At 48.5% G+C, this 57,671-nt stretch carries 53 protein-coding genes and 1 pseudogene (1 of these 54 running past the window's edge); 8 read left to right on the forward strand and 46 right to left on the reverse strand.

Annotated features, from left to right (window positions below; genetic code table 11):
• Both KNQ13_RS07620 and KNQ13_RS07625 read left to right on the forward strand, forming a co-directional pair.
• On the forward strand, nt 1-109 hold a 109-nt coding region (locus KNQ13_RS07620), incomplete at its 5' end, for a transposase (protein WP_214773207.1).
• Between the two features lie 191 nt (nt 110-300).
• On the forward strand, nt 301-1,458 hold the full coding sequence (locus KNQ13_RS07625; RefSeq protein ID WP_209548223.1) for a hypothetical protein: 1,158 nt from the start codon (nt 301-303) through the stop codon (nt 1,456-1,458).
• Nucleotides 1,459-1,504: 46 nt separating this feature from the next.
• Here the strand turns inward: KNQ13_RS07625 and KNQ13_RS07630 are convergent, their stop codons facing one another.
• The 8 genes from KNQ13_RS07630 to KNQ13_RS07665 all read right to left on the reverse strand — a co-directional run bounded on the left by KNQ13_RS07630 (nt 1,505) and on the right by KNQ13_RS07665 (nt 15,363).
• Nucleotides 1,505-2,431 carry an LCP family glycopolymer transferase gene (locus KNQ13_RS07630; protein ID WP_209548224.1) on the reverse strand — a complete coding sequence of 309 codons (927 nt, stop codon included), beginning with the start codon at nt 2,429-2,431 and terminating at the stop codon, nt 1,505-1,507.
• Between the two features lie 219 nt (nt 2,432-2,650).
• Nucleotides 2,651-3,364, reverse strand: coding sequence for a hypothetical protein (locus tag KNQ13_RS07635; protein WP_209548225.1), 714 nt, complete (start codon nt 3,362-3,364; stop codon nt 2,651-2,653).
• A 48-nt stretch (nt 3,365-3,412) separates the two neighbouring features.
• Nucleotides 3,413-4,981 carry a S8 family peptidase gene (locus KNQ13_RS07640; protein WP_209548226.1) on the reverse strand — a complete coding sequence of 523 codons (1,569 nt, stop codon included), beginning with the start codon at nt 4,979-4,981 and terminating at the stop codon, nt 3,413-3,415.
• A gap of 160 nt (nt 4,982-5,141) precedes the next feature.
• The gene (locus KNQ13_RS16205; RefSeq protein ID WP_261974172.1) at nt 5,142-6,725 is read right to left on the reverse strand and encodes a S8 family peptidase; all 1,584 of its coding nucleotides are present in this window, start codon (nt 6,723-6,725) and stop codon (nt 5,142-5,144) included.
• A gap of 146 nt (nt 6,726-6,871) precedes the next feature.
• A complete protein-coding gene (locus KNQ13_RS07650) occupies nt 6,872-9,553 on the reverse strand; it encodes a glycoside hydrolase family 70 protein (protein WP_209548227.1) in 2,682 nt (893 codons plus the stop codon).
• A 213-nt stretch (nt 9,554-9,766) separates the two neighbouring features.
• Entirely contained in the window at nt 9,767-13,105 is a 3,339-nt protein-coding gene (locus KNQ13_RS07655; protein WP_209548228.1) for a hypothetical protein, read from the reverse strand.
• 537 nt (nt 13,106-13,642) lie between these two features.
• A complete protein-coding gene (locus KNQ13_RS07660) occupies nt 13,643-14,056 on the reverse strand; it encodes a hypothetical protein (protein ID WP_209548229.1) in 414 nt (137 codons plus the stop codon).
• A 65-nt stretch (nt 14,057-14,121) separates the two neighbouring features.
• Nucleotides 14,122-15,363 (reverse strand): UDP-glucose dehydrogenase family protein, encoded by a 1,242-nt coding sequence (locus tag KNQ13_RS07665; RefSeq protein WP_209548230.1) that lies wholly within the window; start codon nt 15,361-15,363, stop codon nt 14,122-14,124.
• Between the two features lie 110 nt (nt 15,364-15,473).
• Here KNQ13_RS07665 and KNQ13_RS07670 point away from each other — a divergent pair, with 110 nt between their 5' ends.
• Nucleotides 15,474-15,719, forward strand: a complete 246-nt coding sequence (locus KNQ13_RS07670) for a hypothetical protein (protein WP_236624340.1) — start codon at nt 15,474-15,476, stop codon at nt 15,717-15,719.
• A gap of 66 nt (nt 15,720-15,785) precedes the next feature.
• Here the strand turns inward: KNQ13_RS07670 and KNQ13_RS07675 are convergent.
• The 6 genes and pseudogenes from KNQ13_RS07675 to KNQ13_RS07700 all read right to left on the reverse strand — a co-directional run bounded on the left by KNQ13_RS07675 (nt 15,786) and on the right by KNQ13_RS07700 (nt 20,162).
• A pseudogene (locus tag KNQ13_RS07675) lies at nt 15,786-16,630 on the reverse strand (pirin family protein).
• A gap of 161 nt (nt 16,631-16,791) precedes the next feature.
• Nucleotides 16,792-17,223, reverse strand: coding sequence for a helix-turn-helix domain-containing protein (locus tag KNQ13_RS07680; RefSeq protein ID WP_028105597.1), 432 nt, complete (start codon nt 17,221-17,223; stop codon nt 16,792-16,794).
• A 118-nt stretch (nt 17,224-17,341) separates the two neighbouring features.
• Nucleotides 17,342-18,817: an SdrD B-like domain-containing protein gene (locus tag KNQ13_RS07685; RefSeq protein ID WP_209548231.1), complete on the reverse strand. Its 1,476-nt coding sequence runs from the start codon at nt 18,815-18,817 to the stop codon at nt 17,342-17,344.
• A 168-nt stretch (nt 18,818-18,985) separates the two neighbouring features.
• Nucleotides 18,986-19,408: a hypothetical protein gene (locus KNQ13_RS07690; RefSeq protein WP_071499887.1), complete on the reverse strand. Its 423-nt coding sequence runs from the start codon at nt 19,406-19,408 to the stop codon at nt 18,986-18,988.
• A gap of 7 nt (nt 19,409-19,415) precedes the next feature.
• Nucleotides 19,416-19,838: a 3-hydroxyacyl-ACP dehydratase FabZ gene (gene fabZ / locus KNQ13_RS07695; RefSeq protein ID WP_014971379.1), complete on the reverse strand. Its 423-nt coding sequence runs from the start codon at nt 19,836-19,838 to the stop codon at nt 19,416-19,418.
• Nucleotides 19,839-19,865: 27 nt separating this feature from the next.
• Nucleotides 19,866-20,162 carry a DNA-directed RNA polymerase subunit beta gene (locus KNQ13_RS07700; RefSeq protein WP_209548232.1) on the reverse strand — a complete coding sequence of 99 codons (297 nt, stop codon included), beginning with the start codon at nt 20,160-20,162 and terminating at the stop codon, nt 19,866-19,868.
• Between the two features lie 307 nt (nt 20,163-20,469).
• On the opposite strand from KNQ13_RS07700, the gene KNQ13_RS07705 reads away from it, so the two are divergent.
• Both KNQ13_RS07705 and KNQ13_RS07710 read left to right on the forward strand, forming a co-directional pair.
• A complete protein-coding gene (locus KNQ13_RS07705) occupies nt 20,470-21,840 on the forward strand; it encodes a copper amine oxidase (protein ID WP_209548233.1) in 1,371 nt (456 codons plus the stop codon).
• Nucleotides 21,841-21,926: 86 nt separating this feature from the next.
• Nucleotides 21,927-22,859, forward strand: coding sequence for a class F sortase (locus KNQ13_RS07710; RefSeq protein WP_209548234.1), 933 nt, complete (start codon nt 21,927-21,929; stop codon nt 22,857-22,859).
• A gap of 39 nt (nt 22,860-22,898) precedes the next feature.
• On the opposite strand, the gene KNQ13_RS07715 is transcribed toward KNQ13_RS07710, so the two are convergent.
• The 3 genes from KNQ13_RS07715 to KNQ13_RS07725 form a co-directional block, all read right to left on the reverse strand.
• Nucleotides 22,899-23,492, reverse strand: a complete 594-nt coding sequence (locus tag KNQ13_RS07715) for a hypothetical protein (protein ID WP_209548235.1) — start codon at nt 23,490-23,492, stop codon at nt 22,899-22,901.
• A 137-nt stretch (nt 23,493-23,629) separates the two neighbouring features.
• Nucleotides 23,630-23,953, reverse strand: a complete 324-nt coding sequence (locus tag KNQ13_RS07720) for a winged helix-turn-helix transcriptional regulator (RefSeq protein ID WP_209548236.1) — start codon at nt 23,951-23,953, stop codon at nt 23,630-23,632.
• A gap of 72 nt (nt 23,954-24,025) precedes the next feature.
• Entirely contained in the window at nt 24,026-25,183 is a 1,158-nt protein-coding gene (locus KNQ13_RS07725) for an AI-2E family transporter (RefSeq protein WP_014971385.1), read from the reverse strand.
• Nucleotides 25,184-25,464: 281 nt separating this feature from the next.
• Between KNQ13_RS07725 and KNQ13_RS07730 the strand changes: the two genes are divergently transcribed.
• The gene (locus tag KNQ13_RS07730; RefSeq protein WP_209548237.1) at nt 25,465-28,008 is read left to right on the forward strand and encodes an ATP-binding protein; all 2,544 of its coding nucleotides are present in this window, start codon (nt 25,465-25,467) and stop codon (nt 28,006-28,008) included.
• Nucleotides 28,009-28,372: 364 nt separating this feature from the next.
• Here KNQ13_RS07730 and KNQ13_RS07735 read toward each other — a convergent pair whose 3' ends face one another.
• Both KNQ13_RS07735 and KNQ13_RS07740 read right to left on the reverse strand, forming a co-directional pair.
• Nucleotides 28,373-29,155 carry a flagellar hook-basal body protein gene (locus tag KNQ13_RS07735; protein ID WP_071499893.1) on the reverse strand — a complete coding sequence of 261 codons (783 nt, stop codon included), beginning with the start codon at nt 29,153-29,155 and terminating at the stop codon, nt 28,373-28,375.
• A 15-nt stretch (nt 29,156-29,170) separates the two neighbouring features.
• A complete protein-coding gene (locus KNQ13_RS07740; RefSeq protein ID WP_209548238.1) occupies nt 29,171-29,959 on the reverse strand; it encodes a flagellar hook-basal body protein in 789 nt (262 codons plus the stop codon).
• Between the two features lie 231 nt (nt 29,960-30,190).
• On the opposite strand from KNQ13_RS07740, the gene KNQ13_RS07745 reads away from it, so the two are divergent.
• Nucleotides 30,191-32,695 (forward strand): sensor domain-containing protein, encoded by a 2,505-nt coding sequence (locus KNQ13_RS07745; protein WP_209548239.1) that lies wholly within the window; start codon nt 30,191-30,193, stop codon nt 32,693-32,695.
• Between the two features lie 74 nt (nt 32,696-32,769).
• Here KNQ13_RS07745 and KNQ13_RS07750 read toward each other — a convergent pair whose 3' ends face one another.
• Entirely contained in the window at nt 32,770-33,966 is a 1,197-nt protein-coding gene (locus KNQ13_RS07750) for a multidrug efflux MFS transporter (RefSeq protein ID WP_071499896.1), read from the reverse strand.
• Nucleotides 33,967-34,130: 164 nt separating this feature from the next.
• Between KNQ13_RS07750 and KNQ13_RS07755 the strand changes: the two genes are divergently transcribed.
• Nucleotides 34,131-35,000 (forward strand): hypothetical protein, encoded by an 870-nt coding sequence (locus KNQ13_RS07755; protein WP_209548240.1) that lies wholly within the window; start codon nt 34,131-34,133, stop codon nt 34,998-35,000.
• A gap of 97 nt (nt 35,001-35,097) precedes the next feature.
• On the opposite strand, the gene mreB is transcribed toward KNQ13_RS07755, so the two are convergent.
• The 26 genes from mreB to prmC all read right to left on the reverse strand — a co-directional run.
• Entirely contained in the window at nt 35,098-36,081 is a 984-nt protein-coding gene (gene mreB / locus KNQ13_RS07760) for a rod shape-determining protein MreB (RefSeq protein ID WP_071499898.1), read from the reverse strand.
• 169 nt (nt 36,082-36,250) lie between these two features.
• On the reverse strand, nt 36,251-37,555 hold the full coding sequence (gene murA, locus KNQ13_RS07765) for a UDP-N-acetylglucosamine 1-carboxyvinyltransferase (RefSeq protein WP_209548241.1): 1,305 nt from the start codon (nt 37,553-37,555) through the stop codon (nt 36,251-36,253).
• A gap of 235 nt (nt 37,556-37,790) precedes the next feature.
• Nucleotides 37,791-38,024, reverse strand: a complete 234-nt coding sequence (locus tag KNQ13_RS07770; protein ID WP_014971395.1) for a DUF1146 domain-containing protein — start codon at nt 38,022-38,024, stop codon at nt 37,791-37,793.
• Between the two features lie 330 nt (nt 38,025-38,354).
• Nucleotides 38,355-38,768 carry a F0F1 ATP synthase subunit epsilon gene (locus tag KNQ13_RS07775; protein ID WP_012371539.1) on the reverse strand — a complete coding sequence of 138 codons (414 nt, stop codon included), beginning with the start codon at nt 38,766-38,768 and terminating at the stop codon, nt 38,355-38,357.
• A gap of 26 nt (nt 38,769-38,794) precedes the next feature.
• A complete protein-coding gene (gene atpD, locus KNQ13_RS07780; RefSeq protein ID WP_014971397.1) occupies nt 38,795-40,213 on the reverse strand; it encodes a F0F1 ATP synthase subunit beta in 1,419 nt (472 codons plus the stop codon).
• A 35-nt stretch (nt 40,214-40,248) separates the two neighbouring features.
• Nucleotides 40,249-41,100 carry an ATP synthase F1 subunit gamma gene (gene atpG / locus KNQ13_RS07785; RefSeq protein ID WP_014971398.1) on the reverse strand — a complete coding sequence of 284 codons (852 nt, stop codon included), beginning with the start codon at nt 41,098-41,100 and terminating at the stop codon, nt 40,249-40,251.
• Between the two features lie 57 nt (nt 41,101-41,157).
• Nucleotides 41,158-42,666, reverse strand: a complete 1,509-nt coding sequence (gene atpA, locus KNQ13_RS07790) for a F0F1 ATP synthase subunit alpha (RefSeq protein ID WP_014971399.1) — start codon at nt 42,664-42,666, stop codon at nt 41,158-41,160.
• Nucleotides 42,667-42,685: 19 nt separating this feature from the next.
• Nucleotides 42,686-43,219 (reverse strand): F0F1 ATP synthase subunit delta, encoded by a 534-nt coding sequence (locus KNQ13_RS07795; RefSeq protein WP_014971400.1) that lies wholly within the window; start codon nt 43,217-43,219, stop codon nt 42,686-42,688.
• A complete protein-coding gene (atpF, locus tag KNQ13_RS07800) occupies nt 43,219-43,752 on the reverse strand; it encodes a F0F1 ATP synthase subunit B (RefSeq protein ID WP_014971401.1) in 534 nt (177 codons plus the stop codon). The genes KNQ13_RS07795 and atpF overlap by 1 nt, the downstream gene beginning before the upstream one ends.
• A gap of 136 nt (nt 43,753-43,888) precedes the next feature.
• Entirely contained in the window at nt 43,889-44,101 is a 213-nt protein-coding gene (atpE, locus tag KNQ13_RS07805; protein ID WP_012371545.1) for a F0F1 ATP synthase subunit C, read from the reverse strand.
• Nucleotides 44,102-44,176: 75 nt separating this feature from the next.
• A complete protein-coding gene (gene atpB / locus KNQ13_RS07810) occupies nt 44,177-44,920 on the reverse strand; it encodes a F0F1 ATP synthase subunit A (protein WP_014971402.1) in 744 nt (247 codons plus the stop codon).
• A gap of 8 nt (nt 44,921-44,928) precedes the next feature.
• A complete protein-coding gene (locus tag KNQ13_RS07815) occupies nt 44,929-45,315 on the reverse strand; it encodes an ATP synthase subunit I (RefSeq protein ID WP_014971403.1) in 387 nt (128 codons plus the stop codon).
• A complete protein-coding gene (locus KNQ13_RS07820) occupies nt 45,312-45,530 on the reverse strand; it encodes an AtpZ/AtpI family protein (RefSeq protein ID WP_014971404.1) in 219 nt (72 codons plus the stop codon). Before KNQ13_RS07820 ends, KNQ13_RS07815 begins: the two co-directional genes overlap by 4 nt.
• A gap of 696 nt (nt 45,531-46,226) precedes the next feature.
• Complete coding sequence (gene wecB, locus KNQ13_RS07825; RefSeq protein ID WP_026830271.1) at nt 46,227-47,360, reverse strand: non-hydrolyzing UDP-N-acetylglucosamine 2-epimerase; 1,134 nt, start codon at nt 47,358-47,360, stop codon at nt 46,227-46,229.
• 127 nt (nt 47,361-47,487) lie between these two features.
• Entirely contained in the window at nt 47,488-48,117 is a 630-nt protein-coding gene (gene upp / locus KNQ13_RS07830) for a uracil phosphoribosyltransferase (RefSeq protein WP_012371551.1), read from the reverse strand.
• A 76-nt stretch (nt 48,118-48,193) separates the two neighbouring features.
• Nucleotides 48,194-49,171, reverse strand: coding sequence for a hypothetical protein (locus KNQ13_RS07835; RefSeq protein WP_026830272.1), 978 nt, complete (start codon nt 49,169-49,171; stop codon nt 48,194-48,196).
• A gap of 106 nt (nt 49,172-49,277) precedes the next feature.
• Complete coding sequence (locus tag KNQ13_RS07840) at nt 49,278-49,922, reverse strand: ABC transporter ATP-binding protein (RefSeq protein WP_014971409.1); 645 nt, start codon at nt 49,920-49,922, stop codon at nt 49,278-49,280.
• Nucleotides 49,919-50,950 (reverse strand): ABC transporter permease, encoded by a 1,032-nt coding sequence (locus KNQ13_RS07845; RefSeq protein WP_026830273.1) that lies wholly within the window; start codon nt 50,948-50,950, stop codon nt 49,919-49,921. The genes KNQ13_RS07840 and KNQ13_RS07845 overlap by 4 nt, the downstream gene beginning before the upstream one ends.
• Nucleotides 50,951-51,020: 70 nt before the next feature.
• Nucleotides 51,021-52,391: a HAMP domain-containing sensor histidine kinase gene (locus KNQ13_RS07850; protein WP_026830274.1), complete on the reverse strand. Its 1,371-nt coding sequence runs from the start codon at nt 52,389-52,391 to the stop codon at nt 51,021-51,023.
• Nucleotides 52,388-53,056: a response regulator transcription factor gene (locus KNQ13_RS07855; protein ID WP_026830275.1), complete on the reverse strand. Its 669-nt coding sequence runs from the start codon at nt 53,054-53,056 to the stop codon at nt 52,388-52,390. The genes KNQ13_RS07850 and KNQ13_RS07855 overlap by 4 nt, the downstream gene beginning before the upstream one ends.
• Before the next feature lie 101 nt (nt 53,057-53,157).
• Complete coding sequence (gene glyA, locus KNQ13_RS07860) at nt 53,158-54,417, reverse strand: serine hydroxymethyltransferase (RefSeq protein ID WP_026830276.1); 1,260 nt, start codon at nt 54,415-54,417, stop codon at nt 53,158-53,160.
• A gap of 110 nt (nt 54,418-54,527) precedes the next feature.
• Complete coding sequence (locus KNQ13_RS07865; RefSeq protein WP_034774064.1) at nt 54,528-55,067, reverse strand: TIGR01440 family protein; 540 nt, start codon at nt 55,065-55,067, stop codon at nt 54,528-54,530.
• A complete protein-coding gene (gene rpiB, locus KNQ13_RS07870) occupies nt 55,068-55,508 on the reverse strand; it encodes a ribose 5-phosphate isomerase B (protein ID WP_026830278.1) in 441 nt (146 codons plus the stop codon). It lies immediately after the preceding gene.
• Nucleotides 55,509-55,513: 5 nt separating this feature from the next.
• The gene (locus KNQ13_RS07875) at nt 55,514-56,029 is read right to left on the reverse strand and encodes a low molecular weight protein arginine phosphatase (RefSeq protein WP_012371560.1); all 516 of its coding nucleotides are present in this window, start codon (nt 56,027-56,029) and stop codon (nt 55,514-55,516) included.
• Between the two features lie 17 nt (nt 56,030-56,046).
• On the reverse strand, nt 56,047-57,045 hold the full coding sequence (locus KNQ13_RS07880) for an L-threonylcarbamoyladenylate synthase (protein ID WP_014971416.1): 999 nt from the start codon (nt 57,043-57,045) through the stop codon (nt 56,047-56,049).
• Nucleotides 57,042-57,671: the 3' portion of a peptide chain release factor N(5)-glutamine methyltransferase gene (gene prmC, locus KNQ13_RS07885; RefSeq protein ID WP_026830279.1), read on the reverse strand. The gene runs 219 nt beyond the window's last position; the window shows 630 of its 849 coding nt (coding positions 220-849); its start codon lies off the right edge, out of view — the gene reads right to left on this strand; its stop codon occupies nt 57,042-57,044. Before prmC ends, KNQ13_RS07880 begins: the two co-directional genes overlap by 4 nt.

Raw genomic sequence — 57,671 nt, forward strand, 5'->3', positions numbered from 1 at the left:
GAAAATGGAAGGGACGAACAATAAGATTAAGCTCATTAAACGTCGTGGTTATGGCTACCGAAACCTCGAACGATTCTTTTTGAGATTGCGCCTTGAGCTTGGTCGTTAAAATAGCAACCACGTGTTATGGTGATGAGCCAGCTTTTTATCAACTAGAAATTAGTATAACAAAAAAATTGGAAATGGTTGATATAATTTTAGGAAATATTATACGTTTATTGAAAAAGGTTGCGTATAATGAAAAGGACATGTTTTCTTTTCACATGGATTTCCGGATATCTACATAGGAGGAATTTTTTTATGCATCGCTCATTACAAGCCCTTCAATACTATACATCGCACTCAGAAACGGAGATCGAACGTATCCACGAGCGTATCCGCTCCAGCCTGGCTTCGACAGAATCACTGACCGATACAATGATTCGTTTGACTGGGCAAGCACCGCTCGTTCCATTTTCGCAAGATACCGTGTCGGCTGAAGAATGGACCGCTTTCTTATCAGGAAAACATCATCAGGTGCTTGCTGATTTTTATGGTACGCTTGTCGCCCGGCCTATCCTTGAAGAAGATGGTCCCGCTCCGGTTGCAGAAACCGCATCTACTCCAACACTTTCACGAACGCACCGGGAACCTGAATCTTCGCGCCGTCAAAAAATCAAGTCTTTTTCCGAACCACGTCCAAGACGCAAGTTCCCATGGGGATGGATCGCTTTACTGATTTTATGCTTCTTGTTAGGAGCCGGTGGCACATACGTCTACTCCAACTACATTGCCAGTCCAGGCGCGTCTGAACCAAAATCGACTGTCGAGAAACCGGTTGCGATCAAAGAAACCAAAAAAGAGGAACCAAAGAAAGATCAACCTGAAGTAAAAGAAGTTTCAGATATTCTTTATGTCAAAACACGGAACAGTAACATCTACAGTGATTCTGGCTTGACCGATACATTGTATGAAGCAGACTTCGGTGACGGTTACCGGATTCTCGAAACTACCGATACCGTCAGCAAGATTGAATTGACCGACGAGCTGATTGGTTACATCAAAAACGCCGATACGACTAAGACCCTACAGGATGATGCGATTGCCGACGAATCATTGTTGACATGGGTCGGTGATAATTTGGATACCAGCTTCGTCACCGAGACACTCATTGACCTTATCGGCAAATCAAGCGCTGATTTGAATAGCATTTACGGAGAACCGGAACGAACGTTTTCCGATGAAGTCAATTCGTACCTGTTTTACGGTAATCATTTCTTCACCCTGCAAAACGATCAAGTCATTGCCATCGACTGGTCGGAGACCGATATTACGAATGATGATTTAGTTTTACTTGCACCACTTCAACTCGAAACAGAGACGACGGCACTTATCACAAGTAATTCGTATCGACTGCAACGGTTTGATAAACCGGGAACAGATTTCAGCCGCGTTCGTCTGGCTGAGCAAAATTTATAAAACAAGAGAGCCAATCCTTCATCGGATGGCTCTCTTGTTTTATAGCTTAATTCAAATCAAGTGAGTAACGTAATGCTGTTTTCGTCTGGCTCAGTGAATCTTCCGTCGGATGCCAGTAATAAATACCATCCGCTTCTTTTCCACCTGTTCCTTCCAGCTTTAAGTTTTCCTGATTTTTAAAGGCATCCATATAATCAAATGCCAGTGTCTGCATCGGTTTGAATGAGACATTTGTCTGCGCATTTTTCCCGACGACATCCATGATGGCATTGAATTTACTGACGGACACATCGGAAGATAATTTCGAGACCACTTGTGCAATCACATCACGTTGCCGCATCTGACGCCCAAAATCTCCGCGTGGATCTTCATAACGCATTCGTGTGTATTTGAGTGCCGCGTCACCATTGAGATTGATTTTCCCAACTGAGAACTGCGTCCCATCTACATTAAAATCAATATCGTTATTGACCGTCACTCCACCGACCGCGTCAACAAGCGACGTAAAACCTTCCATATTGATTTCCGCGTAATAATTGATTGGAATATCAAGGAATTGCTCGACCGTCTTGATTGCCATCTCTGGTCCACCAAACGAATAGGCATGGTTGATTTTATCGTTTGTCCCACGACCGACAATATCGACTTTCGTATCCCGTGGAATACTGATCAGACGACTCTCATTCCGGGTCGGATTCAAGGTCATGATCATAATCGAGTCGCTTCGCCCCTGCTCACCCGGACGTTGATCAACCCCGAGCAATAGGACAGAAACCGGTTTTTGTTTCTCAATGATTTTATCGCCGGTATTTTTGACCGGGGATTGGATTTTTTTGACGGTCTGATCAACTTGATAGTACGTATACCCGACAAATCCTCCTACTCCAATTATCAATACCAATGCAATCAATAACATGATTTTCAGCGGGGTGAACCGCTTTTTTGCTTTTCGTTTCTTTTTGACACGTTCCATGTTTCCACGTTCCTTCCTTCTCGTTCATTGTTCGTTATGTAAATCACATGAGTTCCTGTTGTTATCGGTCAAACAAAAGTCACTTTACAGTCGAGTATACCTAAAAATCAAGTGATTTTGCAAAAAACGGAAAAATATGAAAAGAAGAACCTGCCACTTGGCAAGCTCTTCTTAGGATTACGCGTCATCTTTCATTCGTTTGGTTCGTTCTATTTTTGATTACAACAAAGATTCCGATGTTGACACACGTTCATACATAAAAACTTCGTAGATTTTTTTCTTGAAGTTATAGTCCATGCTGACGACCATCCGTTTTTTCGGATCCGTCGTTTGGAAAACATATGACTTCATCATGATCGGATCGGCCAGACCGAGCTTGATTTCTGCTTTTGAAGCAACCGTCGAATAATCAAAGTTGGACCAGTCCATCCACTCACCAAGCCCTTTACCCGTCAAGACAGCATCGAGTTGTTTTTCTGTCATGCCTTCCGTCAACTTGGCGCCTTTTGTCAGTTGCATCTTACTTTCCCGGACGCCAAGTTTTGTTTTCGCCGTGATGTTGAGCATTTTTGAAGTCAGGCGATAGACCGAATCTTTACTTTTGGTCGCGAATGATAGCGCCGTATACGTCGGGGCTACTTTCACTTTCGTATCATAGAAGTGATACGCTGCAAACTTCTGTCCATCTTCTTTATCGGCGAACTCTGTTTTTTTCTTCAGCATCGTTGACCCGTCTTTTTTCGTTAACTGTGTTTTGTAGCTTTTTCCGTAAAGGACTTGCGCAACTTGCTCCATCGTCATCCCTGTTTTCAAGGCTTCGAATTGAGTCGTCGCTTGGATTTCTTCTTTTGTTGCCGCTTCTACTGTTCCTGCGATCAATGTTGAACCGGCCAAAATCGCCGCAATTGTCAATTTTCCAAGTGTTGTTGTCATGTGTATTCGCTCTTTTCTAATAGTTAGTGGTTGATTCAAAACATATTTTCAACGTAATAGTTGGACCGCACGATCGGCATCAAGCCGTCCGTATCCGTACGATGAGTCATATCCTTTTTTCCCAAGGTCTTGCGCGGATTTTTTGAGAATGCTTTCAACTTCCGATGCCTTGATCGTTGGTTTTAAGCTGTAGAGAAGACTCGCGACACCGGCGACGTGCGGTGCTGCCATCGACGTTCCGCTCCAGAAGGCTGACACCCCGTCACTCAGGTAACTTGGAATGTCTTGTCCCGGTGCAATCAAATCGAGTCCTTCACCATAGTTCGAGAAGGCCGACCGTTTGTCGAACCGGTTGGAGGACCCGACCGAGAGCGCATACTGCGACCGTGCCGGATAAGACAGTTTGTTCGTTCCTTCATTCCCCGCCGCGACGACAACAAGAACTCCTTGTTTTTTCGCATAGGCAAGAGCATCTTCAATCGCCCGGGACGAGAATCCGCCACCGATGCTGATATTGATGACTTTGGCTTTCTTCTTCACCGCATGCAGAATCCCTTTGGCGATATTCGAGTTGGAACCGTAGTTGTCTTCCCCAAGCACTTTGATCGGGATGATTGATGCTTTGGCATTGATGCCGGACATACCGTACGTATTGTTGCTGTTCGCCGCGATGATACCGGCAATGTGTGAGCCATGACCATGATCATCGATCGCGAGCTGACGGCGGTTGACGAAATCATACCCAAGATCCATCCGGACTCGTCCGGCAAAATCAGCGTATGTCGGGTTGATCCCGGTATCGATGACAGCGACGAGGACCGTCGATTGTTTTTTCGAAGTAATCCGCTTTTTCATCGCGTCGAAATTGATATCGGCTCCTTTGACACCACCCCGCTGTCCGGTATTGTTCAACGACCACTGATACGATTTGAAGACATCATTTCCGAGTCCGTGCATCTGGCTGTCGAGTTCGACATAAGCGACGCCACGTGTTTGTTCGAGCTCGCGTTTCGCGGCAAGTGCCTGCATGACCGTCCGGTACGTGAACTTCTCAAGTCGAAGTTCGGCATCAATCGTTTCGTGCTTCACGGCTGCCGTTTTCTCGGACAGCTGTTGTTTTTGGCTGCTTGGTCCCGTCATTTTGACGACAAGACTGCTCGCCTTCGCTGACGTATTTGACTGGCCCATCGTTTCACGGATTGGTTGCAACCGTTCGAGTTTAAACGGGACGACAAATGCCGTATTTTTCTTCCCTTCAATCTCTATGTATTGACGTCCACTCCAACTGAGGGGGAAAATCAGCGACTGATTCGTGACTTGATCGTACCGTCCGTAGACCAGTTGTTGTTTATAGTCTGTTTGTGATTCATAGACCGTGACCGCTTCCGTCGCGTCCGCTGCAAACTTGAGGTGAGTGCCGCCCGTCAGGTAGGTTTTTGTATCAAAGTAAAACAAGGCTTTTCCTTTGCTGTCAAACGTGCTTTTGATGTAGGCTTTCTTTGTTTTCGCGTCCAGCACCGGTAATTTTTGCGCCCCGGTCCCTGCCGCTTCTGTTTGAATCGGTACAGCTGTTCCCAGTAGACCGAAAACCGTCAAGCCGACTAACCATTTTTGCATTTTTTCACTCCTTTATCCGCCTTTTTTCCTATGCATCCAGTATAATGGAAATTTTTATGATAAACACCTGATTTTTGATTTTTCATCAGAATTTTTTCCGGAAATTTAAAATAAATCGTAAAAAAAAGCGAATCTTTTGAAAGAATGGATTCGCCTTGCTTCATTTAATGTAACTGGTTGCTTTGTCGGCATTGAGACGACCCGATCCATATGTCGTATCGTATCCTTTTGAACCAAGATCCTTCGCTGATTTTTTGAGGATACTTTCGACATCGGTCGCTTTGATCGTCGGTTTCAGACTGTACAAGATACTCGCGACTGCCGAAACATGTGGGGCTGCCATCGAGGTCCCACTCGCAAAAGCGAGTTCCCCGTCCGCGAGATAACTTGGAATCGAAACACCCGGTGCCACAAGATCAAGTCCCGTCCCGTAGTTCGAGAACGAGGCACGTTTGTCCGTCCGCCCTGTCGCACCGACCGATAGGACATATTTTGAACGAGCCGGGTATGACAATGCCTTTTTCGCCTCGTTACCAGAAGCAGCGACGACTAAGACATTTTTGCTTTTCGCATAGGCAAGTGCTGACTCAACAGATTTAGAGGACGCGTACCCACCAAGACTGAGATTGATGACCTTCGCGCCTTTTTTGACCGCATGATTGATGCCACTGACCAGGTCCGATGTATAACCGGCACCGTTCTCATCCAGGACCTTAATCGGAATGACTGATGCCTTCGCACTGATTCCCGTCATCCCGTACGTATTGTCCGTACCCGCCGCGATGATTCCCGCGACGTGCGAACCGTGACCGTAATCATCCCAGGCCGTCTTCGAGCGATTGACGAAATCGTATCCAAGATCCATCCGGACCTTACCGGCGAAATCGGCATAACTCGGGTTGACGCCTGAATCAATGACAGCGACGAGCGTCGTTGACTGTTTCTTTTTCGCAATCCGTTTTTGCATCGCCGTGAAGCCGATATCAGCTCCTTTGAGACCTTTTTTCTGGCCGGTGTTCATGAGTGACCACTGATGGTGCTTGAACGCATCGGCACCGAATGCTTGAATCGGCGTATCGTATTCGAAGTACGCTGTCGCACTGGATTGTTCGAGCTTCTGTTTTGCTTGTTTCGCTTCCGTCGCTGATCGGTACGTCAATTTTTCGAGGCGGAGTTCAGGTGCCAATGACTGAACCGACTTGGCACCGACACTACTTGCACGCATCTTACCGGATTTTGTTTTGACGATCAGTGCCGTGCTCGCCTTCGTTGTGACAGACGAACCTTTCGTCAAATCAACCGGTTCGTACCGCGACACACTAAACGGGACAGAGTACGTATCGCCAGGAGACCCTTCAAGAATTAAGTACTGACGTCCTTTCCAACTGAGCGGGAAGTACATCGTCTCGTCATTGCGTTGGAAATAACGATTGTAGACACGTCCTGCTTCAGCATCCACCTTACTCGTAAACATCGTCCCGTAAATGTCCCAGTCGAGCTCAAATTCAAGATGCGTCCCGTCCGCGACAAAGTCGGCCGAATCCATGTACCAGACGTCAAACCCCTCTTCGTCAAATCGTCCTTTCATCGGTGCTCCGACATAACTGCCGTGGAACGTTGGTAATACTTTTGCATGCTCCACTTGCTGGCTACTGACCGTTTTTTGTTTGTCGATCGCTTCTCCGTTTAAACCAAATCCCATCAGTACACTTGCCGCAAGACTACCCGTAATGATCTTTTTCACCTTTCCACTCCTCCAATTGTCTTAGGTCTATACACCTATATACCCATTAATTATGGAATAATGTGGAATTTTAAAAATCATTTACCTGATTCGTTCAATTTTCAGACAAAAAAAATCCACCACCTGAGAGGTGATGGATGAGTGACTTACTTGACGATGACTTTGAAGGTCTTGACGACCTTGTAGTTTCCGACCGTCGTATAGGTGACGCGAATTGACGTTGTTCCTTTGCTAACTGCTTTGACTTGACCTTTTGACGAGACCGTTGCGACTTTTTTATTGAGCGACGCGTAGCTGACGGACTTGATTTTATCCGTTGCTGCCGAGTAACCGATCGTCGTTACTTGACCTGGTTTCAATGTTTTTTGCGTTGCTTTGAGCGTAACGCTGTTGACTTTCGTCTCGATCGTCAATGTTGTCGTCAAGACGAAACCGTCTTTTAGTGTCACAGTTGCTGTGACCGTTGTCTTACCAGCTGCTTTACCAACGAGACGTCCCGTTGTATCGACTGTTGCTTTTGATGAATCGGCTACTTGATAACGAATTGACGAGACAGCTGATGAGCTATTTGCGACTTTCGTTTTCAGGTTGATGCCTTTTCCTTGGTAGACACTTGCTTTTTCAATCGTTGCCGTTGGTGCTTTTGTTGTTTGCGGAACGAAGACACCAAGGTATCCATTCACTTCTGCTGTTCTCATGCCTTTGACCGGAACCGTCAAGATACCGTTTTTATCTGTGACGAGTTTCGTCTTGCTGATGCCGCTCGCATCGACGAAGACTTGGTTCATGTGCTGTTTCCCCATATCGACTTTAATTGTCGTGTTGAGTGTCGATTTTTTACCGATGACCGTTGCAACACCCGTGTTACGGTTTTTACCAAGACGGACGCTTGAAATCAAGTGATCTCCGGCAATTTTCGACGTGTTCGCTGTGTGCGACACGACTTTTTGGGCACCGTATGCGTACTGCTTGCGGACTTTCAGCAAGTTCGTGATTTCTTCGTAATATGGTGTTTGTTTCGCCATATAGGAAGCATCTGTCTGATACAAGTCACCATAATAGACAGTCGGGACTGTGTCTTTGTTCGTCAGCAAGTAAGCATACTGCGAAACGACGTTATCGACCGAATATTTTTTCTTCGTGCTTGCGAGTTCTGCATTATAGATGTTAAGTGCTTTTTTCTCTGTCTCTTTATCGTACATCTTTTCGAACGATTTCGGCTCTTCGCCTGCTGCGTACTGGACGCCTGTTTTGATACCGTAGAGATCGAGCATGATTTGGTTGACACGGTTTTTCTCTTGGTCATGGTTGTTGACGAATGACCAGTTGGCGGACGCATCAGTCGATCCTGCTCCTGCCCGGTTAACAGTTGAACCGGTTGCGATGGCACTTAACGGACGTTTTGACATTTCGTTTCCGAGTGCATTCCGCATCGTGAAGTAGAGTGGTGAATCCATGATGAGCTGTTCATCATTGTTTGCTTTCATATATGATTTTTGCTCTGATTTGTAGCTTTCGATGTAGCTCAAATGCTCTTTTTTACCGAAGTGCTCTTTTGCGACTTGTGCTTCCGCCTTCAGAATCGCCGTATCATAATGGGACGCCGCATCGATTCGGAATCCGTCGAACTTGTACGTCTCAAGCATCCACTTCATCCAGTTCTTTTGCTCTTTGATGACTTCTGCGTTCGAGTTGGCCAAGTCTACTCCAAGCAGGAACTCGTCATTATTCGTCATCGTCTTGTTGTAGGCTTGAAGCGGTAAGCCGGCTTCATCGACGAACAGGAACTGATCTTCGATGTCGATGCCCGAATTGTCATTCTGATACGAACGTTCTTCTGATCCGTATCCGTAGACAGCTTGTGTTTTCATGTATTCTTCTGTCAATTTAGCAATCTTCGTGTTGTCAGGAGACGCAAGTAATGCTTCTTTTGTTGCAAAACCATTTTCTTTCATGTAGGCGAGATATCCTGGATCTTTCGCATACTGCGACAACATCGGTTTCCAGTTTTGTGGCGATACTTCATACCAACCATCTGCCGCAAGATATGTATCAACGACGTTCAAGCTTTGTGTTTTCGACGCTTCCATCAACCATTCCGGGAGATAGTTTTTCTCGTTGTTTGGTCCAAAGTAACGGTACGGTTTACCGGCTTTGTCCGTCATGACACGCCCTGTACCCTGACCTTGAAGAGATGTTCCGTTTAAGAAGGTTTTGTTCCATTCTTTGAGGTAACCGTATTTCGCTTGCCCCATTCCGCCACCTTTTGTATAGGCGAGGTAAGGTGTCGCGAGTGTTTTCGTTGTTTGTCCACCCGTATACGGATTTGCGAACGGCTCTCCTGAGCTTGTCGCACGACGGACGAAGACGGCTTCACGCTGGTTCAAACCAAGCATTTGGTTTGGTACCAAATCCATCTGAACCTTGATGTTGTCGTCATGTAACATATCGACCATCATCTCGAGGTGACTGGCTTTTCCGTATTTCGTCGCCGTCGCTCCACCTGGACCTTGCGGGAACTCACCGAAATCATACCGATCCGCGATCGCATATCCTTCCATGTAACGTGCCATGTCGAACGAACGATAAGCCGGTGGCATCCAGACGTCTGTCACACCCCATGAATTCAGCAAGTCACCTTTTTTGGCGAGTGTCCGATACATGTTGCTGTCATAAGGTTGGTACAGACTGAAACTTTGGAAGATGACATGGTTATCCAGCTTTTCACCTGATGTGTAAGCTGCTGCTTGCTTTGGTGCGATACCGAAACTGCTTGCTGCTACGACGGTCGCGAGTAATCCGACTGATACTTTTTTCGTGTTCTTCATCGATATAACTCCCCTTTTTTCTGTATGTATTTGATTGTTTTTCCCTTTAATCACTAATCAACATGACATAATTTAACATCTTTCTTTTGTCATGACACCTCTATTTTAATAAAATAAGTCAATAGGTTTCACGAAATGCAATCGATTGCGCTAATCATCACAAAAAAACACCTTCCATCCATTTCTGGACAGAAGGTGTTCAAGTAAATCGGATTATAAGCCGAGAAGAACTGCTTTCTCGTAGCCGCCAGTCAAGACAGAGTTGTCATACGACTGAAGCTCTTTGTTGACCGTGATGACGTTCGACAATGTTTTGAGCGTGCCCGCTGGAACTTTGATTTTGACGATATCAAGTCCGTTCGAGAGGTTATCATCTGAGTCAGCAAGCGAGATGCTTGTGCCGACTGGCAAGTTTTTCCCGTTTAATGTGTACTGAGCTGTACTTGTTGCATCGTACATACCTGAGTACTGAACACCTTCCGAGAACTTGACGCGAATGACATCTTTTTCATCTTTTTCGTTAGCAGACACTTTTTCGATTTCGAACGGTGAAACAACTGGTTTAACAGGCGTTTTCATGATTTTGAAGTCATGTGTCGCTGTTGCGACCGTGTTACCGACATCATCCGAAAGCGATTTGACGACAACTTTCCACTCTTCGCCGTAACCAGCGTTGTCTACGAGGCTTTGCAGGCTTTGGTTTGCTGCGACACGGAAGTTCATGTCTGAACTGTTTGTGTAGCCAACAACTGAACCATCGATCGTGACGATTTTGCCGTCTTTGTCTTTACCGATAAACTCAACTGTTGTTTTCGGTGGGTAAACCGTACCGTCCGCGTTGATGAGTGGTGTATCTGCTTGATCAAGACCACGTAATTTAACCGGCTCGCTCATCATGACGTTGAAGTCGTTTGAGAGAAGCACACGGTCGATGGCATTGATTTCAGCACTCTTCAGATCTGGTGTGTTGAGTGGTGAACCAGAGTAGTTGAGGTCGAGTGACAAGGCATCATTTTTCTCGCCGTTCGCTTCTGCTATGACAGAATCTTTCGCGAGCGTGATTTTGAACTTATCATTGTAGTAATTTTCTTTCGTGTTGACTGTATTATAGATTTCTGTCCAGTCTTTCTTGAGTTCGACGAGAACTTCGCCCGTCTCTTCGTTGTAGTATGTGATTTCAGCGTACTGGCTGAAGTCTTCATACAACTTCGTACTTGAGTTGTAACGCTCAAGTTTCATTTTTGAACCAAGAAGTGCTTGAACATCAGCAAGGCTGAGGTTTTTGAGTTGTTTGCTGAACATCACACGGAATTGTTCAGGCGACTCGACGACGACACCAGCTGTCGGTTTGACTGTATCTGCCGCAACTGTGAAGTCGAGGTTTTGTGTCGTTCCGATGTTCGACTCATCTGAAAGGGCCGCGAAGTCCATTGCATCCCAAATCTGGAGTGAGTGTTTACCCGGTGTGAAGTAACCTTTTTTCGGTCCTGGGTAAGCTTCTTCTGCTTTAATTGCTGCCATCATCTCTTCGTCGTTCAATGTGATGATGACTGTATCGCGGCGGTCGACGCCTTCTTTGTTATCAAAGCCGAGATACTTCACATCGAAGTATTTCTCACCGAACTGACCGTCGATTTTGAATTTCGCATCAGCGATTGCTTCTGAGAATTTCACTTCGAGCTGATTCAAGCCGACTGCTTTAACAGACGTGACTTCCGGTTGACGAGCATCTGTCAATTTGAAGCTCGCTTTTGATTTGACTTCTGTATCCGTGCTGCTTGTGATTTTAGCAAAGACTTTGACCGTCGCGTTGTCTTGGAGTGGTGTTTCTTTATCCAAGATGACTTCGAAGGCTTTTGGATTCGAAGGAACTGTCTTGATGCCGATGACGCGTTTCATCCCGTCGAATTGCTCGATTTGGATGTTGTCATTTGCCATGTAATCTTCTTCGTGGAGACCTTGTCTCACTTTATCAAGTCCGAACGATTTGAGTAACAACTCACGTGAGACGGCTTTGTCGAGGAAAATCGTCACGCGATCTGCTTGATTCGATTCAGCTGCAAGGACATTGATCATCTCAATCGGAGCCGGTGTGACCATGACCGTGCTGAACTTCACTTTTGCTTGTCCATCGATTTTACCGATCAAGTCTTTGTACTCACCGTTGACTGTCTCGATGATTTGCGCATCGATTGTCGCTTCGAGATCCGTGTTGCTGAACTCAGAAGTGAGGAGGACTGTTGCTTTACCGTCTTGGATTGTGACGCGTTCTTTCGCAAGCGAACCGAATGATGTCGATAATTTCAAGACGATATCGTCCGCCTTCATATCAACTTCACCAGTTGCTTTGTTTTTCAACTGGAATGTCACTTCCGTGTTGTCGGCACCGTTTGCAAGAATCGAAGACGCTTTTGGTGTGACTTCAAGCATCCAGATGTTTTCGACGCTTTGCGTCATGAAGCTGAGTGAACCGAGGTCTTTCGCTACGCCACCGATGAGGATGCCTTTCGCGTCGACCGTGTAATCTTTTCCGTACTCTAAGCCTTCGACTTCGAGGACTGCCGATTTCTTGTCAGCACTGAGTGTTGCTGATTTGACTGTACCGCCTGCGATTTTGAAGTTGTCTGCCATGACAGAATCAACGGCACGCGAGAACGATACTTCGACTTTGTCTTTGCCGAGTGCTTTTGCTGAAGCGAGAACTGTGTTTGCAACCGTGAAGTCCATTGCTGGTGATTTCACATCGCCGACTTTGACGACATAGCTATGCGTGCCTTCAGGGATTCCTGATTGCGAAGCCGTGAATTTCCCGTTTGAAAGCGTCCCTTTCGCAACGATCGGTGCTTTTGTCATATCTTTTCCTGGATAGATCAAGAGTTCAGCCATCGCACCCACAGCTGGGTACATGACGTCTGCTTTAACAGAAAGTGTCTGATCATCGACGCTTCCCATGACGTTTGAAATCATTGCTGCTTTCACTTCATAGTTGATTGAACCTGTCACGACAGAGTTCGCACCTTTGTACGTGTAAGCAATTTTATATTTGCCGGCTTTTGAAGTGTCCGGTGTTTTGATGTTGAACTTGCTGATCGGGCGTTTCACGATGATGCCTGATTTGTAACGGATGCTGATCGTGCTCGGAAGAACAACTTTGCCTCCGACTGCAACTGGTTCGAGGACTGGTTCGAGGACATCAACGACATAGTTCTGAAGTTCTACTTTGAGGACTGCTTTTTTCGAAGTGCCGGCAACTGTACCGTAAAGGACTTGGTACTTGTTGATGTACTTCGTTTCAAACTTCACGGAGCCGCTCCATTTGACTGAACGCATTTCGTACTTGCCGTTCGTGAGTTTGACTTTGACCTTTGTCGGCAATGTCAATTTCTTAACAGCATACTTTGAACCACCTGCATGTTTCATTAAGATGGGTTCAATGTATTTAACAGAGACCTTTGAAGCCGCGTCTGCAGCAACCGGTGCGACGACAGATGCAGTGACTGCGAGAGCAGCTGCAGCAGCGTACAATTTGTTTGATTTTTTCGTGTAAGCCATGTTTACAATTCCTCCTCTTATCTTCCAAAACTAAAAGCGACAATCCCAACCAGATGACCTACACTTAAAGTAAAATATTTGAATATATTTACTTTAAATCATTCAACATTTGTTCTGTTTTCTTCGGAGGAATACGTTCTGTTTCACACGCCGATCCAGCGTCCAGTTCAGTAGACGATCGTCAGTGATTCATTATGTATCCAGTTTGGGATGAACAGAAAATGTTGTCGAACGCCTTATATATAAGGACGTTCCGTATGTCGTAGGTTCGTACCAAGTCTCACTTGTACGTAAGTGAAGCACTTAGCTACAGGTCAAATATACAAAACCAGGAAACTAACGACAATAGGTTTTTTGTAAAAAATAGGTGAATAGTAGTAACTAGTAAAATATATTAACAGGTTGTATATGGAAATTAAAAATCTGAACGTCCCTTTTTAAGAAAACGCTTACAAATATATAGAATTTCATGTGAGTCAATATTTTTTTGAAATAAAAGAAAGACACTCACTTAAAAAAAGTGACTGTCTTTTTGCCTCATACAACCTTTTGATTGGCTTGTTCGATTGCTTCTAAAAAAGTATCCCTACGAAATCGGTGGTCAGTATCCGCCGTCAGTTCAATCACTTCATCAAGACGACGCAACTGGATCGGTAAGCCACGTCCAATCCATTCCAGTTGCTGTTGCAGGTGTCGTCTCGCCCGATCCATCGTATGTCGTTCCGCTGCGACGAATTGACGTAAGTACTGTAAGACATAACCGAGTCCGAATTCAATCGGAATCCGTAACTCGGCCCCTTTGTCCTTGATCCGGATTAAACCGGCGCCGTAATGAATCGCACGGTCCCACTCTTCACTAATTCGTTCGTACCAGTTTCCGTTCGTCAGGCAGTGAGTTTCAAGTGCGCCTTTGGGACCACTTGGCATGACAGTAAAGTAATCGATTTTCATACGTCGTCTCCTTTTCTGTATAAAAAATAGGATGAATCCACAGTGGACTCATCCTATATGACAGTTCAGAAGGTTTGATTGTTCGAAAATGTTTTATTCGGACGTCCAATTCCTTCGTACTGGACGTTTCCCGGATCATTGACGTAAGCCCAACAGTTCCTGCCGTCCACCAGACGCGCTGATTTCATCTGTTTGACCAAAAGTTTTGGCGTGATCTGTTTGATTTCATCCCACTCCGTCATGATGACCGCAAGATCTGCACCTGCAACGGCTTCTTCAATCGAATCCTTTTGATCAAGCAACGTCTTCGCTGCCGGATCATACCCGGTAACGATAACCCCCATCTTCATCAATCGTTCGGCAAGTCGTAAAGCCGGTGCATCCCGTAAATCGTCCGTTCCCGGCTTGAAAGCTAATCCCAGCAAAGCAACATGAAGACCAGGACTTGGATTGATTTTGTCGAGGACATATTGCAGTTGTGCTTCGTTTGTCCGGTCGGCTGCTTCAATCACATGCAGATGTTCGCCTTGTTGTTGCGCCAGTGTCGTCAATGCCGCGATGTCCTTCGGAAAACAAGAGCCGCCGTAACCAGCACCCGCTTTTAAGAACGCAGGACCAATTCGTGGATCAAGACCAATCCCGTGCGCTACGTCCTCGACATCTGCTCCGACGATATCCGCAAGTCGTGCAATCTCATTGATGAAACTGATTTTGACGGCCAAAAAGCTGTTGGCTGCATACTTCGTCAGTTCGGCTGTCGTCGGATCGACATGCACGATTGGCGCATTCGTCTTGAATAACTCCGTCAAATTACTTGCCAGCTGTTGATCATGTGTCCCGATGATGACGCGATGGGGGTTCCGCATGTCACGAATCGCTGTGCCTTCCCGTAAGAACTCCGGGACCATCGCAAAACGTAACGACGGGTAGGTCGTCTGCAACTTTTCCGTCGTGCCTGGTGGTATCGTCGACTTCATGACGACAGCCGCATCTGGTTGAATCGAATGGATTAACTTAACCACCGCTTCGACTGCCGAGAGATCACAACTCCCATCAGCCCGTTCTGGTGTCCCGACGGCTACTAGGTACAGGTCAGATACCGGATACTCCGTCGTGAAGGTCAGACGGCTTTTATTTTGTTGTAACGCCTCTTCGATTCCTTCCTCCGTGATCGGAGCCACCCCATTCGACAGTTGCTCCATCCGTTCTTTATTTAAATCGACACAAACCACCTCATGTTTCGCATCGGCTAGTCCAATCGCGGTCACAAGACCCACGTACCCTGTTCCAATTACTGTTACTTGCATCTCATCACGTCCTTCGTCAGTTTCCCTGTCTTCACTATACGTGAGCGAAAGCGATTTGTGCATCGAAAAAGCTTTTCGAATACGCTATACTGGATACGGGAATGGGAGGAATGCTCGTGGCGATTATCATCTTTTGCCTCGTATGTCTCTTCGCATATCGTATCCGCAAGCTTCCTGAAGCGATTCGGACGATCTTACTCATCCTCGGGTTACTCAGTGGATGGTTCGCGCTGTTTGAGATCATCAGTTATCTAGAAGCCAATCCTTACCTGGCTGCCATCCCGATCACACTCGGACTTGGCTACTGGTATTGGCGGCGCAAGAAAAAACGGACGACCGATTCTACCTCTCCTTGAGGTCGAGCGGTGTCCGCACATCAATCAAACAAGACTTGTTCCGCACGCGGGACTGGTCTTTTTTTGTCATAAGACGGCTGGTGGTCCAAACTTTCCGTCGTGATAATCCCGGTAAGCCTGACGGATCTCGTCTTCCGTGTTCATGACGAACGGTCCGTAGGCAATCGTCTCTTCCCGGATCGGTTGACCGGAATAGATCAGCACCTTCGTCCGGCTGATCGCCGTCAATTCGAGTTCGCTGCCTTCTGCCTGCTCGTCAAACGTCAGCGTCGCCGCCATCGTCTTCGCAAGACGCATCCGGCTTGATCCCACTTCGAGTTCTCCCGCCAAGACATACAAAAAGGTATTATGGTTCGCCGGTAAGACGTGTGTATATGTCCCACCCGGTGCCAGTGAAATCTCACTCATCGTAATCGGGACCAGGCTGTCGAGTGGTCCGGTCACACCCGCGATGTCACCCGAATAAACGCGGACGTGTCCGCTGTCGAACGAGACGACCGATGCATCTTCCAGTAGGACGTTTTGATACGATATCGTCGTTTGTTTCAAGCGTTTCGGCAGATTGAGCCACAGTTGGAGCGTATGGATCAAGTAGTCGTCGACCGCTTCTTCCGCACACCGCGCCGCCCAACCGGCGTTCATGTACTGGACGTCACCCGCATCGAGAATCGAATGCCCCCGTGGTTGTCGATATGTTCCAGCCTCCCATCGATGACGTAGGTAATCGTCTGGAAACCGCTGTGCGGATGATCGGAAAAGGTCCCCCGTTTGAACCAATCCTCGGCCATCAGAATGAACGGATCAAACTCGTCTTTACGCTCTGGCGGCATCACCCAGCCTTGCTGGACATGGGGATACCCGTTTTGTTGATACGTCACTTGCCAGTGTTGTTTGACATCACGTTTGAACATCTTTTCGACTCCTCTGTTTGATAAGATAGCTCGATTGTCGCACAGTAAGTTTCGGAAGCAGAGCTGGTTTGCTTGTTCAGGTTTTCCAAGGTGAATTCCTCTCCCCTATCAAAAAACGACCCCGTTGATGTCTCGGAGTCGTTCGTCTTATCGCGCATTATTTAAAAACGGTTCGCCTTCTGTTCCAGGACGGCAATCTTCTCTTCAATCTCGAGCAATTTCAGTTCGTGTTCGAGTTCAAGACGACGTTTTTTCCGTTTCAGCTGGCTCAGTTCTTCTGCGACCGATTCCGGTGACGCTTCCGGACGTGGCGGTGCCGTCTGATCCATCGACTGACGGAGTGGGTCAAACAAGTTCGACTTCGCGAACTTCGCCGCTTCCGGACCAAACAAATCATTGATGATCGGCAATACCTTATTCATCGCGTTGCCCGGAATTTGTGACTTTTCATCGACGAGACGTTTGAGTGCCAATTCATCGACCAAGTACCCTTTACCGTCTTGCTCGGCATGCAGTTCGCCTGTCCGGATCCAACGACGGACCGTTTCTTCTGAGACACGTAATAATTCGCTGATCTGTTTTGTCGTTAACATCGTCATCCCTCTTTCCATTCATTTGATACCTTTACTATACACACGTGTGTGCGTGTGTGTCAATCGATACACACACCAAAAAGCCCTCCGAACCACTAGGGTCCAGAGGGCTTCTGTCTTATCCAGCACGCCGTAACAATAACCACAGTCCAACGACTGCAAGAACTGCTCCTGTTGCTGCATATGGGAACGGTTCATCTTCCCCCGCCTGCGGGAGACGTTCGTTTGACGTCGTGTTCGTTGTTTGTTGATCGGCCACATTCGTCGCCGGCGCTTCGACCGTCTTGACCGATGATTTAGTCGGTGTCGGCTTCGGTGCTGCGACCGGTTTTACTTTCGCGATTTCTGCGAGAAGGAAATAGCCCATCGTCTCATCCGTCAACGTAACCGAATCCGTTGTTGCTTTTCGTTTAAACAGTTTGAGGAATTCATCGTACTCCTGGAATTCTTCTTCGTCTTCATCTGCCATTCCGACAGCAAGCGCCTTCGCTTCAGCTTTCGTCAGCTCGAAGGACATCGCCAAGTCGTCGAGTGAGACATGGTGCATTGCTTCGACCGTGTATCCGGAAGCAACTTCCGTTTTGACCGTATACGTTCCTGGTGTCATCTCGATCATCAAGGCATCGTTTTTTCCGATCTTCTCCGTATAGACGTCTTTTCCGGTGATCGCATCCGTTACTGTGTACGTCGCAGGAATCGTCTGCTCAGAGTAACCCGGAATCTTATCTGCGTTCGCATCGAAGAAGTTCGTAACAAGCAACAGGTTCGCAAAGTCCATTTCTTCCTCATCTTGACCGTACAGACCGGCATCGATCTGAACGTTGTCACCTGCTTTAAGTTTGACGCGTGCCAGATCTTCATCATTCAGATCGGAATCAATCGTTGGATCCGTCCCTTGATGCTTAGGGGACGTGTAGTAGTAGCCGATATCCATGCCGTACACTTCGACATAATACGTGCCCGGCTTCAGGTCCTTGAACGAATAGAGACCGTCTTTTGTATAGGCTTCATCGACGACGTCATAATCCATGTTCAAAAGATAGACCGGCACATCACTGATCCGCGTCTCTTTGTCCTGACGGATGCCGTCTTCATTTTCATCGTACCAGATGATTCCGTTGATCGTTCCTGTCATTGCGACCGGTTGTTCCGTCTCCGGCTTCGGTTCTTCCGTCACTGGTTCTTCTTTGATCGGTTCCTCTTCAACGGGTTCCTCTGCAGGAGGATCTTCCTTGACCGGCTCTTCTGCCGGTGGTTTCTCTGGAGTCGGTTCCTCTTTGACTTCACGTCCAAACTCGATCAGGATCGTTTTTGTTTGATCCGCCGCGATGATTTTGACGACCGGTGCCGTCTCTGCCGTAAACGTCACGCTCGGTGTCTTCGTGATGTCGATGTCCTGTCCTGTCACACCATTTTCAAAGACCAATTCTGTTTCTGACTCGAGATTGACGACACCTTCTCCCGTAAAGGTCAGTGTGTACGGGTTCGTCCCCGCTCCTTTGACGTCCCACGATAATGCCGTTTCTGCCTGTACTGGTGTGATGACACCAAAGACGAGCAGACAGGCGAGTATGTACATTCCGATTTTTCGCATGATGTTTGTTTTCGCTCCATTCTTTAAGTATGTGCTACCTAAATTTTAAGCAAAGCAGGCAAAATAAACCAGTATATTTTAAAAAAATAACAAAATTTCAATCCCTCAAGACAAAAAAGAAGCATACGATAACCGGGGAACACATGGTTATCGTATGCTTCTTTTGGTTCAGCGAACGACTTCGAGCGGGATTTCAATCCCGCGTCCTGCACCTGCATCAATGATGAGCACCGGTAACCGGTTTTCGTCAAAGACTTGCTCTTCAATCGTCGTATCCGACGTATAGGTTCTGACTTCTCCCATTTTTTTCGCTTCGAATGAAACAAACGGGAACGGAATCGACTGATTGGCAACTTCCAAACGAATATCGACTTGTTGGTCGTCGAGTCGGATATCGTTTGCCGTCCGGATCGTCAGGCGCATCCGATCGTTTTCCGTCGCTGAGATCTGAGCTGAGATGTTTTCTGTTTGTCCGGCACGTTTGACAGGATCGATGATGACCGTCGGGGAAGCGGTCTCCACCTTGTCCGCACGCTGACAACCAGGAATGACAAGCAACGAAATCGCCAATGGAATCATCCAGCGCTTCATCACATGTTCACTTAATCGCGAAAGTCAATTCAGCAGTACAGGCGACTTCCCCATCGACTGTGGCTGTGGCACGCCCTTTACCAATTGGTCCACGCAGTTTCGTCAGTTCGACTTCCAGTTTGAGCTGATCGCCGGGTACGACTTGACGTTTGAAACGACAATTCTCAATCCCGGCAAAAAAGGCAAGCTTGCCTTGATTCTGTTCCATCTTCAGTACGGCAAAGGCACCGACTTGTGCTAAGGCTTCGACGATCAAGACACCCGGCATGACGTTGTAATCCGGGAAATGGCCATTAAAGAATTCTTCATTGGCCGTGACATTTTTGATGCCGACAGCCCGCTTGCCTTCTTCGACTTCTAGAATCCGGTCGACGAGCAAAAACGGATAACGGTGTGGAATCACTTCCTTGATTTGTTCGATCGTATACATATTCCACAGCTCCAATCACTGGTTAGTTTAAGATTTCGTCCAAAAATCGGTGATGCGGGTCCATGTGTCGAGCTTGAGGACATCCATCGCTTCGCCACCACCAAGTGTCGCATATCCAACCATCGCACCGATGACTAACGCAAGGACGACAAGAAGAAGAATGATCAACAAACGCGTAATGATCGGAACGCGGCGTGAGGAATACTCGCGTAATCTTTTACGCTGCTTTGGTTCCTGCTCTTGTTGTTCCTCGTTCTTTATCTGTTGATTACGTTTCAGACGTTCACGGGTCGGTTGGTCCGTTCCTGCTTGATTTTGTACCATCTTGATCACCTTTCATTGGTTCAGTCTAAAGAACAGTATAGCATATTAGTACCTGGTATTAAATAGTTGCAGTTTAGCTACAAAACGGTTCTTTTTTTAAGTGTAACACGCACAAACGATGAACTTGTAAAAAAAGTTTCCCGATTTCTATATAAGGAAGCAAAGTGGATTCGAACCCTTTTTCAAAAAAACTTTATCGATTTTTCAATCCAAATAAAATCCGGGCGCGTATGCTGTTCAGAACGATACAGACAACAACTACCAAATACATGTTAGACACACCCAAATTTGAGAGGATGATATCAAGATGAAACATACTAAAAAATTCGCAGCAACAGCCATGGCAGCAGCACTCGTATTACCAGGAACGGCAGCATTCGCTTCCGGCGGAGATGAGATGAAACATGAGGACGGCGCGAAAAACGTCACGGTCAACACAAAAGCCGCTGACCTTCGTGCGACACTCGACCAGTTACTTTCTGAGCACTTCGTGCTTGCCGTCATGGACATGAAAAAACAATATGACGGATCAAAAGATGCTAAGTATTACGAAGCAGCACTCAAACAGAACGCACTCGACATGACACCAGCGATCGCTTCTGTCTACGGTGAAGAAGGCGCGAAACAGTTCGAGAAAATCTTCGTCGACCATAACAAATACACAACGGATCTCGTCAAAGCGGTCAAAGCAGACGACCAAGACGGCATCAATGCGTCAAAAGCGGAAACGGAAGAGTTCGTCCAAGACCTCTCGAGTTTCTTAGATACAGCAACAGAAGGTAAATTGCCGAAGGCAGCAGCGGAAGAAGTCCTCCGTACGCATGAAGCAGACGTCTACAAAACATTCCAACAATATGCAGCCGGTGACTACGAAGGATCGTACAACACGTTCCGTGAAGGCTACAGCCGCATGTATGACATCTCAAAAGCGCTCTCAGTCGCGATCACAACACAGATGCCTGAGAAGTTCGACAACACGAAAGCCGATACAAAAGCCGCTGACCTCCGGTCAACACTCAACAGCCTCGCAGCTGAGCACGTCGCACTTGCGAACATCAGCATGACAGCTGGCGTCGATCAAGCGAAAGACTACGATGCAGCGAACTGGGCGGAAGATATGCACACAGCGGACTTCAAAGCGGCAATGAAATCCGTTTACGGTCAAGCGGGTGCGGATCAGTTCGAGCAAGTCTGGACGAAAAACCACATCGAAGCACAAGCAAACCTTGTCACAGCAGCAATCAACGACGACAAGAAATTGATGGGTGACGCACAAGACATGCTCAAAATGTTCTCAAATGACTTCGGTGCCTTCCTTGGCGCAGCGACGGAAGAAAACCTTCCGACAAAAGCAGCACAAGAAGCAGTTTCTGGTCACGAGACATATGTCCAAGATACGTTCATGCAGTATGTCGAAGGCGACTACAAAGGATCTGCTGATACGTTCCGTGAGTCTTACGCTTACATGTACGGCGTCGGGGCAAACCTTGGTGAAGCGATCGTCAAACAATCACCAGAGAAGTTCATGGACGGTACACCAGAATCAATGCCGAACACAGGTAACGGCGGCATGAGCGACACGAACTCAAGTGCAGCGACTACAGGCGCAATCGCACTCTTCGGTCTTGCTCTTGGAGCAGCTGGAATCGTGCTTGCACGTAAACGTCAAAACGCATAAGAAATTGGGTATACTAAAAAGGATAGCGCCTCGGCACTATCCTTTTTCTGCGTAAGAGACTTTGTCTCGGAAAGGAGTGACGTGTCTTGAAAAAATGGTTATTACCGGTCAGCATCCTCTTGATGCTCGTTTCAATCGGTACGTTAATTTTTGTACTGTTCGGAAACACAGATGAAACAAAAACAACTATCACACAAGGCGATGCAAAAACTGAGTCTGCGGCATCTTCCGAGACAAAGGAAGACCCACTCAAACCATCAGAAATCTTTAAAAAAGAATTCAAAAGTCTTTCGACCAATGAAGTTGAACTTCCAAAAACGTTAGCCATCGATAAAATCGATGTCAAAACGAACGTCGAGCAGGTTGGTCTCGATAAAAAAGGCGCCATGGGGACTCCAAAAAATGAACAGCAGGTCGGATGGTACAAGTTCGGTCCTCGTCCGGGTGACGTCGGTAATGCCGTCATCGACGGTCATACCGACACGAAGACCGGTCCCGCCGTCTTTAACCGGCTCGATGAACTAAAAAAAGGCGACACGATCAAAATCAAGGATGAGTCTGGACGGACGCTTGTCTTCCGTGTCAAAAAACTGGTCGAATACGGTCATCTCGATGCGCCACTCGAAAAGATCTTCGGAGCGTCCGATCAACGGAACTTAAATTTGATTACGTGTATCGGTATCTATGATGAAAACGAAGGCACGTATGACAATCGTCTTGTCGTCTTCACAGAACTCGATCCAAAAGCGTCCGACCCCGTCAAAACGCCACCGAAACCGGCGACGAACGTCCGGGTATCCGGCGGTTTCGTCAACTGGTATGCTTCGACAGATGAGGAAGTTGTCCAGTACAACGTCTACCAGGAACAGGACGGGAAACAGAAGAAATTAGGTTCGACGGAATCCATTGAACGAAAAGCCTTTCCGTTACCGAAAGACGCTACAGGGCGATTCATCGTCACTGCTGTCAACAAAGCAGGTATTGAATCGGAAGAAGCCTTCAGTGCCGTTCAAAAATGAGTAGACTGACCGATTCAAGCAGATCCCTGCACGAATCGGTCAGTTTTTTTGTTGATGAATCGGAACACGTAGCTGTTTTTCGCCCGACATCGTTTTGTAGCGTAAATCGAGGTGTCCAGCCGTCAGTTGCTTCTGATTCGTCGGAATAAACACAATTCCTGTTCGTTCTTCTCCAGCCCGATAAGAACCAGTCAGAGGATGTTGCTCATGCATGACAGGGACCGTTTTTCCACCTGTTTCATACTCCCCCAGCTTTTCTGACAGTTCAATCGGATCATTTGATTGATTCTTAATCGTCACCGTCAATGCCAACAAATAATCCGAAGCAGAGCCAATTCGAATTAGTTTTTCTTTCGAGATGGCTACGCGTATCAACGGTGTCGTTCGGGCCGCGTCCCGCTGTTTCATCGCTAACGTCTCGACTTCCAGTCCACCAAGCGTATAACGGACACCCACCCGATTTTCCAGATCAAATTGTTTCAATTGATCCTCATCCCATTTTTGCATGATGAGAATCGGATTCGGCTCGACAGGTTCAGAGTCCGCTCCCCACCCCATGACAGGAATGATCCATTTCACGATGACTAAGATGACGCATACCGGTATCAAGACATACAACAGGATTGTTTTCACACCCATTCCTTCTTTCCTACTCTGACGTCAACTTTCTTCCCCCTTATTATGTCGCTTTCGATTCAATAATTATACATTTTTTCACAATTATAATCATACAAAAATACCCTCGAGCATCTGCTCAAGGGTAGATTCAGTCAGTACGTGATATGTTGTTTACTCCAAGAAATCGATTCCTTGAACTGGCGAACGAGTTCTTCCGCCGGACCCGTCAAGGAATACGCTAAGCCTTGTACCTTTTCTGACATCTGTTGAATGACGAGTCCATCTTCAATCAGTTCCTGCAGCTGCTCAAGAATCTGACCGTGGGATTGATCGAGACGTTGTTCAATCTCCCCGATCGTCAAGGCTCCATCCCGTAACACATAGATGACGCTCGACTTGAGACTGTTCTCGAAATTATGTTGAAACTTTTGGAGTGCTAATAAATCGGCCTGTTCTTCTACATGACGTTGATCCATCTGGCGCATACCCCTTTCGTGACACGATACACTACCTTTTCAGTATGACCGAACTGACCCGAAAATTCAAAGTCAGTCTTTTGTCGTCACGATCGTGCTAAACGACTTCTCATCTTCCGCGATGACCATCTTCTTCTGTGAACGCAGATGATACAGACGACGGATATTCAAGATGATGACTTTCATGACGGCGTAGAACGGTACACCAAGCAGGACACCAAAGAAACCGGCGATGTTACCGGCAACCAGTAAGACGATGATGATCGTGAGCGGATGGACATCCAGTGTCTTCCCTTGGACGAGCGGTGACATGATATGCGAGTCGATCTGCTGGGCTACCGTCATGACGACGACCGCATAAACCGCGAGAATCGGATCCTGGATGAATCCGACGATGAGTGCCGGCACGACCCCGATGACCGGTCCGAGGAACGGGATGATGTTCGTCATCGTCGCAAACAGGGCAAGTAACAACGCATAATCAATCCCAATGATCAGATAACCGATGTAGGCGATGATCCCGACACCGATACTGACGATGACTTGTCCACGGATGTAACTCATGATCGTCAAGTGGACATCACTGAGGATTTTTTTCGTTTCCTTATGGTATTCGTAAGGCATCATCTTGACAAGGTTCCCTTTTAACTTATCCCCATCAAGCAACATATAGATCAACATGATCGGGATGATGATAATCGTGACGACCGTCGTCGTGATGACACTGACGAATCCGCCGACACCGGTTCCGATGTTTTTCAGGAACGACGAAGCGTATTCGGAAATGTTTCCGGAAAACTTATTAAACAGATCGTCTTGTCCCCCTAAGAAACGTGAGAAAAAGGCACTGTTTTGTAATTGGTCCCGGACATCAGTAAGCTGACGCTGGAACTGTGACGCAAGCGTCGGAATCGAGTTGACGAATTCCGTAATCTGATCCGATAACATCGGACCAAAGATGAATCCAAGCGTCGTCAAGATACTGATCAATCCGAGCAAGACGACAATCACGGCTGGTCGCCGCTTCATCTTCTTCTCGAGTAGTTCGACGATCGGGAGCAGAACATAGTAGAGGATACCGGCAATCGCCAGTGGTGGCACGACCATCTGCAATAAAATCGCTAACGGTCGGAATAAAAACGTCACATGATTGCCGACCCAGACGATGATCAATAGCGTCATGATCCACCAGGCACCACGGTACCATTTGTTCTCAAACATTTTTTGCATCTTGTCACTTCCTTATGATTAAAATAATGGCGTCTCCTTCATTAGATTCCCTTTATCCCGGTTCTTCTAATCCTTATTTTCAAAAAATAGTTAAGCGACTATGAGTGCTGATTCCCTTCGATTGCTCATCCTTTTTGATCTTCTGCACAAAAACTAATAATTAGAATATCTTTTTTGCATCTTTAAGTGTTAAAGTTTGATGGAGACCCTTCTAATAAGTACTATTAAAATACTGGATTAATTTTTTGAAGCTGACAAAACCACATACGGAGGATAAAGACGTGAAATGGATTAATCAAAAAATTGGTCGACAATTGATGTTCGCTTTTTATATGGTTTTTATCGCACTGAGCCTGACATCAGCGATCGTCTATAACTATACAGAACGTAAGATCGATCAAACGAATGCGACGTTCGACGATCTACGGGAACGCCGGACAAACGCTAACGCGTTAGCCAACGAATGGACAGTTGTGCAGAGCAACGTGAAATCGTATGTGCTGTTCGGAACACCGGAAATGCTCGATACGATCAAAAGCAATCAGCGTGAAATCAATCGCTTGACGACGTGGTTCGAAGACAATGCCATCTATACCCAAGGAAAAGAATATGCGGTCGCAACACGGACGCTCTATGACGATTATTTCGGGACTGCTCTACCGCTATTGACCGAATATGTCGCCGGTAAAAAACAAGGTGCCATCGACGAATCGTTCCTCGACCCTAAAACACTTGCTTCCTTGTCGAACGGTGACGATTTATTCAATCAAAACGGCACCTTAAAAGGGACGAATAGCCAATTGACGACCGATGCCGATGCGGCGGGAATTGATCGTTTATTCGCCAATTACCTTACCTTGATTCAAAGTAAGGAAGTCGAGGCGAAAACAAGCTTGTTGAGCGAGATGCGTGTCGCCCAGATCATCTGGTTATCGAACCTGGTCGTGCTTGTCATCATCCTGCTGTTACTCGTCCGCCCGTTCATCAGCCGGGTGACGAAGCAGGTCAATACATTATCACGTGACAGTGCGTTACTTGCGGGCGGTGAAGACATTGCCGCCATCCCGTTACCGAAACGTCATGATGAGTTGTATACCTTAACGACTTCGTTTAACCGGATGGCAGCATCCATCGCCGACAACAAGGTCCATCTGCTCGCGAAAAACGAGGAATTACAAGCGCAACAAGAAGAACTCGTCGCCCAGCAGGAAGAACTGCAGGCGCAGCAGGAAGAACTTGAAGAAGCACTTGAAATCACGTTACGAAGCGAACAGCACTTGAAGTACCGAAACGAGTTGACGGAAACCCTTGCTTCCCGCGAGACGCTGACCGCTTACCCGGAAATCATCGAGAAGCTCGTCTCGATCACCCACTCGGAGATCGGTGCTTTGCTGTTCCTTGACCAGCATGATGTCCGCTCGACGATCGAATACGGGATGACGGAAGAGATGGTCAGCCAGCTTGTCCGTGACGATCAGTCGTTGTTCCACCGGGCGCGTGTCTTGAAACGACCGGTCCATTCGTCGAAACAAGTCGCACACGACAGTCCGTTACCGTATCCGTATTATATGTATGAAGTCGCTGTCCCGATTCTTGATCCGAACGAAGAAAAAATCATCGCCTGCGTTTATCTTGTCCGTTACCGCGATGCCTTCACACCGGAACAGATGGGCGATATCCTCTCGTTCTCGCATCAGTTGTCACTTTCCTTGATGCGGATGGGGATTTACGAAAAAATGATGCACGAGAAAAACAAGACGGGTCAATTGCTGAACTCGATTCGAGAAGCCGTCGTCTACATCGAACATGAATCCGATGAGCTGCTCGTCAACGAACCGTTGATGAAACTGTTCCCGGAAGTCCAGACGGAATACCAGGACGACAGTAACTTGTCGTCGTTCCGCCAGGCGATGTCGGCCTTGTCGTCGATCATCGACGAGCCGGAACCGTTCGAACAGTACATCGAACAGATCGTCGAACAAAACCTGCCGAACGAAAGTCTTGTTGTCTCGATTCGCTCTCACAATGCCTACATTCAAATCTATGCCGAAAAAATTCAAATCAATCAGGTTTGGGTCGGCACGATGCTCGTCTTGCGTGATGTCACAAAAGAGACGGAAGCGGACCGGATGAAGGAAGAGTTCGTCTCAACGGTCTCCCATGAACTCCGGACACCGTTATCTTCCATCTATGGCTTTACGGAACTGATGCTGAACCGTGAAATCGATGCGATGAAACAACGCAAATATTTAACGACGATCCACTCGGAAACCGGACGCCTGACGACACTCGTCAATGATTTCCTTGACGTGCAGCGGATGGAATCGAGCGAACAGCGTTACCAAATGGCGACGTTCGACCTCGTTCAGCTTGCAAGTGAACTGATTGATTTCCATGATGCGTCACATACGACCCATCAATTGACGTTCGAGGCAGAAGGTCCGATCATGATCGATGCCGATTCCGAAAAAATCAAGCAGTTGCTGAACAACCTGCTGAGCAACGCCATCAAGTACTCACCGGATGGTGGGGATATCGCGATCCAGATCCAGAATCAGGACGGGTTCGCAGAAATCACGATTCGCGACCACGGAATCGGTATTCCACAAGAAGCGATGTCGAAACTGTTTGATAAGTTTTATCGTGTCGACAATTCGGAAACCCGCAAAATCGGTGGGACCGGACTTGGTTTATCGATCTGTAAAGAAATCGTCAAACACCACAACGGAACGATCGACGTCGAATCGACGGTCGGTGTCGGATCCACCTTTACGATCCGCTTTCCGATTGCTGTCATCTCGACGATCCTGACGTACGAAGAATAATGCAGACGACAAAGGGGCTGACTCGAACGTGAGGATGTCTCTCGATTAAAAGGAATGAAGGGAGGTGGATTTCCGGTGTTTGATTCGGAAATCCACCTCCCTTTTCCTTCGTGAACAATAAGAATTTGCATAGAAACGGCCGATGCCCCCGTGAAAAGATGGGATCATCGGCCATTTGATTGATGGAGGACGGAAACGTTCATCCTCGACTCCTATGGGAAAAGGAAGCGCGATTAGCGCTTCCGTCAGGAATAGGTAAGACCCGGCATGACCGCATGGAATGTGGGCTGCCGCGGCTTACCTTCCGTCCATGGAAAGCGAGGATGTCGGAACCGTCCGTTACAAGGATTGATTTTAGCCTGACTTATTTAAGCGACGTCACGATGCCCATCATCTGGTCCGATGTCGTCAAGGCTTTGGAATTGAACTGGTACGCCCGTTGAATCTGCGTCAAGTTCGTCATCTCTGTTCCCATGTCGACGTTTGACGTCTCAAGTGTCCCGACGGTCAACGGATTACCTGCTGCATTCTGATATTGGCCCGTCGCCGTGTACAGCCCTGCTCCTGCTTCGGTCAATTCGCCGTGGTTCGGGATATCGGCGACGCCGATCCGGGCGAGTACACGCCGTTCTCCGTTCAGGATACCCGTGATGTTGCCGTCTTTGTTCAGTTCGATCGAGGTCGCATTGTCCGGTAACGTGATCGGTTCGTTGGCTTGATTGATGACAGACCGTCCCGCATCATCCGTCAACAGGACTTGTCCGTTTGCTTGCGGTGACAATTCAAAATTGCCGTCCCGCGTAAACTTCGTCACACCATCCGCATCAATCACACCAAAAAAGTGATGCGGATCGCTGAGCGCGGCGTCCAGGTTCCGCCCTGTATTTTGGAACGTCCCCGTCGTAAAGCGCGTCGCTTCATTGGCAACATAACCGCCGACACCGAGGCGAAGTCCTGCTGGTGTCGTCAACGGACCCGTTGCCAGTCCTGCCGGTTGATTGTTGAGGTTACGGACAAGTAGTTCATTAAACTGCGATTCACGTCGTTTATAGCCATTCGTATTGGCATTCGCCAAATTATGTCCTGTCGTATCAAGCTGCTTCTGGAGCTGCGCCATTGTACTGGCGGATGTATAAAGTGATTGCATGGATTTCCTCCTTGATTAACGGACACGTCCGATTTCCGAAACCGCTCTTTCAGCAGTCCGGTCATAGGCCTGGATGACTTTTTGGTTGGCTTCGAACTGTCGGAGACCGGCGTTCATCTGTGTCATCGTCTGTTCGACTTCAACGTTTCCTAATTCGAGCACGCCTTGGTCCACTTTGACGGCACCCGCGTTCAAGGCGTCCGGTGACCGGAACAATCCGTTCCCCGTCCGCTCGAGCGTCTCCGGTTGATCCGTCACGACAAGTCCGAGGTTCCCGATCGCTTGCCCGTTCCCGTCCGTGACGGCACCGTCTGCGCTGACGACGAAGTCTTCATTGACGACGTTCAGCGGTTGTCCATCCTCACCGAGTACAAGATCGTTTTCAGTCGTCCGTAAAAACCCATTCTGTCCGACGGCGAACTGACCGTTTGTCGTATAAAGGGTTTCTTCTTCACCGGTCGTCGGGTCCGCATGGCGAACCGTAAACAAGGCGGCTCCTTCGAGCGAGCTGATTTGAATGTCTGTCGCATTTCCCGTCTCAGTGATCGAACCCAGGGCAAAGTTCGGTGTCGCTGCCTGCATGAAGACACCTGTCGCCAGTTTCCCGACCGTTCCGCGTGAGCGGATGCCCGACTGTTCATTGACGGCCGACTGCTGGATCATCATCTCGGGAAATGTCCGAAGGGATGCCTGATCCGCACGGAAGCCCGGTGTCCGGGCATTCGCCAGGTTGTTACTTAACATTTCTTGTTGCCGTTGTAACGACTGCATCGCATTGGATGCCGTGTACATTCCTCGTAACATATGTGTTGGCTCCTCATTGACTTATTGTTCAATTCTCTTCTTTATAGTATATCGGTCAATTTTTTGGGAATTCGATGTTTTTTTCAAAATAAGGGAATGAAAAACGTAGATGCATCGAAAGACCTACCCCTTTCGTTCAAAAACATTTGCTTATTTTTCAACAGACTTGATATTCATAAATCCCATAAATTGTTATACTTACACCATGACGACACGAAACGAGGTGAGGTTATGCCCTTCTTTAAAAAGAAGAACACAGAATCTTTCATCAATGGCTCCTTGGATTTTAAACAGCTTGTCGACGCGACGCATTTTTTAGAGAATCATCCGGATGCCGTCTATACATTAAATTTGGACGGTCAGATCGTCTCCTATAATCAAAAACTTTCGCTTCTTCTAGGCTATGGGGGAAAACAACTCCAACACCAGCATTTCAGCGACTTCATTACACCAGCTGAAGCCAAACGAATTGCTCCGATCAAACAACGGGCCTTGAGCGGCGAAACCATCCACTTTACAGCAGAAGTCGCCCACCACGACGGGCATCGCTTAACGATGAACGTCACGAACATTCCGATCTATCAAAATCATGTCATCATCGGCGTCTACGGTATCGCCCGGGACATCACCCAACAGATCCAGCTCCGGCTTCAACATACCCGGCTGTCGGCGAAAGAACAATTGACGGCGTCACTTCCGGGACTCGCTTTTTTTGAGTACGAAACAAAACAGGACCGTCTCGCTTTATCGGTCCATTTCGCCTCCTTACTGGATATCTCTCAACATCGATTGGCTTCACTCGATTACGATGAATTTTTACTTGAAATCCATCCGGATGACCGGTCCCATTTCAAAAAACAACTGACACTCCTTCAGACAGGTGAACCAACTGTCTCCTGCCGCTTGCGGATGAATCAGACAAGCGACTACACACAAGACGTGACTTGTCAGGGACTCCGCTCCGAAGAAGGCAACCAGGAACTATTCAGTTTCCTCTTTCAAGCCGCCGCAAACGCGACTGACGATTCGGAAACCGAACGTGTGTCGGACCGGACCCTCCTCAATCAACAAGAGGATATCCGGAAGCTCTCTTTATATGATCAAGTGACCGGTCTGCCGAACCGGACGTTGTTCCTTGAAGAAGTCGAGCACCTGATTCGGACCGATCATCCGTTTACGATTTTATCGCTTGATTTCAATCAGTTGCATCAAATCAACGAACAGATCGGCTACGATATCGGCGATCAATGGTTGAGACAGACGAGTCGCTACTTGACGGAAAAGTTACCGGACCTTTACTGTTCCCGGCTTGCCGGTGACCATTATGCGGCCCTGTCAACGAAACCATTTGACGAGGCGGCACTAAAGGAGACGTGTCTCGATCTTCTGACGTTGAACGCGATCCGTTTTCAGATTGACGGCTACGAACTCGCAGCCGAACTGGCAATCGGTCTCAGCCCGTTCCAGCATGACGAGACGATGGCAACGGAGTTGCTGCATACGGCAAACCTTGCCTTGTCCCGTGCCAAACTGAAAGTACAGCCATCTTACGAATTTTATACGTCACAGCTCGATCTTGAAATCTACCGACGTCATCAGCTCGAACAGAGTCTGCGAAGTGCCATCAAACAGGATGAACTGTTTCTCGAATACCAACCAAAGGTCGACATTTGGAGTGGACAGATTTTGACATGCGAGGCCTTGATTCGTTGGGATCATCCCGAGTGGGGGCGGATTCCTCCGCAAGACTTCATCCCGTTGTCTGAAGAAGGTCACTGTTATCTGTCGATCGGGGATTGGGTGCTCGACACGGTCTGCCGGACGATTCAGTCCCTCCTGCAACAAGAGGTTCCGGTCGTCCCGATTTCGATCAATCTGTCTTCCAACCAACTGCTTCACCATGATTTCGTCAAAACGATCCGGACGTGTTTACACCGTTATCAAGTCCCTGCCCGGTACTTACAACTTGAACTTCAGGAAAGCGTGTTGTTGCATGAGAGCGGATTCGTCAAGGAGACGTTGCAGCAGCTCCATCAGTTAGGAATCCATCTGACACTTGACGGCTATGGGAGCGGTGTTTCTTCCTTGAGCAGCCTTCAGACTTATCCGATCAGCAGTCTGAAACTCGATCGGTCGTTCGTCGCCCAACTCGAAGAAGACGATCAATCGGTTCCGTTAATCAAAAGCATCGTCTACTTGGCAAAAGAATTTCAGTTATCGGTCGTCGCCGAAGGAATCGAGACGCTCAACCAACTCGATCAGTTCCGGGAATTTGAATGCCACGCCGTCCAAGGTTATCTGTTCAGCCGTCCCGTCGACATCGAGGCGTTACGTCTTCTTTTGAACCAAGGCGTCCTCCAACCTGTCGAATCGATGAAGAAGTCACCGAAAAAACCGTTGCCGTCTCTTCACGGACTCATCTCGATTACACGGTTGAACGGAAAGGATGTAAATGTCGGTTCTTCACCGATTCTGATTACCCGGAGTACGAACCGCTCCGTTCATTTTTATGCTTCGATCCGCTTGCCGGTCGACCATCAAATCGAACTGTCACTCCAATTGACCGACGTCATCCATCCGAAGACACTGATCGAACCGCTCGCCGTGACTGAACTCGATAACGGCCTGTTCCATTACTCGGCCGACTATAAAATTCGTGCCCAATCGGGTCAAATCATGAAGGCGCTCGAAACGTCCCAGCAACTGAAGCTCGATGAGTTCTTCATGTTATCCTGACGACCTGCAATCCGCTGACAATACATCAAAAAGGCGGTCCCGATGCAACATCGGAACAGCCTTTTTCGTATGAATCAAGAATGTTTTTTACTGAGGACAGCCGTTTGCGTCCGTTCGAGCACCGCGTTCGTAATGACGATCAGACCGGTGAACAGGAACAAGGCTTCAAAACCGAAGTGACCGGCAATCTGACCACCGGCCAGTGGTCCGAGGAAATTCCCCATGAACTGCGCCGACTGGTTGTAACCGAAGATCCGGCCCGACGCATTCGCCGGCGTATGTTTGCGGAGAAGTGTCTGGACCGACGGCATCAACGCCGCGGTCGCAAAACCGATTCCCATCCGTAAGATGATCAGTTGGCTTGTATCGGTCACGAAGGCTTGTGGAATCAAGAAGGCTGCGAAGATCAACAAGGCGAAGAACAGAACACGTTCCGCCCCGATCTTATCCGACAGGCGACCAAGCCGCTGCGCCGCCAGCAAGGCGGCAATCCCAGGTGCTGATGCGACGATTCCGGATAACAACGCCAACCGTTCCGTACCGGGACTGAGTTCCCGGACGTACAGCGATAAAATCGGACTAATCGATTGAGCCGCGAACTGAATCAAAAACGTCGTCAAAAAGAGACTTAGAATCAATTCCGGATGACGCAGTGATTGAATGACTTCTTTGGCTGACGCCATCGACTTCGTCTGCAGCGGTACGAAGTCTTCTTTGACGAAGAAATACGTGACGAGGAACGTCAGAAAGAGCGGAATGCTCGTAAAGAGAAAAACGGGTCGAAGCCCAATCATATCGGCAAGGAATCCTCCAATCAGAGGTCCGAGTAATCCACCGGCAATCCCACCGGTCGATAATGTACCGAGCGCCCAGCCACTTTTCTCTTTTGGGGTTTGTGACGCAATCAAGGTGATCCCGGCGGAGATGAATCCGGAGACGGCACCCATCACGAGTCGTAAGAAGACGAGTTGATAGACATCCTGAACGAAGCTGATTAAGAACATGACGATCGACATCCCGAGGCTCGCGCGGAGCAACATCAGCTTCCGTCCTTTTTTATCCGCGAGTCGTCCCCAAATCGGTGAGACGATCGCTGCGACGAGAAATGTCGCACCAAACGCGACGCCGGACCATGTCGTAATTTCCTGACGACCACTCACGCCCAGTTCTTCAATGAATAAGGGCAAAAACGGTAAGACTAAACTCAAGGCAGCAGCGGTCAAAAAACTACCGATCCAGACGACAACTAGATTTCGTTTCCACAATGGCATTGTGGCATCACTTCCTTTTTAATGGTAAATCCGTGTTAATTCAACAACTTCTAATATACACTTCACAAAGTAAAATGTCTACAGATTAAACTGATTCCATTGCCTTATATCCAAATCTGTCCAAACGACCGATACTTAGGTAACAACAAAAGGAGAGTGAAGATATGAAACGTTTTATCGTTAGTCTGATCTGTCTCTCGCTCGTCAGTGCATTTTTTCCTGTGAAGAGCGAAGCTGCCGTCACCGTCACGCGTCACACCGTGATGTGGTCAATTCCTGAAGCGAAACAAATTTCAACGAAAGTCACACAGCTGGCAAACAGACAGATGAAACGCGTCTACCTGCATGTCGCTGTCGAGGGTGACCGAACTCTCTACCGCACATTCGTTGAAAAAGCTCATCTTGTCGGAATCGAAGTCTATTTCTTATTCGGTCAGCCCAGCTGGATTACGAACGAAGGGACATCCAATCGTCCGAATGTCGAAGATCCATTAGCTTGGATCAACGTCTATCTCGAAGAAACGATGGAACGACCGGACGGCATCAGTGTCGACCTCGAGCCCTATGCCTTACCTGCCTGGGAAACGGACCAATCTGCTGTCATTGCTTCCTATCAACGACTCTTGACGGCTTTTCACGATGTCAGCGCGTCTCGCGGGCTTCCATTGCAACTGTTCTTACCGTTTTGGTTCCATACGGTCACTGACGTCTCCGGACGCCCGCTCAGTGAATGGGCGATGGAGCTCGCTGATGAAGTGACCTTGATGAGTTACCGGACGGTCTACGGCGGCGGGAATGGTCTTGCCGCAATCACGATGACCGATGCCTTATATGCCGCGAGCCATCAGCATCGTCTGTCGTATGCACTGGAATTCACAGAATTGCCGGAAACACCAAGCATCACGTTTTACGGAAAGACACGGACTACGCTCAATCAACTCGTCAATCAGACGATGAACGGTTCCCTGCCGCCAAGCGCCATCGTCTATCATGATTTTGAAGCGTATCAGGAATTCATGCGGAGTACGCAATAATCAGGAAAGATTGGTTCCAGAATTATCACTTTTTCTTACGTTTTCCATACAACAAGGGGTCATTCCGCGATTGGAATGACCCCTTGTTTGATTCGTCTCATTTCCCTAAGTGATCGAGCATGATGCCTGTCCCGCGTGCGACACATAACATCGGATCTTCTGCGATCAAGACCGGAAGTCCAAGTTCCTTCGCGAGCAACTGGTCGATTCCATCAAGCAGTGCCCCACCACCCGTTAGGATGATGCCGCGATCGATGATGTCGGCCGCAAGTTCCGGTGGTGTTTTCTCGAGGACACGTTTCGTTGCTTCGACGATTTCCATCGCCGCTTCTGCCAACGCTTCGTGCATCTCTTGTGAAGAGATCGTGATGTTGTCCGGGAGGCCTGTCACGAGATTACGACCACGAATGTCCATCTCTTCTTGACGCCCTTCGTCTGAAACGGTCGCGACCGTCATCTTGACGTTTTGAGCCGTCCGCTCCCCGATGATCAGTTTATGGTGATCCTTGATGGCGCGAATGATATCATGATCAAACCGGTCACCCGCCACTTTAATCGTTTCGCCACAGACGATGTCTCCCATCGAAAGAACCGCGACATCCGTCGTACCACCACCAATATCAATCACCATATGACCAGCCGGCATCCAAATGTCCATTCCGGCACCAACTGCCGCGACTTTTGGTTCGACTTCGAGGAAAACGGTTTTGGCACCCGATTTTTCTCCGGCTTGGCGAATCGCTTTGGCTTCGACCGTCGTGATGCTCGCTGGTGTACAGATCAACATCCGGACGCCACCAAACATACTCCGGACTTCAATCTTGTCGATGAAATGGCGTAACATCGCTTCTGTCATCTCAAAATCAGCAATTACCCCATCCCGAAGCGGGCGGATCGCGACGATATTTCCTGGTGTCCGACCGACCATCTGATGCGCTTCGGTTCCGACGGCATGAATTTTTCCTGTTGCTTTATCAATGGCGACAACCGATGGCTCATCGAGCACGATTCCCCTACCTTTTACATGAATGACGACATTTGCCGTCCCTAGGTCAATCCCGATATCCTTTGTAAAAAACATCTCGCGTGATCTCCTTTATCCACTGGCTATTATTCCAAAATATAGAACGTCGTTTGGACGTCTAACCCATTTATGTATACATACCTTTCAATTTTAGCACAGCAAAACAAAAAGAGACGACTTTCTTTTTGAGAAAGTCGTCAAGAATATAGTGGAATGAAATAAGAGCTTAAAGCTTCGTAGCTGCTGTTTCTTCAATCGCAACCGTTTCTTCCGTAATCCGCTCGACATCTGCGCCGAGTGCTTGTAATTTAAGGTGGAAATCGACGTATCCACGATCGATGTGGTGTAAGGCTCCGACACGTGTTTCGCCTTCAGCGATCAATCCTGCCGTGACAAGTGCTGCTCCTGAACGAAGATCCGTTGAAAGAACTTCTGCGCCTTGCAGCTGGATGCCGCCTGTGATGATCGATGAACGTCCTTCAATCTTGATGTCAGCATTCATCCGACGGAATTCTTCGACGTGCATGAAGCGGTTTTCGAAGACCGTTTCCGTGATGACTGACGTACCTTCTGCTTTTAAGACCAATGCCATCATTTGCGCTTGGACGTCTGTCGGGAAACCAGGGTGTGGCATCGTCTTGACATCAATCGCAATCAGCTTTTTCGGTCCGATGACACGAAGGCCTTCTTCTGTATCCGAGATTTTGACGCCCATCTCTTCCATTTTTGAGATCAATGGACGAAGGTGTTCGCGCTCTGCCCCGATGACTTCGACGTCACCTTCTGTGATGGCGGCTGCAATCATGAACGTTCCTGCTTCAATCCGGTCCGGAATGACATAGTGGTTGCCGCCATGAAGTTTTTCGACACCTTCGATACGGATCGTCTCTGTTCCAGCGCCACGGACTTTTGCGCCCATTGCGTTCAAGAAGTTAGCGAGATCCACGATTTCCGGTTCTTTGGCGACGTTCTCGATGACGGTCGTTCCTTCAGCAAGTGTTGCTGCCATCATGATGTTTTCAGTCGCGCCGACTGACGGGAAGTCGAGGTAAATTTTTGCGCCTTGAAGACGGCCGTCGACTTGTGCTTCAACAAACCCGTTTCCGATGATTGTTTTCGCACCCATTGCTTCAAAACCTTTTAAGTGTAAATCGATTGGACGTGAACCAATCGCACAGCCGCCCGGCATCGCGACGCGCGCGCGCCCGAGGCGAGCAAGGAGTGGTCCCATGACGAGAATCGACGCACGCATCTTACGAACGTATTCAAGTGGTGCCTCATCTTTGAGTTCTGCTTCCGCATTAACCGTTACCGTGTTTGCTTCTGCATCAAATGTCACTTCTGCATTCAAATTACGTAGGACGTTATTGATCGTATAGACATCTGCAAGACGTGGGACATTTTGAAGGACTGATGTTCCTTCTGAAGCAAGCAATGTTGCGACCAATGTTTTTAAGACTGCATTTTTTGCACCTTCTACTTTTACCGTTCCAGCTAGTTTACGTCCGCCACGGACAACAATTTTTTCCATTACTCATACTCCTCTGCTTTCGTTTCTGTTCTACTATTTATAATTCGCGATTGGTGTGAATCATAGTTGAAGACCAACGCATGATAGAAGAGAAACACACTGTAGTTTATCTCTCGTTCCAAATCCAACACGACTTTTCAGCTTTACAATGGTTTTGTTTCTTCATTATAAGAATACTATCCTGTTCCATACTAAATCAGATTCCCAATTTAGGGTTTACAATGAAGTTACAAGTTCACCCGACTAAGAACTGGAGACGCTGTGCGAATCCAGAATAATCGAGTAAAAAGCGGGCAACAAGTGAACCGAGCGCAATGGCAAGTGACACTCGTAAGGCAACCGCCTGTGGTCCTTTAGGATGTTGCAGGAACTTCTCCCACTTGACCGGAAGGAGTGCCCACCAGGCGAAGACGATCGCCGTGAGATAGACGAGCATACTGACTAATGCACTTAAACCGATTGACGTCACTGTTCCTGCACCTCTTCTGTTTCTGTTTTAGGTTTTCCCAACCTTACCATGATTTCATACAATGAATGATTGCGCAAACAAAATGACACAAGATAATTTATTTTAGCGTATAAAATATATTATTGGAAGATGATTATGGAAAATTCCGCATAATAAGATTGAAAAATGTGTGAAGAGGACACATATAGTGTACTTTTACGTTTTTGACCGTTGTTAAACCTGAATGCCTTCACTCTTTTATGAGAACGGTTGTCCCAACGGATTTTATTGACCAGTCATCAAAAAAAAGACCCGGTTTCCATTGACGGAAACCGGGTCTTTTTACTTGGTTCAATCGCGACCATACTCTTTTAGGTTGAGACGGTTGATTGCGCGTTTCAATGAAAGCTCAGCGCGTTTGAACTCAAGATCTGATAATTTCGTGTCCTGGAGACGACGTTCTGCACGGACTTTTGCAGCAGAGGCGCGGTCATAATCGACCTTATCCGCTGCTTCAGCCGTTTCCGCAAGAACCGTCACTGTATCCTGGCGCACTTCCATAAAGCCACCGCTGATAGCGATCAACGTGCGTCCGCCATCTTCGTGGCGCAACTTCAAGATGCTGATGTCGAGTGGTGTTACGAGCGGTACGTGGTGCGGGAGAACCCCGATCTCACCAGATATCGTTTTCGCAACGACCATACGGACATCGCCATCATACACTTCGCCATCCGGGGTGACGATATTGACATGAAGTGTGTTCATCTCAAGTCCCCCTTATGCTTTGTCACTTAGACAAGCGTCTTCGCTTTTTCAATCGCATCTTCGATCGGACCGACGAGACGGAATGCTTCTTCCGTCAAATCATCGTGTTTCCCACCGAGGATTTCTTTGAAGCCGCGGATCGTGTCCTTAACCGGGACGTACGATCCTGTTTGTCCTGTGAACTGCTCAGCTACGTGGAAGTTCTGCGACAAGAAGAACTGGATACGACGCGCACGGTGTACAGTCAATTTGTCTTCTTCAGACAACTCGTCCATACCGAGGATTGCGATGATATCTTGAAGTTCTTTGTAACGCTGAAGTGTTTCCTGAACTTGACGTGCTACGCCGTAATGCTCTTCGCCGACGATTTCCGGTGAAAGGGCACGTGATGTAGAAGCAAGTGGATCCACGGCAGGATAGATCCCCATCTCAGAGAGACGGCGCTCAAGGTTCGTCGTTGCATCTAAGTGAGCAAACGTCGTCGCAGGAGCCGGGTCAGTATAGTCATCGGCTGGTACATAAACCGCTTGGATCGATGTAACCGAACCTTTGTTTGTTGACGTGATACGCTCTTGGAGCATACCCATCTCTGTAGCAAGTGTCGGCTGGTAACCAACGGCAGATGGCATACGACCGAGAAGGGCCGATACCTCTGAACCTGCTTGTGTATAACGGAAGATGTTATCGACGAAGAGAAGAACGTCTTGTCCCTGCTCATCACGGAAGTATTCCGCCATCGTCAAACCAGTCAAGGCAACACGAAGACGTGCGCCCGGCGGCTCGTTCATCTGACCGAAGACCATCGCCGTTTGTTTGATAACGCCTGAATCCGTCATCTCATGGTACAAGTCATTACCTTCACGCGTCCGCTCACCAACACCTGCGAATACCGAGATACCGCTGTGCTCTTGCGCGATGTTGTTGATCAATTCCTGGATGAGGACGGTCTTACCTACACCGGCACCACCGAAGAGACCGATCTTACCACCCTTGATGTAAGGCGCGAGTAAGTCAACGACTTTAATTCCTGTTTCGAGGATTTCAACTTTTGTTGAAAGGTTATCAAACGTCGGTGCTTTTTTGTGGATCGGAAGACGTTCCACGCTTGCATCGAGTTCTTTTTCATCAATTGGGTTACCGAGTACGTTGAAGACGCGACCAAGCGTTGCTTCTCCGACAGGTACCGAGATTGGAGCACCAGTGTCCAGTACTTCCACTCCACGGCGTACACCATCCGTAGAATCCATCGCAATGGTACGGACGACATCGTCACCAAGGTGCAAGGCGACCTCAAGCGTCAAGTCGATAGCCACTTCTTCTACTGTTTGCGGCGTATATTGAATACGAAGCGCGTTGTAGATGTTCGGCAAGTGTCCGTCGAACTTAACGTCGATGACAGGTCCCATGACCGCGACGACGCGGCCTTTTAAACCGAGTTCGTTCATCGTGTTTCCTCCTAGCTATCATTACGCCGAGTGGATTACTGCTGGGCAGCGGCTCCACTGACGATCTCTGTGATTTCTTGCGTGATTGCAGCTTGTCGAGCCCGGTTGTAGACGAGAGTCAATCGACCGATCAAGTCATCTGCGTTATCTGTCGCACTTTGCATTGCTGTCATACGTGACGCATGTTCTGCTACTTTCGCGTCAAGAAGCGCACCGAAAATCAAGCTCTCCGCATAACGCGGAAGGAGTTCAGAAAGGATTTGTTCCTCACTTGGCTCGTACTCATAAGTCGTCGAAGACGAAGCTTCGATTTCTCCGAGTGGGAGAAGGGTTTCGACTTTCACTTCCTGGCTGATGACAGACATGAAGTGGTTGTAGCACAGCTTGAGTTCGTCGATTTCGCCGAGCGTGAACGCACTCACTGTACGCTTCACGATTTCTGCGACATCGACATACGAAGGAGAATCGTTTAGTCCTGTGATCGCGTCCGTGACCGTGATTCCGCGTGAACGGAAGAACTGGACACCGACTTTACCGACCACGAACAAGACGTAACTGTCCGTAGTATGCTTTTCATTGATTTCCCGGTAGACTTCACGCAGCACGTTGGCGTTATATGCACCAGCTAAGCCGCGATCCGATGTGATGACGATATAGCCTGTCTTTTTGACAGGACGTTTTTCGAGCATCGGATGGCTAGCACCTGTCGTGCCATTCGCAATGGTTCCGAGCACTTCCTGCATTTTCAGCATGTAAGGCTGGAACTTCGCGCTATGTGCTTGAGCGCGGTTCAGTTTCGACGCCGAAACCATGTTCATCGCTTTCGTGATCTGTTTCGTACTTTTCGTCGAGTTGATCCGCATTTGTATCTCGCGCAACGATGCCATTTCGATTCACCACCTTGTTAGTATCAAGAGCGTCCGGCCGAGCCTAAGAGAAACCTCTTAGACAGTCGGCTGGAACGTTTTCTTAAATTCTGAGATTGCAGTAACGATTTCTTCGTCAGCTGGAAGGTTACCTGTTTTACGGATCTCATCGCAAAGTTGTTTGCGGTTTTGATCGAGCCAAAGGTTGAGTTCCTTTTCAAAACGACGAATATCTGAAACGGCAACATCATCAAGGTGACCACGAGTCAAGGCATAGATGATGATGACTTGCTTATCGACAGTCAACGGTTGGTTGAGATCCTGTTTCAGAACCTCTACTGTCCGCTCACCACGGTTAAGCTTCGATTGTGTCGCTTTATCAAGGTCAGATCCGAACTGTGAAAAGGCTTCTAACTCACGGTAAGAGGCGAGGTCAAGACGGAGCGTACCCGCTACCTTCTTCATCGCTTTTACTTGAGCCGAACCACCTACACGCGATACCGAGAGACCCGGGTTGATCGCTGGACGGACACCTGAGAAGAAGAGATCCGATTGAAGGAAGATTTGACCATCCGTGATTGAGATTACGTTTGTCGGGATGTAAGCCGAGATATCCGACGCCTGTGTCTCGATGAACGGAAGTGCTGTTAAGCTACCGCCACCCAGTCCGTCATTCAATTTCGCTGCACGCTCAAGGAGACGTGAGTGAAGGTAGAAGACATCACCCGGGTAGGCTTCGCGGCCTGGTGGACGCTTCAGAAGAAGCGAAAGCTCACGGTATGCCGCTGCTTGTTTTGAAAGATCATCATAGATGACAAGAACGTGCTTGCCGAGATCCATGAAGTGTTCACCCATCGCTACACCAGCGAATGGTGCGAGGTAAAGAAGTGGCGCCGGCTGTGAAGCTGCTGCCGAAACGACGATCGTGTAATCAAGTGCACCGTTTTTACGGAGTGTCTCAACAACACCACGGACCGTTGATTCTTTTTGTCCGATTGCGACGTAGATACAGATCATGTTTTCTTCTTTTTGGTTGATGATCGTATCGATGGCGATCGACGTCTTACCCGTCTGACGGTCACCGATGATCAACTCACGTTGGCCGCGACCGATTGGAACGAGGGCATCGATTGCCTTGATTCCCGTCTGAAGTGGTTCGTGAACCGATTTACGTGCCATAACACCAGAAGCTTTACGCTCGATTGGGTTATAGTGTTCTGTTTCGATTGGACCAAGACCATCGATCGGCATACCGAGCGGGTTGACGACACGTCCGAGGAGTGCGTCTCCTGTTGGTACTTCCATGATGCGGCCCGTACGGCGAACAGAGTCGCCTTCTTTGATTTCAAGGTAGTCACCAAGAATGATGATACCGACGTTGCCTTCTTCTAAGTTTTGCGCCAAGCCCATTGTGCCGTTAGCGAATTCTACGAGCTCTCCCGACATGACGTTGTCGAGTCCGTGTGCACGAGCGATACCATCACCGATTTGGATGACTGTACCTGTCTCGTTCACTTCCATCGTAGAACCGTACTGCGCGATACGCGCTTTAAGCAGGGCGCTGATTTCTTCAGCTCTAATGCTCATGCGTTTCACCCCTATTTTCTTACGCTTTTAACAGCTCACGCTCAAGTCGCGTTAGTTTCGTTTCGATCGTGCCATCATATGTCGTGTAACCGATTTGAACACGAAGTCCACCGATTACGTTCGTATCAACAACATTTTCTACTTCAAGCGTTTTACCTGATTTTTGGCCAAACGTTTCTTTCACATTCGTGAGTTCTGCGTCTGACAGTTTGTATGCACTTGTTACGATTGCTGTCGCAACGTTACGGTGCTCATTTAACAACGCAATGAAATGCTCCGGCAATGATAATACTTCCGCCGCGCGGTCGTTTTCGACCATGACGAGGATCGTATTCAAGACAATCGTGTTGAAGCCTGTGAAGCTCGTATGAAGTACTTGCTTCAGCTCTTCTGCAGAAATCGATGGGTTGTCTAACACCGATGCGAGCTCTGGTGTTGCGTGGAGCACTTCGCCGAGCGTTCGCACATCAGCTTCTGCTTGTTCGAGCACATGGTGCTCAAGTGCAAGATCGAAGAGCGCTTTTGCGTAGCGTCCCGCTACGTGGTCACGCATTAGTTCGTGCCCTTAGTGTCAGCAAGGAATTGATCGACGAGTGCACGTTGTGCTGCTTCGTCTGTCGCAAGCTGTGTTTTCATGACGTGGCGTGCTGCAGCGATTGCTTGAAGAGCAACATCGTTCTTCAAAGCAGCTTGTGCTTCAGCGCGTTCACGTTCGATTGCACGGCGGGCTTCTTCCTTGCTCAATTCTGTTTCAACACGTGCCTGCTCCATCGCACGTGCTTGTTCTGCCTCAGCTTGACGGCGTGATGCTTCTAAAAGGTCACGTGCTTCCGTACGTGCCTTGTTAAGTTCTGCTTGTTGTTGTTCTACGTAGACTTCAGCGTCTTTCCGGCTTTTTTCAGCCGAATTGATCTCGCTCGCCACATGCTCTTCACGCGCTTTCATCATGTTGATGAGCGGGCCCCATGCGAATTTCTTCAAGAGGATGAGGAGCAAGAGGAAAACGACGATCGTGACGATCATATTGGCAAGTAAGAGTTGGCTGCCTTCGCCGCCTGCCTCTGCCGCAAGATACGTGAGATTCATTCGATTACACTCCCCTCGTGGTTGGTCCTACTTCAATATCTACATAAGGGAGCCAAAGCTCCCGTGACGGTTCACTCTTGCTGAACGAATAACGCCCTATGTAGCTCAGTTCTTTGTACGTAAGATTAAATACGGATTAAGAGTTGAGGAGAAGGAAACCGACCGCTACACCGATGATTGGAAGTGCCTCAACGAGACCGATACCGATGAACATTGTTTGACGAAGTTCGTTTTTGAGTTCTGGCTGACGTGCTTGTCCTAATACTGTACCGTTTACGATAAGACCGTTACCGATACCTGCGCCAAGTGCGCCGAGTCCGATGATGATCGCTGTTGCAATAAGTTCCATGATGAATTGCCTCCCTAGATTGTGTTCGAAATTTGGTCGTACCGTTATCGGAAAAGCAGATGCTTTACCTTCGAATTAATGGTCGTGCGCTGCCTTATGCCCGATGTAAACCATCGTTAAGATAAGGAAGATATACGCTTGGATTGCTCCGATGAAGAGCGAGAATCCTTGCCAGATAATCATTGGGATCGCTGACAGGATGACACCGACTGGTCCGAAGAATTGGAAATCGTTCGTTCCAGAGATGATTCCGATCGAGAGAATGATACCAATCATGATCTCACCCGCGAAGATGTTACCGTAAAGACGAAGACCAAGTGTCAACGTGTTTGCGAACTCCTCGATGATGGTGATGATGAACATCGGCGTCATAAACGTTTTCGCATAAGCGCCGAAGCCGCGCATTTTCACACCGTAATAATGGCTCATGACCACTACCATAGATGAAAGTGCAAGTGTCACGTACGGATCCGCAGTTGGTGAGTTGAACCAAATGTAGTGACCCGTCACAACGTTAAAGGGAAGACCCATTAAGTTGGACACGATGATGAATAGGAACAGTGTCATTCCGAAAGTTAGGAAGCGACCCCCTGTTTTCCAGTCCATCGTACTGCTGATGATTCCGCGAACGAATTCGAGGAATAACTCCAGCGTGTTTTGAAAACCGGTTGGCTTCATCGCAAGACGTCGCGTACCGGCCACGGCAATCAGGAAAACGAGAGCAGCTGCAATCAGCACTGTGATCAAGTTTGTCCAACTACCGTACAGAACGAAGTCGCCCCAGAGTGGGATTTCGTAAAGTGGCATTTCGTGGTTCATTTGACTATTCACCTCTTTTCCCGCTTAAGTTCGTGAGTAAAAAACTCACAAAATTGTATGACGTGGCCGGCGAGAAGGCCTATTACCACCGCAGTTAATGACAATTCGGTTTCATACTTCAAACCGATCATCACACAGAGTACCGCGACCGCCATGCGTGATACGGTCCCTCGAGACATTGGCTTACGCCCCCGCTCGATTACACGATACATTCGATCGACGCTTAATCGCTGAAGCGTCAAAATCATGAAGCTACCTGCCCCACCTAATGCCAGCCCATAAATCACTGGATCACTCGGATAACCGACAAGTAACAGGACGGCAAGGATTCCATAGTAGAGTCCGAACCATCTTAAGTACGCACGATACAACGCATCTTGAAGGATGATGTTCATGTCTTGTCTCCTAACAAGTGCCTGATCATTGCGATCATGCAGAGAATTCCGATGAAAATCCCGATGAACACTGAAAACGTCGCGCCCATCTTTTGCCACCAGTCCTGCTGTTCCCCATAGTTCCCAACAAGAAAGCCGATGACGATCGGTGCGGCAAGTGCCGTCGAAATTTGCGAGGCCATGACCATACTCGTCGCGAGCCCTTTTTGGCGCACTAGAGACGACCCCCTTTTCCCAGTTGTGAGCTCTTTTTCTTTCCCACAATTTGCGGATTTTCATACTAGTCAAGAATACAATGAGAACCATTTCATAGTCAAATGAATTCACAATTAAAATGGAGCGTCAAAACCATTGTATATCAACAATTGATAAGGTTTTCACAGAGGTATCCCATGCCACTCTTTTCACGAAGATGTGAAGAAAATATGTAGTGCTATCAACGTTTAGCGAGATGGTTCACTAGGTGAACAAAACCATTGAACAGTAACGTTATATCGTGTTTCGGAATGAGAAACAAGTCGTCTAAATTTGATTTGTGTCGATTTTGTGAAAAAACAATTTTTATTCACAATTGTAAACGCTTCCGTTTCGGGACGAAAAAACGCCTCTGACATCTGTTTGTAACAACTACGGCGGACGATTTCCAATTGGTCTCGTGTGTCCGTTGTCACAGCGTAAAATGTCATCGGTCGTTTTGTCGTTTCGAGGTCATATGTCAGCTATTTTTAACAAAAACCATATATTCATTTCTATAGGTGAGTGACTTGACCTCGCTTTCTCATCTCGCTTTCCTCGGGCAAAACGCAAGTCGCATCGGTCAAAATCATCCTGCTTCCATCACTGAATCAAGATCAGAACATCGAGTGATTCACCTGTCATGAACGTTCATGAAGAATAACTCGTGTCACAAACTAGTTTGCCCGAAACGGTTCTACTACCGGTCCTTGATTAAAATGTTGCAAAATCGCCGCCGCAATCCGTTCTGAGGCATGACCGTCCCCGTATGGATTCGAGGCCCGGGCCATCTTCTTATACGCCGCTTCGTCTTCAAGCAACTCGCTCGCCAGACGGTAAATCGTTTCTTCATCCGTTCCGGCCAGCTTCAACGTTCCCGCTTTGACGCCTTCCGGACGTTCCGTCGTATCGCGTAAGACGAGAACCGGCACACCGAGTGACGGGGCTTCTTCCTGAACGCCGCCGGAATCCGTCAAAATGAGATGGGCCCGGCTGGCAAAGTTATGGAAGTCAAAGACGTCAAGCGGTGGAATCAAGGTGATGCGGTCGTGTCCTCCAAAAACATCATTCGCTGCTTCCTGGACGACCGGATTCAAGTGGACCGGGTAGACGACATGAATATCCGGGTGGTCATCGACGAGACGCCGGATCGCCCGGAACATCTGATGCATCTTCGTACCGAGATTTTCACGCCGGTGGGCCGTCATCAGGACGAGTCGTTTCGAACCGATCTGTTCGAGGACGGGATGGACGTAATCCGGTTGGACCGTCGTTTGCAGGGCATCGATCGCCGTATTTCCGGTCACGAAAACGCCCGCATGTCGGTTTTCCGACGCTAAATTCGCCGCTGCCTGCTCGGTCGGTGCAAAATGCAAGTCGGCCAGCGTCGAGGTCAACTGCCGGTTCACTTCTTCCGGGAACGGTGAGTACTTGTCATATGTACGAAGCCCAGCTTCGACATGACCGACGGCAATCTGGTTGTAGTAGGCAGCGAGACTTCCGACAAACGTCGTCGTCGTGTCGCCATGAACAAGAACAAGATCAGGTTTTACTTCCTTCATGACGGCGTCGAGCCCTTCAAGACCTCGCGTCGTGATATCGACCAAGGTCTGCCGTGCTTTCATGATGTTCAAGTCGTAATCGGGCGTAATCTCGAACAGCTCCAAGACTTGATCGAGCATCTCCCGGTGCTGGGCTGTGATCGTGACATGGACATCAAACGCAGGATTGTTCTTTAAGACGTTGACGAGCGGTGCCATTTTGATGGCTTCCGGTCGTGTGCCGAAAATCGGCATGACTTTGATGGGCATACGGACTTCCTCCTTCTTGCTTCTGTTTTCATTAAAACATATTCCATGTCACGTGCACAGTGCACGTCCGTGACGAGTTTACAAAAAAAGACGCTCCCTTCGCAGGAAGCGCCTTTGATTCTGCCGGTTACTTTGTACCAAACAGACGGTCACCCGCATCCCCGAGTCCAGGAACGATGTAACCATGGTCATTTAATTTCTCATCGAGTGCCGCGAGATAGATATCGACATCCGGATGCTCTTCCTGAATGCGTTTGACGCCTTCAGGTGCTGCGCAGAGGCACGCGAGCTTAATGCTTTGTGCGCCTTGTTTCTTTAAAGAGGAGATTGCGTCAGCAGCAGAACCGCCTGTCGCAAGCATTGGATCAACGACGACGAAATCGCGTTCTGCGACGTCTGTCGGTAATTTGAGATAGTATTCTGTCGGCTCAAGTGTTTCCGGATCACGGTAAAGACCGATATGCCCTACTTTGACGTTCGGCATCATCCGAAGCATTCCGTCGACCATCCCAAGACCGGCACGAAGGATCGGAACGATCCCCAGTTTCTTGCCCTCGATCATCTTTTGCGTCGTTTTCGTGACCGGTGTCTCGATTTCAACGTCGGTAAGTGGAAGGTCACGCGTGAGTTCATATGCCATCAATGAAGCCACTTCGTCGACAAGCTCCCGGAATTGTTTCGTTCCTGTTTCGACTTTACGCATGATCGTCATCTTGTGCTGAATCAATGGGTGATCAAATACATGTACTTTACTCATTGTTTTGCATCTCCTCTCCATTCTCTTTTCGCATTGTACTCTAAAAAGCGACCGCTTGGGAACTGTTTTCTTCGAATCAATCCCCTAGCGTACTCTTCCCTTCCAGGATTGCCTTCGCAGCATAAGACCATTCGTTGTCCGGTTGTTTCGCTAATTCCTGTAACGTCGTTTTATAGTTTCCGACTTTATTTTTTTGTTCGTAAACAGCCTGCATCCATAAGACATCACTCATGTAACCGGATTCCGGAAAGTCATTCCGGTAGGCCATGTAGTCACTTTGTTTTGTTTCCTTCAGCTTTCCGGCTGCAATCAACTTATAGAAACGCGCCATACCGGCTGTCTCTTTATTCGTCAGGACATTTCCGGTCAATAGTTGGTTCGCCGTTTCATACTCTTTGGACTGAACAGAAGAGACTGCCTCTTTAAGGGCTTGCTTCGGGTCCTTCGTTGACGCCTGCGGCTCCTCTGTTTGCTTTTCTTTCGATTGATCGGCTTTAGGCTTTTGGGTTTCCGTCTTTTTTGCTTCAGACGTCGCCAGCTTCTCATTTTTTTGCTTCAACTGTTCGACTTCTTTTTCTAAAGACGCCAGCTTTTGTTCGACGTTCGTTTGTTCCGAAACTTTTTTCGGCGCAGCTTCCTCGGAAAAATCAAATTGAGTGACCCCGATGACGAATAGACCGGCTACGACGATCCCGCCTAACCACAACGGATTGGAATGAAGATTTTTTTTCCATGGCTTGAGTTGCGGATGGTTTTGTACCGCAGCAGGAAAGGTCGAGAAGCGTTTTCGGATTAATCGTTTCCCGCCGATTTTTCCTGCAATCGCTAATCGATAACGGTAGATTTCTGCCGGTAACGGCAGGTTTTTCCATTGCATGAATCGTGCATCGGCCTGTTCATAAAAACCCGCTTGTTCCATGATGACAATTGCTTTGAAATCTTCAATCAGGCGTTTATAATCACGTTTTGATAAACTTTTATCTTCCAACCATTTCGTAATTTGTGCAGTATTAATCGTCTCTAGTTCCGACTGTATGAATTTAGATAAGTTCATCGTTTAAATCCACCCTTAGATTATTCGTGTTCAGTTCAGTATATCAAAAATACTGCTCTAACTTTTATTTTTAGTGTGAAAACAAAAGTCAGAGCAGTATCCTGTTTTAATTGATTTCTTGAATCTGTCCATCTTCCATCCGCAAAATACGGTCACAATACGTCAGCATCCGTTCGTCATGGGTGATGACGATGACGGTTTTTCCGTACTGATGTGCCTGCTTACGCAACAATTCCATCACCTGTTGTGCGTTTTGATAATCAAGGCTCGCCGTCGGTTCGTCCGCTAAGACGAGGCGTGGATCATTGACGAGGGCGCGGGCAATCGCCACCCGTTGCCGTTCCCCACCGGATAAGGCGTGGGGTAAGTGATCGTGTCTATCGTGTAAGCCAAACACGTCTAATCGGGCAGCAGGATCAATCGTTCGACCTGCTTCTTCCGCTACGAGCTCGAGTTGTTCTGCTGCCGTCAGAAACGGAACGAGGTGTGACTCTTGGAAGATGAAGCCGATTTCTTCGAGTCGCATCTGACGTCGTCCCTCGTCCGATGTATCACTGACATTCGTGCCATCAAACTGAATCACACCACTGGAAGGCGTCTGCAGTAGACCAAGCAATTGGAGTAACGTGCTTTTGCCACTTCCACTCGGTCCGACGAGGGCAATCAGCTCACCTGTCTCAGCTTCAAATGAGATGTCGTGCAGAACCTTCATCTCTCCATACGTTTGTTCGACGTGCGTCATCTTAATCATCCCGTCATTCCTCCCATCGCATCAGCCGGCTCGAGTTTTTTCAAGGCACGTAACGGAATCAATCCACCGAGTAAGGCGGTCACGACAATCAAACCCCCATATCCGAAACTCGTTGCCCATTCAAACCGGAACGGTAAATCGTCCGGCAAGAGCTGACCGATCGTCCAGGTCAAAAGCAGACTGATTAAAAACGAGACGGCCGTCAAAACAAATATTTGCAAGACGAGTCCTTGTCCGATCGTTCGTGTCCGGATCCCGATCGCTTTTAAGATGCCGAGCTGTTTCATCTTCTGCATCGTCAAGATGTAGAAAAAGGCGGTCAAAATCAGGGAACCGATCAAGACGAGGGCAACCCGCATCATTTGGAATGAATTTTGTTCTGCCGCATAACCGGGCACTTGCTCGACGATCTGTTGTTTCGTGTACGTCGCAAGGTCCGACTGGATCGGAACCTGACTGAGGAACGCTGACACATAACTTGTCTTCATCTTGTGTTGCCATGTGTTCCACGTCTCGAGTGTCGTCCAGAGAACCGGTGCATGACTGTACCGTCCATCGCTGACCGTCCCGACGATTTCAAACGTCGTCTTCGTCCGGAAGTCCGTGATCGTATCACCAACTTTTGTTCCGCTTTGTTTTGCATACTCCGTATCGACCAAGACTTGTCTCGTCTTCAATTCCGACAATTGGCTTGGTCCATAGGTCGTGTCGGCTGGAGACGCAAATACCGTCACATCATCTTTTGTGCCATTCTTTTTCTCAAGGACCATACTTTGGACCCCTAACGCTTCCGTTCCGGACGGCTGATCGGCTTGATCTAAAAACGATCGTGTCAGTTGTCCTTCGGCGTCTTGGCTGAGCGCCATCTGTTCGACCGGTAAGTTCCGGACGACGGCCCCGTTATCATACGCCAGTCCGTCCGCAAGACCGGAAATCATTAAAATCAATAAGACGATCAAGGTCGTCACGATTGCCATCAAGGTGAACCGTTGTTTCATCCGAATTAATTCACGCCACCCCATCTTCATCTGTTATCCCTCCTGCTTGTTCATTACAAGTCTTATCTTAGAGGGGGAAGATGAACGGAACATGAACAAGTTACTCGGCTCGGGGAAAAGTTAAGACAAACGTCGTTCCGATTCCAAGTGTCGACTCGATAAAGACCTCTCCACCGAGTTGATGGATCGTTTCCTGCACGATCGCAAGACCGAGTCCCGTCCCGGCCGCCCCGCGCGCCGCGTCTCCCTGATAAAATCGTTCGAAGGCATGTTCGATCATGTCAGGCGTCATCCCTGGTCCTTCATCCCTGATCCGGACCGTAACCGTCTTTCCTGTGGTCTCGGCTTGAATCGAAATCAGTTGTCCGTCGGTCGAGACATGCAGTGCATTGCGGATGATGTTGTGGAAAATATGGTCCAGTGCCAGCTCGTTCGCAAGGATACGCGTCCCGTCCGGTACATCCAGCGCGACGGCAACCCCTTGTTCGTCCAGTTGATAGCTGAGTGTCTGTAACGTCGACTGAATGGCGTGACCAAGCTCCATCGGACTCCGTGTCAGTTGCCGTCCTTCGTCTAGTCGGGCGAGTACAAGCAGTTGCCGTGTCAGTTCCGCCATCCGCGTTGCTTCCTGACCAATCGTCACCAGTTTCGCCCGGTCGTCCGGTTGCACCGTCTGTTCAAGTTGTCCGGCGTACCCTTTGATCGTCGTCAGTGGGGATTGGAATTCGTGGGAGACATTCGCGACAAACGTTTTTCGTTCCGCATCGGATTTTGCGACGGCTTGCGCCATCTCGTCAAACCGACGCGACAGTTCCCCGATTTCATCCTGTCCCGTCGTCGCGACCGCGACGGAATAATCTCCCGTCGTCATCTGTTGTGTCGCTTTCGTCAATCGTTTGATCGGACGGACGAGATAACGAATTGAAAAGACAAGCAGCAGAAAACTGATCAGGACGAGTAACCCGAGAAAGGCACCGACGAACAAATGCAACTCACGAATCTGCCGGCTTAAATCAGGACGGATGAAAACAGCGTCCGTTCCCGTGTCTGTTTGTAAGGCCGCGCCATACGTATTGATGACTTCGTTATCAAACAGTCCGAGTAAAAACAGATGAAACGGATACTCCCGCATCCCTTGATAGACTTGACCGTCCCGAACCATCTCGACGATGTCAGGTGCGATCGTCTCATCCCGAAACGGATTACCGTAGCGCTCGATTTCTCCTGTATCCGAGACGACATATAATTGAAAGCCGGTCGCACTCAGCATTTCGTAAAACGAGTCGATCTGTTGGTCCCCATGTTGTTCATAATAGGCAAAAGACGTCTGAACCGCCTCTTCGACCTTTTTACTATAAGAAGCTTGTAAGATGGTGTAATACAACAGATTACTGATCAATAAAGCAATCAAGGCCGAGCCCAGCAAGACGAGGCAAACGAGACCAACAATCTTCGTATATAACGATTTCATGACTGGGTCTCCAATCGGTAGCCGAGTCCGCGGACCGTCCGGATCTCGATCGCGTCCGTTCCTTCCAAGCGACTCCGCAGTCGTTTGATATGGACGTCAATCGTCCGGTCGTCCCCCATGAAGTCGAGTCCCCAGACGTGTTCAATCAATTCCTCGCGACTGAAAACCCGTCCCGGAAAACTGGCCAGCTGGTGCAACAGTTCAAATTCACGCCGGGGAATCGTCAGTTGGGTCGTGCCGATCATCAGCTGTTGGCTCCGTTTATCGATCGTGACGTCACCAAACCGAATGACGGGCATGCCCGCTTTTTGATAACGCCGCGCGACGGCATGAAGACGAAATACCAATTCTTCCGGATCAAACGGTTTCGTGATGTAGTCGTCCGCTCCGGCTGTAAATCCCTCCCGTTTATCCGTCAGCTCGCCGAGTGCTGTCAGCATCAAAATCGGAATTTCCTGACTTGCTCGTAACAGAGCGCATAATTCAAAGCCGCTTCGTCCCGGGACCATCACATCGAGAACCGTGGCTTCAAATACCTCTTCTCCGATCCAACGTGCTGCTTCGTTGCCATCCGCCGTCGCCCGGACACCGTGTCCATCCGCTTCAAGCGTTTCACAAATCAGTTGCTGGATGTTTGGATCATCTTCGACTACTAGGATTTTCATGGTGTGTTCCTCCTTTTCGAATCCAACCGGCTGCATCAGAAAAACCACCCCGCACTTCTCATCGTTCGAAAAGGTCGAGGTGGTCTTGAGGCATCCGAAACTTAACCGCGTTCCGGGTAAAGCGGGAAACGACCTGTCAAAGCCACGACTTGCTTGTGGGCACTTGTCAGTGTTTCGTTGTCTTCTGGATTTTTCAGAACAAGCTCGATCAGTTCTGCGATCTGTTTCATCTCGGGTTCTTTGAAACCACGTGATGTCATCGCCGCCGTTCCGATCCGGATGCCGCTCGTGACGAACGGACTTGCCGGGTCAAACGGAATCGTATTTTTATTAACCGTGATGCCGGCTTCGTCCAGCGCATGTTCCGCCAGCTTCCCTGTGATGCCAAGCGGTTGCAGGTCGACGAGCAACAGGTGGTTGTCCGTGCCGCCCGAGACGATCCGCAGACCGCGTGCCGTCAACTCTTCTCCGAGGACTTTTGCGTTCGTGACGACTTGTTGGATATAGTCCTTGAAGTCCGGTGCCAGTGCTTCCGCGAACGCAACGGCTTTCGCTGCGATGACGTGCATGAGTGGGCCACCTTGGATCCCCGGGAAAATCGATTTGTCGATTGCTTTTGCATGTTCTTCTTTACAAAGAATCATTCCACCACGTGGTCCACGAAGTGTCTTATGCGTCGTCGTCGTGACGAAATGCGCATGTTCGACCGGGTTCGGGTGAAGACCTGCTGCGACGAGTCCTGCAATATGCGCCATGTCGACCATCAAATAAGCGCCGACGCTGTCCGCGATTTCACGGAATCGTTTGAAGTCGATGACGCGCGGATAAGCCGATGCTCCCGCAACAATCAGTTTAGGTTTGTGTTCTTCCGCAAGCTTCGCGACGACATCGTAATCGATCATCTCTGTTTCTGGATCGACGCCGTACTCGACGAAGTTATATTGAACACCGGAGAAATTCACAGGACTACCGTGTGTCAGGTGACCACCGTGTGAGAGGTTCATCCCGAGGACGGTATCACCTTGGTCAAGAATCGTGAAGTAGACAGCCATGTTGGCTTGTGCACCTGAGTGCGGCTGCACATTGACATGTTCCGCTCCGAAGATCGCTTTTGCGCGGTCGCGTGCCAAGTTTTCTGCTAAATCGACGAATTCACAACCTCCATAATAACGACGGCCCGGGTAACCTTCTGCGTATTTGTTGGTCAGCACGCTGCCTTGAGCTTCCATGACAGCTTGTGAGACAAAGTTTTCTGAAGCGATCAACTCGATATTATCGCGTTGACGTCCTAGTTCCTTGCGCATGGCCGAAAAGAGTTCCTCATCTTGCTGTTTCAGATACGTAAGCGGTGTTTGTTCCATCTGAATTCCCCCATTCATTTCGATAGGACTATCTTAACACGAATAATTGATCACGTGCATCCTCTAAAAACACATTAAAAAAGCAAGGGGAGTGCAACCCCTTGCGCAAATCATTCGTATTTAGCGCGAGCGCCACCAATCAGTTTTGGTCGTGTGACGGCGGCCGTCACGTGCGCTTCACCGATTTCACGGTGCGGCAGACGAACCGGAATCGCGACCGGTTTCAAATGCATCCCGATGAACGTATCGCCGATATCGATGCCGGCATCCGCCTGAATCGTCTCGACGACGACCGGAGCAGAAAACCGTTGATAAGCGACACTTGCCATCGAGCCACCGGCTTCCGGCACTGGGACGACCGTCACGGCTTCAAGTCCTAAACGTTCGACGATTTGCCGCTCCAGTGTCAACGCACGGTTGATGTGTTCACATCCTTGAAACGCAAGATCGACTTGATGCGAACGACGGAATGCGTCGAACACGTCAAACAATGCTTCTGCGATTTCAGGTGAACCGGCCTTACCGATCTGTTTGCCGATGACTTCGCTTGTCGAACAACCAATCACAAGCAATTTTCCTTTGAGGGGAAAACGTTCATTCAGCTCGGTCAACGAAGCCTCCAGATTTTGTTTGATTTGTTCTATATCCATTTACTTCACCTCATAATCCGAGATTTTGCAGACACGGTTTTCGTGACGTCCGCCTTCAAACTCGGTCTCAAGCCAAATCTTCGCGATATCACGCGCAAGACCCGGTCCGATGACACGTTCGCCCATCGTCAAGATATTCGAGTTGTTGTGCTGACGTGTCGCTTTTGCGCTGAACGTATCATGGACGAGTGCTGCCCGGATGCCTTTGACTTTGTTCGCAGCGATACCGATTCCGATCCCCGTCCCGCAAATTAAAATCCCGCGGTCGAATTCACCGTTCGCGACCGCTTCCGCGACCGGAATCGCGACGTCCGGATAATCGATTGAGTCGGATGAATAGGTACCGAAGTCCGTATAATCCATTCCGAGCTCCTGTAAGAGTTCAGTCAGTTCTGCTTTTAACTTAAAACCACCATGGTCTGCTCCGATTGCTACTTTCATTGTTACTATTCCCCCGTTTGTTTAGGTTGTTTTTTCGGAAGTTTCCGGTTGTCCGGTGCTTTTCTTCCGTTTCCGTTCTGCGTTAATTTTAACACAAGACGGTTGACGAGGGGTTCGAGTTCGTTTCGGACCTGCCGGTAGACATTCATCGATCCACCGTATGGATCATTGATGTCCCGTTCAAGTCCCGTCACGTATTCATACAGCGTAAACGTCCGGTCCTTCAGTTCCGGGTACCGCTCGCCGACTTCTTGCTTATGACTCCGTGTCATCGTCAAGATGATATCTGACCAACGTCCGAGGACGTCGTCAAACACTTGCGTATAATGTTCCAGCTCGATACCCCGTTCACGCAAGACCTGCAACGCGTTTTCAGAAGCATCAAATCCTTGCATCGAACGTAATCCAGCCGAACGGACATCAAATTCTTGATCAGCGACTTTTGAACGAAGTAACGCCATCGCCATCGGGCTTCGGCATGTGTTTCCTGTACAGATAAACAATACACGACGTGTGCTCATCTCAGTATCCTCCTTCTTTACGGGCGAATGATCCGACCACCTGCTGCCTTATGGAGCCGATTTCGGACTGCTAGCCCAACCCCTTCTTCTGATAGGTCTCGTACAAAAATCTGATCTACCGTCGTCTGATCAAACCGCCGTAAACAATCGTAAAGACGTTGCGCTGCCGTTTCCATCGTTGAACCGAGGAAACAACGGACATCCGCTTCGATGTCTTCTCCGTCAAAGAGAATGACGCCTGTCTTTTGTCCAGTTTGGCGTGCTTCATCGATGAGTTGTTGCAGGAATGAGAGGTCGCCCACTACGACGGACAATGTTGCTTCCGGTGCGTAGTGCGTGTACTTCATGCCTGGTGCCTTCGGTGTCTGGTTCTTCATCGATAAGGCAGGATCGAGTGCCACCGTGCCGATCACTGCTTCAATCTGTTCGCGTGTCACACCGCCCGGCCGTAAAATCACCGGTGGATTCGCTGTACAGTCGATGACCGTCGATTCTACACCAATCCCGGTTTCCCCTCCATCGACGATTGCGGCGATGCGTCCCGAGAGGTCATGTGCGACGTGCGCAGATGACGTCGGTGAGGGTTTACCGGATCGGTTGGCACTCGGTGCGGCAAGACCCAGTCCGGTCGCTTCGATCAATTGAAGCGCGAGCGGATGGTCCGGCATCCGTAATCCGATCGTATCCAGTCCTGCGGTGACGAGTGAGGACGCGCTCCCGTTTGAATCCAAAATGATCGTCAAGGCACCCGGCCAAAACGTATCCATCAACTGGGTTGCGACATCCGGAATATGAGTGACGAACTGCTTTGCCTGTTCGATGGATGCGACATGGACAATCAACGGATTGTCGGAAGGTCGACCCTTCGCGGCGAAAATTCGCCGAACGGCCGTTTCATTCGTTGCGTCTCCCGCCAGACCATACACGGTCTCGGTCGGAATCGCGACGACCTCTCCTTCCAGTAACAGTCGTACCGCTTCATTTAATGTCTCTTGCTGAATCATTTCCGTCTTCACTCCGTACAATCCTTTCGTTCCGCATACACGATACGGTCTTTACCGTTTATATCTTTTAAAATACCCGTTTCCGCAGTTGGATAACGTTTTTTTAACATCATTTGCACTTCATTGCCTTGATTGTGTCCGATTTCAAACGCAATCAGTCGAAAATCGGCGCGTAAGACCCGGCTACTGTCCTCGATCAATCGGCGGTAAAACACTAAACCATCTTTTCCGCCAAACAACGCGAGGTGGGGCTCATGGTCAAACACGACATCACTGAGCAATTCATCTTCTTCAATATAAGGAGGATTCGAGACCAACACCCGGACCGAATGATCGGCGAGCGGTGCCAGTAAATCCCCTTCTAAAAACGTGACCTCTCCGCCAAGTGCCTGTTGGTTTTCTTTCGCGACGGCGATCGCATCCGCTGAAATATCGACCGTCGTGACGGGTTGCCCGAGTTCAAGCGCAATCGTCAGACAGATCGCTCCGCTTCCGGTTCCGATGTCGACGATTTCCCCTGCTTGAAACGATTCCCCTTGCAACCGTCCCGTTACGAATTCAATCAATTCTTCCGTTTCCGGTCGCGGAATCAGGACCGCGGGGGAGACACGAAAATCACGGCCGTAAAACGGCTGATA

It is taken from the genome of Exiguobacterium sp. s128 (assembly GCF_018618815.1).
Classification (GTDB): Bacteria; Bacillota; Bacilli; order Exiguobacteriales; family Exiguobacteriaceae; genus Exiguobacterium_A; species Exiguobacterium_A antarcticum.

What these genes read in the sequence shown, in the direction of transcription:
- KNQ13_RS07625 (WP_209548223.1), top strand. Translation starts at nt 301, where the DNA reads ATGCATCGCTCATTACAAGCCCTTCAATACTATACATCGCACTCAGAA.
- KNQ13_RS07630 (WP_209548224.1), bottom strand. Translation starts at nt 2,431, where the DNA reads ATGGAACGTGTCAAAAAGAAACGAAAAGCAAAAAAGCGGTTCACCCCG.
- KNQ13_RS07635 (WP_209548225.1), bottom strand. Translation starts at nt 3,364, where the DNA reads ATGACAACAACACTTGGAAAATTGACAATTGCGGCGATTTTGGCCGGT.
- KNQ13_RS07640 (WP_209548226.1), bottom strand. Translation starts at nt 4,981, where the DNA reads ATGCAAAAATGGTTAGTCGGCTTGACGGTTTTCGGTCTACTGGGAACA.
- KNQ13_RS07650 (WP_209548227.1), bottom strand. Translation starts at nt 9,553, where the DNA reads ATGAAGAACACGAAAAAAGTATCAGTCGGATTACTCGCGACCGTCGTA.
- KNQ13_RS07655 (WP_209548228.1), bottom strand. Translation starts at nt 13,105, where the DNA reads ATGGCTTACACGAAAAAATCAAACAAATTGTACGCTGCTGCAGCTGCT.
- KNQ13_RS07660 (WP_209548229.1), bottom strand. Translation starts at nt 14,056, where the DNA reads ATGAAAATCGATTACTTTACTGTCATGCCAAGTGGTCCCAAAGGCGCA.
- KNQ13_RS07665 (WP_209548230.1), bottom strand. Translation starts at nt 15,363, where the DNA reads ATGCAAGTAACAGTAATTGGAACAGGGTACGTGGGTCTTGTGACCGCG.
- KNQ13_RS07670 (WP_236624340.1), top strand. Translation starts at nt 15,474, where the DNA reads ATGCTCGTGGCGATTATCATCTTTTGCCTCGTATGTCTCTTCGCATAT.
- KNQ13_RS07680 (WP_028105597.1), bottom strand. Translation starts at nt 17,223, where the DNA reads ATGTTAACGACAAAACAGATCAGCGAATTATTACGTGTCTCAGAAGAA.
- KNQ13_RS07685 (WP_209548231.1), bottom strand. Translation starts at nt 18,817, where the DNA reads ATGCGAAAAATCGGAATGTACATACTCGCCTGTCTGCTCGTCTTTGGT.
- KNQ13_RS07690 (WP_071499887.1), bottom strand. Translation starts at nt 19,408, where the DNA reads ATGAAGCGCTGGATGATTCCATTGGCGATTTCGTTGCTTGTCATTCCT.
- fabZ (WP_014971379.1), bottom strand. Translation starts at nt 19,838, where the DNA reads ATGTATACGATCGAACAAATCAAGGAAGTGATTCCACACCGTTATCCG.
- KNQ13_RS07700 (WP_209548232.1), bottom strand. Translation starts at nt 20,162, where the DNA reads ATGGTACAAAATCAAGCAGGAACGGACCAACCGACCCGTGAACGTCTG.
- KNQ13_RS07705 (WP_209548233.1), top strand. Translation starts at nt 20,470, where the DNA reads ATGAAACATACTAAAAAATTCGCAGCAACAGCCATGGCAGCAGCACTC.
- KNQ13_RS07720 (WP_209548236.1), bottom strand. Translation starts at nt 23,953, where the DNA reads ATGGATCAACGTCATGTAGAAGAACAGGCCGATTTATTAGCACTCCAA.
- KNQ13_RS07725 (WP_014971385.1), bottom strand. Translation starts at nt 25,183, where the DNA reads ATGCAAAAAATGTTTGAGAACAAATGGTACCGTGGTGCCTGGTGGATC.
- KNQ13_RS07735 (WP_071499893.1), bottom strand. Translation starts at nt 29,155, where the DNA reads ATGCAATCACTTTATACATCCGCCAGTACAATGGCGCAGCTCCAGAAG.
- KNQ13_RS07740 (WP_209548238.1), bottom strand. Translation starts at nt 29,959, where the DNA reads ATGTTACGAGGAATGTACACGGCATCCAATGCGATGCAGTCGTTACAA.
- KNQ13_RS07745 (WP_209548239.1), top strand. Translation starts at nt 30,191, where the DNA reads ATGCCCTTCTTTAAAAAGAAGAACACAGAATCTTTCATCAATGGCTCC.
- KNQ13_RS07750 (WP_071499896.1), bottom strand. Translation starts at nt 33,966, where the DNA reads ATGCCATTGTGGAAACGAAATCTAGTTGTCGTCTGGATCGGTAGTTTT.
- KNQ13_RS07755 (WP_209548240.1), top strand. Translation starts at nt 34,131, where the DNA reads ATGAAACGTTTTATCGTTAGTCTGATCTGTCTCTCGCTCGTCAGTGCA.
- mreB (WP_071499898.1), bottom strand. Translation starts at nt 36,081, where the DNA reads ATGTTTTTTACAAAGGATATCGGGATTGACCTAGGGACGGCAAATGTC.
- murA (WP_209548241.1), bottom strand. Translation starts at nt 37,555, where the DNA reads ATGGAAAAAATTGTTGTCCGTGGCGGACGTAAACTAGCTGGAACGGTA.
- KNQ13_RS07775 (WP_012371539.1), bottom strand. Translation starts at nt 38,768, where the DNA reads ATGAACACACTTCATGTCAATATCGTCACCCCGGATGGCGAAGTGTAT.
- atpD (WP_014971397.1), bottom strand. Translation starts at nt 40,213, where the DNA reads ATGAACGAACTCGGTTTAAAAGGCCGCGTCGTCGCGGTCATGGGACCT.
- atpG (WP_014971398.1), bottom strand. Translation starts at nt 41,100, where the DNA reads ATGGCATCGTTGCGCGAGATACAAATGCGGATCAACTCGACGAAAAGT.
- atpA (WP_014971399.1), bottom strand. Translation starts at nt 42,666, where the DNA reads ATGAGCATTAGAGCTGAAGAAATCAGCGCCCTGCTTAAAGCGCGTATC.
- KNQ13_RS07795 (WP_014971400.1), bottom strand. Translation starts at nt 43,219, where the DNA reads ATGCGTGACCACGTAGCGGGACGCTACGCAAAAGCGCTCTTCGATCTT.
- atpF (WP_014971401.1), bottom strand. Translation starts at nt 43,752, where the DNA reads ATGAATCTCACGTATCTTGCGGCAGAGGCAGGCGGCGAAGGCAGCCAA.
- atpE (WP_012371545.1), bottom strand. Translation starts at nt 44,101, where the DNA reads ATGGAACTTATTGCAACAGCGATCATCATCGGACTCGGCGCACTTGGC.
- atpB (WP_014971402.1), bottom strand. Translation starts at nt 44,920, where the DNA reads ATGAACCACGAAATGCCACTTTACGAAATCCCACTCTGGGGCGACTTC.
- KNQ13_RS07815 (WP_014971403.1), bottom strand. Translation starts at nt 45,315, where the DNA reads ATGAACATCATCCTTCAAGATGCGTTGTATCGTGCGTACTTAAGATGG.
- wecB (WP_026830271.1), bottom strand. Translation starts at nt 47,360, where the DNA reads ATGCCCATCAAAGTCATGCCGATTTTCGGCACACGACCGGAAGCCATC.
- upp (WP_012371551.1), bottom strand. Translation starts at nt 48,117, where the DNA reads ATGAGTAAAGTACATGTATTTGATCACCCATTGATTCAGCACAAGATG.
- KNQ13_RS07835 (WP_026830272.1), bottom strand. Translation starts at nt 49,171, where the DNA reads ATGAACTTATCTAAATTCATACAGTCGGAACTAGAGACGATTAATACT.
- KNQ13_RS07840 (WP_014971409.1), bottom strand. Translation starts at nt 49,922, where the DNA reads ATGATTAAGATGACGCACGTCGAACAAACGTATGGAGAGATGAAGGTT.
- KNQ13_RS07845 (WP_026830273.1), bottom strand. Translation starts at nt 50,950, where the DNA reads ATGAAGATGGGGTGGCGTGAATTAATTCGGATGAAACAACGGTTCACC.
- KNQ13_RS07850 (WP_026830274.1), bottom strand. Translation starts at nt 52,391, where the DNA reads ATGAAATCGTTATATACGAAGATTGTTGGTCTCGTTTGCCTCGTCTTG.
- KNQ13_RS07855 (WP_026830275.1), bottom strand. Translation starts at nt 53,056, where the DNA reads ATGAAAATCCTAGTAGTCGAAGATGATCCAAACATCCAGCAACTGATT.
- glyA (WP_026830276.1), bottom strand. Translation starts at nt 54,417, where the DNA reads ATGGAACAAACACCGCTTACGTATCTGAAACAGCAAGATGAGGAACTC.
- KNQ13_RS07865 (WP_034774064.1), bottom strand. Translation starts at nt 55,067, where the DNA reads ATGGATATAGAACAAATCAAACAAAATCTGGAGGCTTCGTTGACCGAG.
- rpiB (WP_026830278.1), bottom strand. Translation starts at nt 55,508, where the DNA reads ATGAAAGTAGCAATCGGAGCAGACCATGGTGGTTTTAAGTTAAAAGCA.
- KNQ13_RS07875 (WP_012371560.1), bottom strand. Translation starts at nt 56,029, where the DNA reads ATGAGCACACGTCGTGTATTGTTTATCTGTACAGGAAACACATGCCGA.